57 protein-coding genes and 1 pseudogene (2 of these 58 cut by a window edge) are annotated in these 54,816 nt (G+C 70.7%); 13 read left to right on the top strand and 45 right to left on the bottom strand.

The window, feature by feature from the left end; all coding sequences use genetic code 11:
• The 3 genes in view from ispG to dxr are tightly spaced (at most 9 nt apart) and all read right to left on the bottom strand, a layout consistent with a single transcriptional unit that may run on beyond the window.
• Positions 1-5, bottom strand: the start of a protein-coding gene (gene ispG / locus L2Z93_RS05890; protein WP_090585326.1) for a flavodoxin-dependent (E)-4-hydroxy-3-methylbut-2-enyl-diphosphate synthase. It extends 1,168 nt beyond the left edge of the window; the window shows 5 of its 1,173 coding nt (coding positions 1-5); its start codon is at positions 3-5; its stop codon lies beyond the left edge, outside the window.
• Positions 6-14: 9 nt separating this feature from the next.
• A complete protein-coding gene (locus L2Z93_RS05885) occupies positions 15-1,244 on the bottom strand; it encodes a M50 family metallopeptidase (RefSeq protein ID WP_090585328.1) in 1,230 nt (409 codons plus the stop codon).
• A complete protein-coding gene (dxr, locus tag L2Z93_RS05880; RefSeq protein WP_090585330.1) occupies positions 1,241-2,464 on the bottom strand; it encodes a 1-deoxy-D-xylulose-5-phosphate reductoisomerase in 1,224 nt (407 codons plus the stop codon). Before dxr ends, L2Z93_RS05885 begins: the two co-directional genes overlap by 4 nt.
• A gap of 110 nt (positions 2,465-2,574) precedes the next feature.
• Between dxr and L2Z93_RS05875 the strand changes: the two genes are divergently transcribed.
• Complete coding sequence (locus L2Z93_RS05875) at positions 2,575-2,829, top strand: DUF2631 domain-containing protein (protein ID WP_090585332.1); 255 nt, start codon at positions 2,575-2,577, stop codon at positions 2,827-2,829.
• A gap of 225 nt (positions 2,830-3,054) precedes the next feature.
• On the opposite strand, the gene rlmN is transcribed toward L2Z93_RS05875, so the two are convergent.
• The 8 genes from rlmN to rpsB all read right to left on the bottom strand — a co-directional run bounded on the left by rlmN (position 3,055) and on the right by rpsB (position 10,753).
• Positions 3,055-4,107: a dual-specificity RNA methyltransferase RlmN gene (gene rlmN / locus L2Z93_RS05870; protein WP_370745817.1), complete on the bottom strand. Its 1,053-nt coding sequence runs from the start codon at positions 4,105-4,107 to the stop codon at positions 3,055-3,057.
• Positions 4,108-4,189: 82 nt separating this feature from the next.
• Positions 4,190-5,047: a phosphatidate cytidylyltransferase gene (locus L2Z93_RS05865; protein WP_193438924.1), complete on the bottom strand. Its 858-nt coding sequence runs from the start codon at positions 5,045-5,047 to the stop codon at positions 4,190-4,192.
• A gap of 20 nt (positions 5,048-5,067) precedes the next feature.
• Positions 5,068-5,625 carry a ribosome recycling factor gene (gene frr, locus L2Z93_RS05860; RefSeq protein ID WP_090585339.1) on the bottom strand — a complete coding sequence of 186 codons (558 nt, stop codon included), beginning with the start codon at positions 5,623-5,625 and terminating at the stop codon, positions 5,068-5,070.
• Between the two features lie 14 nt (positions 5,626-5,639).
• Positions 5,640-6,380, bottom strand: a complete 741-nt coding sequence (pyrH, locus tag L2Z93_RS05855) for a UMP kinase (protein WP_090585341.1) — start codon at positions 6,378-6,380, stop codon at positions 5,640-5,642.
• 151 nt (positions 6,381-6,531) lie between these two features.
• Complete coding sequence (locus tag L2Z93_RS05850; RefSeq protein WP_090585343.1) at positions 6,532-7,929, bottom strand: amidase; 1,398 nt, start codon at positions 7,927-7,929, stop codon at positions 6,532-6,534.
• A 10-nt stretch (positions 7,930-7,939) separates the two neighbouring features.
• Positions 7,940-8,899: an SGNH/GDSL hydrolase family protein gene (locus L2Z93_RS05845; protein ID WP_090585345.1), complete on the bottom strand. Its 960-nt coding sequence runs from the start codon at positions 8,897-8,899 to the stop codon at positions 7,940-7,942.
• A gap of 135 nt (positions 8,900-9,034) precedes the next feature.
• Positions 9,035-9,850: a translation elongation factor Ts gene (tsf, locus tag L2Z93_RS05840; RefSeq protein ID WP_090585348.1), complete on the bottom strand. Its 816-nt coding sequence runs from the start codon at positions 9,848-9,850 to the stop codon at positions 9,035-9,037.
• A gap of 78 nt (positions 9,851-9,928) precedes the next feature.
• Complete coding sequence (gene rpsB / locus L2Z93_RS05835) at positions 9,929-10,753, bottom strand: 30S ribosomal protein S2 (protein ID WP_090585614.1); 825 nt, start codon at positions 10,751-10,753, stop codon at positions 9,929-9,931.
• A 277-nt stretch (positions 10,754-11,030) separates the two neighbouring features.
• On the opposite strand from rpsB, the gene L2Z93_RS05830 reads away from it, so the two are divergent.
• The gene (locus L2Z93_RS05830; RefSeq protein WP_090585350.1) at positions 11,031-11,516 is read left to right on the top strand and encodes a M23 family metallopeptidase; all 486 of its coding nucleotides are present in this window, start codon (positions 11,031-11,033) and stop codon (positions 11,514-11,516) included.
• Here L2Z93_RS05830 and L2Z93_RS05825 read toward each other — a convergent pair.
• Genes L2Z93_RS05825 through L2Z93_RS05815 form a run of 3 tightly spaced genes read right to left on the bottom strand, consistent with a single transcriptional unit; the run spans position 11,503 to position 14,174 of the window.
• Entirely contained in the window at positions 11,503-12,381 is an 879-nt protein-coding gene (locus L2Z93_RS05825) for an alpha/beta fold hydrolase (RefSeq protein ID WP_090585352.1), read from the bottom strand. The genes L2Z93_RS05830 and L2Z93_RS05825 overlap by 14 nt on opposite strands.
• A 4-nt stretch (positions 12,382-12,385) precedes the next feature.
• Positions 12,386-13,288: a tyrosine recombinase XerC gene (locus tag L2Z93_RS05820; protein WP_090585616.1), complete on the bottom strand. Its 903-nt coding sequence runs from the start codon at positions 13,286-13,288 to the stop codon at positions 12,386-12,388.
• A gap of 31 nt (positions 13,289-13,319) precedes the next feature.
• Positions 13,320-14,174: a siderophore-interacting protein gene (locus tag L2Z93_RS05815; protein ID WP_090585354.1), complete on the bottom strand. Its 855-nt coding sequence runs from the start codon at positions 14,172-14,174 to the stop codon at positions 13,320-13,322.
• A 92-nt stretch (positions 14,175-14,266) separates the two neighbouring features.
• Between L2Z93_RS05815 and L2Z93_RS05810 the strand changes: the two genes are divergently transcribed.
• The gene (locus tag L2Z93_RS05810; protein ID WP_090585356.1) at positions 14,267-14,950 is read left to right on the top strand and encodes a helix-turn-helix domain-containing protein; all 684 of its coding nucleotides are present in this window, start codon (positions 14,267-14,269) and stop codon (positions 14,948-14,950) included.
• Positions 14,947-15,609, top strand: a complete 663-nt coding sequence (locus tag L2Z93_RS05805) for an enoyl-CoA hydratase-related protein (RefSeq protein ID WP_090585358.1) — start codon at positions 14,947-14,949, stop codon at positions 15,607-15,609. Before L2Z93_RS05810 ends, L2Z93_RS05805 begins: the two co-directional genes overlap by 4 nt.
• On the opposite strand, the gene L2Z93_RS05800 is transcribed toward L2Z93_RS05805, so the two are convergent.
• The 3 genes from L2Z93_RS05800 to L2Z93_RS05790 are packed head-to-tail and all read right to left on the bottom strand — an operon-like array spanning position 15,600 to position 17,934.
• Positions 15,600-16,598, bottom strand: coding sequence for a LacI family DNA-binding transcriptional regulator (locus L2Z93_RS05800; protein ID WP_090585360.1), 999 nt, complete (start codon positions 16,596-16,598; stop codon positions 15,600-15,602). The genes L2Z93_RS05805 and L2Z93_RS05800 overlap by 10 nt on opposite strands.
• Positions 16,595-17,239, bottom strand: a complete 645-nt coding sequence (locus L2Z93_RS05795) for an HAD-IA family hydrolase (protein ID WP_090585362.1) — start codon at positions 17,237-17,239, stop codon at positions 16,595-16,597. The genes L2Z93_RS05800 and L2Z93_RS05795 overlap by 4 nt, the downstream gene beginning before the upstream one ends.
• On the bottom strand, positions 17,236-17,934 hold the full coding sequence (locus tag L2Z93_RS05790; RefSeq protein ID WP_234785980.1) for a nucleoside/nucleotide kinase family protein: 699 nt from the start codon (positions 17,932-17,934) through the stop codon (positions 17,236-17,238). The genes L2Z93_RS05795 and L2Z93_RS05790 overlap by 4 nt, the downstream gene beginning before the upstream one ends.
• A gap of 61 nt (positions 17,935-17,995) precedes the next feature.
• Between L2Z93_RS05790 and L2Z93_RS05785 the strand changes: the two genes are divergently transcribed.
• On the top strand, positions 17,996-18,775 hold the full coding sequence (locus tag L2Z93_RS05785) for an SDR family oxidoreductase (RefSeq protein ID WP_202971903.1): 780 nt from the start codon (positions 17,996-17,998) through the stop codon (positions 18,773-18,775).
• Between the two features lie 58 nt (positions 18,776-18,833).
• Entirely contained in the window at positions 18,834-19,445 is a 612-nt protein-coding gene (locus L2Z93_RS05780) for a hypothetical protein (RefSeq protein ID WP_090585364.1), read from the top strand.
• Here the strand turns inward: L2Z93_RS05780 and dprA are convergent.
• The 3 genes from dprA to L2Z93_RS05765 are packed head-to-tail and all read right to left on the bottom strand — an operon-like array spanning position 19,351 to position 22,435.
• A complete protein-coding gene (dprA, locus tag L2Z93_RS05775; RefSeq protein WP_090585366.1) occupies positions 19,351-20,538 on the bottom strand; it encodes a DNA-processing protein DprA in 1,188 nt (395 codons plus the stop codon). The genes L2Z93_RS05780 and dprA overlap by 95 nt on opposite strands.
• The gene (locus L2Z93_RS05770) at positions 20,535-22,049 is read right to left on the bottom strand and encodes a YifB family Mg chelatase-like AAA ATPase (protein WP_090585367.1); all 1,515 of its coding nucleotides are present in this window, start codon (positions 22,047-22,049) and stop codon (positions 20,535-20,537) included. Before L2Z93_RS05770 ends, dprA begins: the two co-directional genes overlap by 4 nt.
• Entirely contained in the window at positions 22,049-22,435 is a 387-nt protein-coding gene (locus L2Z93_RS05765) for a YraN family protein (protein ID WP_090585369.1), read from the bottom strand. Before L2Z93_RS05765 ends, L2Z93_RS05770 begins: the two co-directional genes overlap by 1 nt.
• 200 nt (positions 22,436-22,635) lie before the next feature.
• Between L2Z93_RS05765 and L2Z93_RS05760 the strand changes: the two genes are divergently transcribed.
• Positions 22,636-22,908 carry a hypothetical protein gene (locus L2Z93_RS05760; protein ID WP_234785981.1) on the top strand — a complete coding sequence of 91 codons (273 nt, stop codon included), beginning with the start codon at positions 22,636-22,638 and terminating at the stop codon, positions 22,906-22,908.
• A 6-nt stretch (positions 22,909-22,914) separates the two neighbouring features.
• Here the strand turns inward: L2Z93_RS05760 and L2Z93_RS05755 are convergent, their stop codons facing one another.
• The 4 genes from L2Z93_RS05755 to rplS form a co-directional block, all read right to left on the bottom strand.
• Entirely contained in the window at positions 22,915-23,220 is a 306-nt protein-coding gene (locus L2Z93_RS05755; RefSeq protein ID WP_003893809.1) for a DUF2469 domain-containing protein, read from the bottom strand.
• Between the two features lie 73 nt (positions 23,221-23,293).
• Complete coding sequence (locus L2Z93_RS05750; RefSeq protein WP_099541363.1) at positions 23,294-24,007, bottom strand: ribonuclease HII; 714 nt, start codon at positions 24,005-24,007, stop codon at positions 23,294-23,296.
• The gene (gene lepB / locus L2Z93_RS05745) at positions 24,008-24,817 is read right to left on the bottom strand and encodes a signal peptidase I (RefSeq protein WP_090585371.1); all 810 of its coding nucleotides are present in this window, start codon (positions 24,815-24,817) and stop codon (positions 24,008-24,010) included.
• A gap of 45 nt (positions 24,818-24,862) precedes the next feature.
• On the bottom strand, positions 24,863-25,204 hold the full coding sequence (gene rplS, locus L2Z93_RS05740) for a 50S ribosomal protein L19 (protein ID WP_090585373.1): 342 nt from the start codon (positions 25,202-25,204) through the stop codon (positions 24,863-24,865).
• A gap of 337 nt (positions 25,205-25,541) precedes the next feature.
• Here rplS and L2Z93_RS05735 point away from each other — a divergent pair, with 337 nt between their 5' ends.
• On the top strand, positions 25,542-26,453 hold the full coding sequence (locus tag L2Z93_RS05735; RefSeq protein WP_090585376.1) for a hypothetical protein: 912 nt from the start codon (positions 25,542-25,544) through the stop codon (positions 26,451-26,453).
• Here the strand turns inward: L2Z93_RS05735 and trmD are convergent.
• The 4 genes from trmD to rpsP are packed head-to-tail and all read right to left on the bottom strand — an operon-like array spanning position 26,450 to position 28,429.
• Positions 26,450-27,136 carry a tRNA (guanosine(37)-N1)-methyltransferase TrmD gene (gene trmD / locus L2Z93_RS05730; RefSeq protein WP_090585378.1) on the bottom strand — a complete coding sequence of 229 codons (687 nt, stop codon included), beginning with the start codon at positions 27,134-27,136 and terminating at the stop codon, positions 26,450-26,452. The genes L2Z93_RS05735 and trmD overlap by 4 nt on opposite strands.
• Before the next feature lie 8 nt (positions 27,137-27,144).
• Positions 27,145-27,675, bottom strand: a complete 531-nt coding sequence (gene rimM, locus L2Z93_RS05725; protein WP_090585380.1) for a ribosome maturation factor RimM — start codon at positions 27,673-27,675, stop codon at positions 27,145-27,147.
• Positions 27,676-27,678: 3 nt separating this feature from the next.
• Positions 27,679-27,921: an RNA-binding protein gene (locus L2Z93_RS05720; RefSeq protein ID WP_029114920.1), complete on the bottom strand. Its 243-nt coding sequence runs from the start codon at positions 27,919-27,921 to the stop codon at positions 27,679-27,681.
• A 55-nt stretch (positions 27,922-27,976) separates the two neighbouring features.
• Complete coding sequence (gene rpsP / locus L2Z93_RS05715) at positions 27,977-28,429, bottom strand: 30S ribosomal protein S16 (protein WP_090585381.1); 453 nt, start codon at positions 28,427-28,429, stop codon at positions 27,977-27,979.
• Positions 28,430-28,687: 258 nt separating this feature from the next.
• Here rpsP and L2Z93_RS05710 point away from each other — a divergent pair, with 258 nt between their 5' ends.
• From L2Z93_RS05710 to L2Z93_RS05700, 3 genes are all read left to right on the top strand, one after another.
• Complete coding sequence (locus L2Z93_RS05710; protein WP_090585383.1) at positions 28,688-30,301, top strand: diflavin oxidoreductase; 1,614 nt, start codon at positions 28,688-28,690, stop codon at positions 30,299-30,301.
• Positions 30,302-30,339: 38 nt separating this feature from the next.
• Complete coding sequence (locus L2Z93_RS05705; protein ID WP_090585385.1) at positions 30,340-31,227, top strand: D-alanyl-D-alanine carboxypeptidase family protein; 888 nt, start codon at positions 30,340-30,342, stop codon at positions 31,225-31,227.
• Positions 31,228-31,314: 87 nt separating this feature from the next.
• On the top strand, positions 31,315-32,142 hold the full coding sequence (locus L2Z93_RS05700; RefSeq protein ID WP_090585387.1) for a D-alanyl-D-alanine carboxypeptidase family protein: 828 nt from the start codon (positions 31,315-31,317) through the stop codon (positions 32,140-32,142).
• Between the two features lie 606 nt (positions 32,143-32,748).
• Here the strand turns inward: L2Z93_RS05700 and L2Z93_RS05695 are convergent.
• From L2Z93_RS05695 to L2Z93_RS05675, 5 genes are all read right to left on the bottom strand, one after another.
• The gene (locus L2Z93_RS05695) at positions 32,749-33,819 is read right to left on the bottom strand and encodes an amidohydrolase family protein (RefSeq protein WP_090585388.1); all 1,071 of its coding nucleotides are present in this window, start codon (positions 33,817-33,819) and stop codon (positions 32,749-32,751) included.
• Between the two features lie 7 nt (positions 33,820-33,826).
• On the bottom strand, positions 33,827-35,422 hold the full coding sequence (gene ffh, locus L2Z93_RS05690) for a signal recognition particle protein (RefSeq protein WP_090585390.1): 1,596 nt from the start codon (positions 35,420-35,422) through the stop codon (positions 33,827-33,829).
• 38 nt (positions 35,423-35,460) lie between these two features.
• Entirely contained in the window at positions 35,461-37,899 is a 2,439-nt protein-coding gene (locus L2Z93_RS05685; protein ID WP_090585392.1) for a [protein-PII] uridylyltransferase, read from the bottom strand.
• Positions 37,900-37,977: 78 nt separating this feature from the next.
• Positions 37,978-38,316 carry a P-II family nitrogen regulator gene (locus L2Z93_RS05680; protein ID WP_090585394.1) on the bottom strand — a complete coding sequence of 113 codons (339 nt, stop codon included), beginning with the start codon at positions 38,314-38,316 and terminating at the stop codon, positions 37,978-37,980.
• A 34-nt stretch (positions 38,317-38,350) separates the two neighbouring features.
• Positions 38,351-39,697, bottom strand: a complete 1,347-nt coding sequence (locus L2Z93_RS05675; RefSeq protein WP_260575507.1) for an ammonium transporter — start codon at positions 39,695-39,697, stop codon at positions 38,351-38,353.
• 194 nt (positions 39,698-39,891) lie between these two features.
• On the opposite strand from L2Z93_RS05675, the gene fdhD reads away from it, so the two are divergent.
• Both fdhD and L2Z93_RS05665 read left to right on the top strand, forming a co-directional pair.
• Positions 39,892-40,767 carry a formate dehydrogenase accessory sulfurtransferase FdhD gene (gene fdhD, locus L2Z93_RS05670; RefSeq protein WP_090585397.1) on the top strand — a complete coding sequence of 292 codons (876 nt, stop codon included), beginning with the start codon at positions 39,892-39,894 and terminating at the stop codon, positions 40,765-40,767.
• Positions 40,768-40,841: 74 nt separating this feature from the next.
• Positions 40,842-43,169: an FdhF/YdeP family oxidoreductase gene (locus L2Z93_RS05665; RefSeq protein ID WP_090585624.1), complete on the top strand. Its 2,328-nt coding sequence runs from the start codon at positions 40,842-40,844 to the stop codon at positions 43,167-43,169.
• Positions 43,170-43,570: 401 nt separating this feature from the next.
• Here the strand turns inward: L2Z93_RS05665 and ftsY are convergent, their stop codons facing one another.
• The 12 genes and pseudogenes from ftsY to rsmD form a co-directional block, all read right to left on the bottom strand.
• Complete coding sequence (ftsY, locus tag L2Z93_RS05660; RefSeq protein ID WP_193438925.1) at positions 43,571-44,974, bottom strand: signal recognition particle-docking protein FtsY; 1,404 nt, start codon at positions 44,972-44,974, stop codon at positions 43,571-43,573.
• A gap of 80 nt (positions 44,975-45,054) precedes the next feature.
• Positions 45,055-48,660 carry a chromosome segregation protein SMC gene (gene smc, locus L2Z93_RS05655; protein ID WP_090585401.1) on the bottom strand — a complete coding sequence of 1,202 codons (3,606 nt, stop codon included), beginning with the start codon at positions 48,658-48,660 and terminating at the stop codon, positions 45,055-45,057.
• An 11-nt stretch (positions 48,661-48,671) separates the two neighbouring features.
• Positions 48,672-49,766 carry a CocE/NonD family hydrolase C-terminal non-catalytic domain-containing protein gene (locus tag L2Z93_RS05650; RefSeq protein WP_234785982.1) on the bottom strand — a complete coding sequence of 365 codons (1,095 nt, stop codon included), beginning with the start codon at positions 49,764-49,766 and terminating at the stop codon, positions 48,672-48,674.
• Positions 49,767-49,812: 46 nt separating this feature from the next.
• Positions 49,813-50,292, bottom strand: a pseudogene (locus L2Z93_RS19420) (CocE/NonD family hydrolase); the annotation flags it as partial.
• A gap of 6 nt (positions 50,293-50,298) precedes the next feature.
• Positions 50,299-50,583, bottom strand: coding sequence for an acylphosphatase (locus L2Z93_RS05645; RefSeq protein ID WP_090585404.1), 285 nt, complete (start codon positions 50,581-50,583; stop codon positions 50,299-50,301).
• Positions 50,580-51,002 carry an OsmC family protein gene (locus L2Z93_RS05640; protein WP_090585406.1) on the bottom strand — a complete coding sequence of 141 codons (423 nt, stop codon included), beginning with the start codon at positions 51,000-51,002 and terminating at the stop codon, positions 50,580-50,582. The genes L2Z93_RS05645 and L2Z93_RS05640 overlap by 4 nt, the downstream gene beginning before the upstream one ends.
• Before the next feature lie 86 nt (positions 51,003-51,088).
• Complete coding sequence (mutM, locus tag L2Z93_RS05635; protein ID WP_090585408.1) at positions 51,089-51,937, bottom strand: bifunctional DNA-formamidopyrimidine glycosylase/DNA-(apurinic or apyrimidinic site) lyase; 849 nt, start codon at positions 51,935-51,937, stop codon at positions 51,089-51,091.
• A 13-nt stretch (positions 51,938-51,950) separates the two neighbouring features.
• Positions 51,951-52,655, bottom strand: coding sequence for a ribonuclease III (rnc, locus tag L2Z93_RS05630; RefSeq protein ID WP_090585410.1), 705 nt, complete (start codon positions 52,653-52,655; stop codon positions 51,951-51,953).
• Positions 52,648-53,181: a YceD family protein gene (locus L2Z93_RS05625; RefSeq protein ID WP_193438926.1), complete on the bottom strand. Its 534-nt coding sequence runs from the start codon at positions 53,179-53,181 to the stop codon at positions 52,648-52,650. Before L2Z93_RS05625 ends, rnc begins: the two co-directional genes overlap by 8 nt.
• Before the next feature lie 80 nt (positions 53,182-53,261).
• On the bottom strand, positions 53,262-53,999 hold the full coding sequence (gene sepIVA / locus L2Z93_RS05620; RefSeq protein ID WP_090585412.1) for a cell division protein SepIVA: 738 nt from the start codon (positions 53,997-53,999) through the stop codon (positions 53,262-53,264).
• 110 nt (positions 54,000-54,109) lie between these two features.
• Positions 54,110-54,598 (bottom strand): pantetheine-phosphate adenylyltransferase, encoded by a 489-nt coding sequence (gene coaD, locus L2Z93_RS05615; protein WP_090585415.1) that lies wholly within the window; start codon positions 54,596-54,598, stop codon positions 54,110-54,112.
• Between the two features lie 80 nt (positions 54,599-54,678).
• Positions 54,679-54,816, bottom strand: the final stretch of a protein-coding gene (gene rsmD, locus L2Z93_RS05610) for a 16S rRNA (guanine(966)-N(2))-methyltransferase RsmD (RefSeq protein ID WP_090585417.1). It continues 420 nt past the right edge of the window; only the last 138 of its 558 coding nucleotides appear in the window; the start codon falls outside the window, past its right edge; its stop codon occupies positions 54,679-54,681.

Below are 54,816 nucleotides of genomic sequence, written 5' to 3'. Positions count from 1 at the left end.
TTCATCGCCTGCCCCTACTGGAAGAGCCTGATCGGGTTGACCAGGTCCGCGGTCACGGTCAACAGCATGTATCCGACCACCAATGCCAGCACCACATACGTCGCGGGCATCAGTTTCATGTAGTCCACCGGGCCGCCGGGCAGCAACCCCCGGGCCTTGCGGACCATATTGCGCAGCTTCTCGTAGGTGGCCACCGCGATATGCCCGCCGTCGAACGGCAGCAGCGGCACCAGGTTGATCGCGCCGAGCACGAAGTTCAGCTGCGCCAGGAACATCCAGAACAGCACCCACAGGCCCTGGTCGACGGTGTCCCCACCGATGATGGTGGCGCCGACCACGCTGATCGGGGTCTCTGGGTCGCGTTCCCCGCCGCCGATGGAGCGCGCCAGCGCGCCGACCTTGGTGGGGATCTTGGCCATCGCCTTGCCCAGTTCGACGGTCATGTCCTTGGTGAACACCAGGGTCCCCGGGACCGCGGTGAGCACGTTGTACTGCGTCGGCTCGACGCGCGCCGGGCCGACGCCGATGGCGCCGACGGTGGTCTGGGCAGGCTCGGCGTCGCCGGTCTTGGTCCAGCGTTTGGCCTCGGTGACATTCACGACGGTGGTGTACTCGCCGCCGCCGTCGGGACGCTGCACGACGAACTCGGTGGGGCCGTGAGCGCCGCGGACCGCCTCGACCAGCTCGTCGAAGTCGCCGACGGGGGTGTCGCCGACCTTGACGATGGTGTCGCCCTCGGCGATCCCGGCGGCCGCGGCGGGCCCGGTCCCGTCGCATTCGGCCAGTTCGCCGCGGGTCACCTCGTCGGAGACGCAGGTGGTGCTCCCGACGATCGCCGCCTTCGGCGGGTTGAGGTTCGGCAGGCCCCAGGTCAGCGCGATGCCGTAGATGAGCACCAATCCGATGATGAAGTTCATCGCCGGCCCGGCGAACAGCACCGCGACGCGCTTCCACACCTTCTGCCGGTACATGGCGTACGGCTTGTCCTCGGGCGCGATCTCGTCGACCGCGGTCATGCCGGCGATGTCGCAGAATCCGCCGAGCGGGATGGCCTTGACGCCGTACTCGGTCTCGCCGAGGGAGTTGGGCCGCTTGGTCGACCACAGCGTGGGCCCGAAACCGACGAAATAGCGGCGCACTTTCATACCGGTGGCGCGGGCGACCCACATGTGGCCGCATTCGTGCAGCGCCACCGAGACCAGGATGGCCAGGGCGAACAGCACGATGCCCAGAACGAACATCATCGGGTGGTCAGAACCTCCTGCGCCGAGGCGCTCTGTGGGTGCGCCGCGGGCTGCGCGACGCCAGGTTGCGGCGCCGGCAGCGTCGCGAGCAACTTCTGTGCGGTCCCTCGCGCCCAATCCTGGGCGTCGAGCACATCCTCCACGGTAGCCGGTGCGGCCGACCAGGCGTCGGCGGCCGCCAGCACGTCGGCGACGGTTTCCACGATCGCCGGGAAGCTGATCCGCCCCGCCAGGAACGCTTCGGCGGCCTCCTCGTTGGCGGCGTTGTACACCGCGGTCAGGCAGCCGCCGGCGCGCCCGGCGGCCCGGGCCAGGTCCACCGCCGGGAAGACCGTGTTGTCCAGCGGCTCGAATTCCCAGCTGGCGGCGGTGCTGAAGTCGCACGCCGCGGTGGCGCCGGGCACCCGGTCCGGCCAGCCCAGCGCCAACGCGATGGGCAGTTTCATATCCGGCGGGCTGGCCTGGGCCAGCGTCGACCCGTCGGTGAAGGTGACCATCGAGTGCACGATGGACTGCGGGTGCACCACCACGTCGATGCGGTCGTAGTCGACGCCGAACAGCAGGTGGGTCTCGATGAGCTCGAGGCCCTTGTTGACCAGCGACGCGGAGTTCAGCGTGTTCATCGGGCCCATCGACCAGGTCGGGTGCGCGCCGGCCTGTTCGGGGGTGACGGTCTGCAGGTCGGCGGCCGCCCAGCCGCGGAACGGGCCGCCGGAGGCGGTCAGCACCAGCTTGGCGACCTCGTCGGCGCGGCCGCCGCGTAGGCACTGGGCCAGCGCGGAGTGCTCGGAGTCCACCGGGACGATCTGCCCGGGCGCCGCCGCGGCGGTCACCAGCGGACCGCCGGCGACCAGGGATTCCTTGTTGGCCAGCGCCAGCCGCGCGCCGCTGCGCAGCGCGGCCAGCGTCGGCGCTAGTCCGAGCGCGCCGACCAAGGCGTTGAGCACCACGTCGGCCTCGGTCTCCTGCACCAGTCGGGTGGCGGCCTCAGGCCCGGCGAACGACACGTCGCCGATCCGCGCCGCGGCGTCCGGGTCGGCCAGCGCGACGTTGCCGACGCCGGTCCGGGCGCGCTGGGCGGCCAGCAGGTCGGCGTTGCCGCCCCCGGCGGCCAGGCCCACCAACTCGAACCGGTCCGGGTTGGCCGCGATCACCTCTAGGGCCTGGGTGCCGATCGACCCGGTGCTGCCCAGCACCAGCACCCGTTTGCGCGAAGTCACCGTTCTATTGTGCCGTCTCGCGGCCGCCCGTCATACCGCGGCGTGAGTGTGCGACGGGTGTGTCAGAATGATGTGCCCGCAAGGATCAGCCCTGATTGTGAGGAGACGCCGTGGTCAGCACCGAGGTGCAGCGTTTGGACGAGGTCGACACCGCCGACGTCCCCTCCGCGAAGTGGGGCTGGAGCAAGATCAATTACCGCAGCTGGCACCTGGCCGGGCTGTGCGCGATCATCCTGCTGGTGGCCTTCACCCACGGCAACCACCACGGTCACGTGGAAGACATCTGGGTCATCGCCTTCGCGATCCTGGCCTCGGTCGTCCTGATCCGCGACTGGGTGGGCCGCAGCCGCGGCTGGATCCGCTAGCCGCTGGGTCGCAAGCGAAACCGGAGCCTGCGGAGGTTTTGCGCAGCGGGCCCAGCGCATCAGACGCCGCTGGGTCGCAAGCGAAACCGGAGCCTGCGGAGGTTTTGCGCAGCGGGCTCGTTGACGGCTCCGCGTCCGCGTCAAAGTGTGCGCGAAATCGGGGGTGCCGAGGGCGCATTGCCGTTTGGCCGTGCGTTTTCGTGCACACTTTGACGAATCGTCCGGCTAGTCCGTTTCGGCCGCGAGTTGCCCGCAGGCGGCGGCGATCTCCTGCCCGCGGGTGTCGCGGACCGTGCAGGTCACGCCCTGTTCCCGGATCCGGCGGACGAACTCCCGCTCGGCCGGTTTGGGACTGGCGTCCCACTTGCTGCCGGGGGTGGGATTGAGCGGGATCAGGTTCACGTGCACCAGCGGCCCGAGCGCCGCGCGCAGCTTCTTGCCCAACAGGTCCGCCCGCCACGGCTGGTCGTTGACGTCGCGGATCAACGCGTACTCCACCGACACCCGCCGCCCGGTCTGATCGGCGTAGTAGCGGGCCGCGTCCAGCGCCTCGGACACCTTCCACCGGTTGTTGACCGGCACCAGGGTGTCGCGCAATTCGTCGTCGGGGGCGTGCAGCGACAGCGCCAGGGTCACCCCGAGTTTCTCGTCGGCCAACCGGCGGATCGCCGGGGCAAGGCCCACCGTCGACACCGTCACCGACCGCGCCGAGATGCCGAATCCGTTCGGGGCCGGCGCGATGATCCGGCGCACCACCGAGAGCACCCGGTTGTAGTTGGCCAGCGGCTCCCCCATCCCCATGAAGACGATGTTGGACAGCCGGTCGTCGTGGTCGCGGGACGTGGCGGCGGCGTCGCGGACCTGCTCCAGGATCTCCGCGGCCGACAGGTTGCGGGTCAGGCCGCCCTGGCCCGTCGCGCAGAACGGGCAGGCCATTCCGCAGCCGGCCTGTGACGAGATGCACACCGTGGTGCGGTCCGGGTAGCGCATCAGCACCGACTCGAAGGTGGTGCCGTCCCCGGCCCGCCACAGCGTCTTGCGGGTTTCCCCGGAGTCGCATTCGATCTGGCGCAGCGGCGTGAGCAGCGTCGGGAACAGCGCCTCGCCGACCTGGCCGCGGACCGCGGCGGGCAGGTCGGTCATCAGCTCCGGATCGGCGGTCAGCCGGCCGTAGTACTGGTTGGCCAGCTGCTTGGCCCGGAACGCGGGCAGCCCGAGCGCGGTGACGGCCTCGATCCGGCCGGCTTCGTCGAGGTCGGCGAAATGCCGCGGGGGCATGGCCCGCCGCGGCGCGTCGAATACCAGGGGAAGTTTCACGGTCAAGCCGCCAGTATCCCGCCTCAGGGGCCGATCGGCGAAATCAGGTGAGCACGGTGAGCACCAGCCAGCCGGCGGCCATGGACAGCAGGATCGAGTCGATCCGGTCCATCAGGCCACCGTGGCCGGGCAGCAGGGTGCTCATGTCCTTGATGCCGAGATCCCGTTTGAACTGGGATTCGACCAGGTCACCGAGGGTTCCGGTGATGACGAGGAAGATGCCCAGCGGGATGCCGATCCACCACTGCTGGTCCATCAGGAACACCACCGAGAACACCGCCATACCGGTTCCGGCGATCAGCGAGCCGGTGAAACCCTCCCAGGATTTCTTCGGGCTGATGGCCGGGACCATCGGGTGTTTGCCGAACAGCACGCCGGCGGTGTAGCCGCCGATGTCGGAGAACACCACCGCGAGCATGATGGTGAACAGCGCCGCGCGGCCGTTGTCCGGGTAGATCAGCAGCGCCGCGAACGCGCCGCACAGCGGGATCCAGGCGGCCAGCAGCATGGTGACCGCGACGTCACGCAGATAGTTCTGCGGGGCGGCGTTGGGGCCCTGGGCCAGCAACCGCCAGATCAGACAGACCAGCATCGTCGCGGCGAAGCCGCCGAGTGCGCCGGTGGGGCCGAACCACCAGGTCAGCCAGATCATCGCCTGGCCGCCGACCAGCAGCGGGATCAGCGGGATGGAGTAGCCGGCTTCACCCAGCCGGCTGCACACCTCGTGGGTGGCGACGGCGATCGCGACCCCCACGATCGCCACCCAGACCCAGATCGGCAGCACGGCGAGGGTGACGATGACCAGGCCGCCGAGCAGCACGCCGACGGTGATGGCCGCGGGCAGGTTGCGGCCGGCGCGCGACTGCTTCGGCGCGGGCGGGGTGGTTTCAGTTGATGACACGAGATGCACTGCCGCAGGCGCTAGACCTCCAGCAACTCCGCTTCCTTATGTTTGACCAGTTCGTCGATCTGCGCAGTGTAGGTGTGCGTGGATTTCTCCAGGTCCTTTTCGGCGCGGTTGACCTCGTCCTCGCCGGCTTCGCCGTCCTTCTTGATCCGGGACAGCTCTTCCATCGCCTTGCGCCGGACCCCGCGGATGGACACCTTGGCGTCCTCGCCCTTGGCCTTGGCCTGCTTGACCAAGTCCCGGCGGCGCTCCTCGGTCAGTTGCGGGATGGACACCCGGATGATCGAGCCGTCGTTGGTGGGGTTGACCCCCAGATCGGAGTGGCGGATTGCGTCCTCGATATTGCGGAGCTGACCGGCCTCGTAAGGCTTGATCACCACCATCCGCGCCTCGGGCACATTGATGCTGGCCAGCTGGGTGATCGGGGTGATCGCCCCGTAGTAGTCGATGTTGACGCGGGAGAACATGCCCGGGTTGGCCCGGCCGGTGCGAATGGAGGCCAGGTCGTCGCGGGCCACCGCCACGGCCTTTTCCATCTTCTCCTCGGCGTCGAAGAGCGCCTCGTCGATCACAGCTGTCCTACTTTCTATCGCTGGGCGCCGGAGGTGGTGACCAGTGTGCCGATCTTCTCACCCGCCACCGCGCGGGCGATATTGCCCGGCGTGAGCAGGTTGAAAACCAGGATCGGCACGCCATTGTCCATGCACAGGCTGAACGCGGTCGCGTCGGCGACCTTCAGTCCGCGGTCGATGACCTCGCGGTGGGTGATCTCAGGCAGCATCTGCGCGTCGGGGTTGGTTCGCGGGTCGTCGGTGAAGACGCCGTCGACGGCCTTGGCCATCAGCACCACCTCGGCGCCGATCTCCAGGGCCCGCTGGGCGGCGGTGGTGTCGGTGGAGAAGTACGGCAGCCCCATGCCTGCGCCGAAGATGACCACGCGGCCCTTCTCCAGGTGCCGGGCGGCGCGCAGCGGCAGGTACGGCTCGGCGACCTGGCCCATGGTGATGGCGGTCTGCACCCGGGTGTCGATGCCTTCCTTCTGCAGGAAGTCTTGCAGGGCCAGGCTGTTCATCACGGTGCCGAGCATGCCCATGTAGTCGCTTCGGGTGCGTTCCATGCCGCGCTGCTGCAGTTGGGCGCCGCGGAAGAAGTTGCCGCCACCGATGACGACGGCCACCTGCACGCCGCTGTTGACCACATCGGCGATCTCCCGGGCGACCTGGGCGACCACGTCGGGATCAAGTCCGACCGCGCCGCCGCCGAACATCTCGCCACCGAGCTTGAGCAGCACCCGCGAGTACTTCGGACGGATCTCGCTGGCCCCCATCGGACTCCTCGCTCTCGGCTGACGGACGCTTCTTATCCTGCCTCATCGGCAATCGGCGCGACGCGGCTGGGTCGAGTTCCTCGGCGGCTCGACTCAGTCCTCGCTCAAAGGCCTGAGCTCGTCGCCGGGTCGAGTTCCTCGGCGGCTCGACTCAGTCCTGGATACGGGCGAACGGCCGGGCGTCCTCCAGCTCGTAGGCCAGTTCCAGCAGCGTGGCGTCGGAGCCGAGCGGCGCGGCGAACATCATCCCGATCGGCAGCCCGGACTCGGAACGGGCCAGCGGCAGCGAGATCGCCGGGTCCCCCGTCACATTGTGCAACGGGGTGAACGCCACCCAGTCGACCAGCTTGTCGACGATGTTCGGGTAGTCGTCCATCGGGTCGATGGCGCCCACCGGCAGCGGCTCGTCGGCGACGGTCGGAGTGAGCAGCACGTCGAAGCGCCCGGTGAACTTCGCCATCCGGCGCCGGGTGGCGGCCAGCCGGGCGATGGCGGCGGGCAACCGGTGCAGGTTGCGGACCGCGTGCCGGTCCAGGCCCATGGTCAGGTTGTCCAGTTTGGACTTGTCGAACGACGGCCCGAACAGCCGTTTGCCGCTGCGCACCGTCGCCATCGAGCAGAACGCCCAGTACAGCAGGAAATCGTCGGGGAAGGATTCCGGGGCGGGCGGCCGGTTGACCCATTCCACCCGGTGGCCGAGCTCCTCCAGCAGCGCGGCGGTCTCTTCGGTGGCGGCCCGCACGCCGGACGCGCTGTCGCGTCTGAGGGATTCGGTGGTGACGCCGATGGTCAGCCGACGCTTCCCCGGCCCGGTGATGTCGCCGATCGGCGGCAGTTTCGGGTGCCGCCACACCCGCTCGGCCTCCCGGTAGAAGGCGGCGGTGTCGCGGACGCTGCGGGTCACCACGCCGTCGGCGACGATGTTGATCGGCAGCTGGCGGTATTCGCTCTCCGCCGGCAGCCGACCGCGGGTGGGTTTGAGGCCGACCAGCCCGTTGCAGGACGCCGGGATGCGGATCGAGCCGCCGCCGTCGTTGGCGTGCGCGATGGGGGTGACTCCGGCGGCGACGAACGCGCCGGCGCCCGACGATGACGCGCCCGCGGTGCGGTCGGTGTCCCACGGGTTGCGGACCGGCCCGAGCCGGGGGTGTTCGCAGGTGCAGCTGAACCCGAATTCCGAGAGCCGGGTCTTGCCGAGCAGGGTGAAGCCAAGGGTGCCGAAGACGGCGGTGAACTTGCCGTCCTGGGCGATCGGCGTCGGGGTCCAGGCGTCGGTGCCCTTCATGGTCGGCATGCCCGCGACGTCGGTGGTGTCCTTGATGAACGACGGCAGGCCGGCAAAGTAACCGTGGCCCGCTTCGGTGGCTCGGGCCCGGTCGTAGGCCTGATACGCCAGCCCGTTCAGCGCCGGGTTGACGGCCTCGGTGCGGGCGATCGCGGCTTCGGCGAGTTCGGCGGCCGACACCTGTTTGGCCTGCAGCGCCCGCACCAGCCCGACGGCGTCGAGGTCTGCGAGGGCGTCGTCGGTGAAACTGTGAACCCGTGGCATGCCAGGGATACTAGCGCGCGCCGATCTGCGCGGGGGCGGCCGGATTGCGCAGCGCGCGGATCCGGTCGGCGACCAGCCGGCCGAGTTCGCGCTGGCCTTCGACGGTGGGGTGCAGGCCGTAGGCGTCGATGCCGTTGGCCGGGTCGTTGGCCTGTTCGCCCGCGACGTAGGGGTCCGGGGCGCACAGCGGGTGATCGCCCGGGGCCTCCACGTAGATCGCTCCGGTGTCCGAGGCGACGTCGCTGACCAGCTGGTTCAGCGTGCGGTGGTAGATCCGCCAGGCGGCGATGTTCTCGATGGAGTCGCCGGTGGCGGCCAGGCAGCTGCTGTCGATCGGGCCGGATTCGGCGTGCAGCGGCAGATACCCGACCAGCACCACGTCGGCGTCGGCGGCGGCGCGGCCGGCCACGAGTTCGACGGCCTCGCGGTAGCGGGCGCGGATCGCCTCGTAGCTGTCGCTGCCGGGCAGGTTGACGGTGGAGACGAACTGGCACAGCCCGGTGTTCGGCTTGATGAAGCAGTTCACGATCAGCGGGCCGAACTCCATGCTGTTGGCGCCTAGCGACATGGTGACGAGCCGGGTCGACGGGCCGACGGCGTCGATCTGCGGGCTCACCTCCGGCCGCTCGGGGTCCACCTGGCTGATCGAGGCGATCGCGGCGCCGGCGCAGGACCGGTCGGTGAAACTGGCTGGCTGTAGAAGTTCGGCCACCACGTAGCCGAGGTCGTCGGGGTTGCGGGCGCAGCCGTCGAAGGGCAGCCGCCGGGATTTGGAGCCCGAGGAGGCGTACGAGTCGCCGAGCGCCACGTACTCCGCGCCGTCGGGCACGTCCAGGGTGTAGCTGACGCCGTTGGTCCGGTAGTGGATATTGCTGACCGAGCGCGGCGACGCGACCGCCAGCAGGCCCAGGACCAGCAGCATCACCGACAGCAGCGGGACCGCTTTGACGCGGTCGGCGGCGGCGGGCATGGCGCAGATCCTATCGGTGCGGGCACAGCGGGGCGGCGATGGCGGCGCTGATATGACAAGGCCCCGCGCCACCGGGATCGCCGGTGTTGGCGCGGGGCCTTGGTGTTGAGCGGTTTGGTGCGCCGCTCAAGTTTCTTATTGCTGGCCGACCTCGAAGCGGACGAAGCGGGTGACGGTCACCCCGGCGTCGTCGAGCAGGTTCTTGACGGTCTTCTTGTTGTCGGACACCGACGGCTGATCCAGCAGCACGACGTCCTTGAAGAAGCCGTTGACCCGGCCCTCGGTGATCTTGGGCAGCGCGGCTTCGGGCTTGCCCTCGGCCTTGGCGGTCTCCTCGGCGATGCGGCGCTCGTTGGCCACCACGTCCTCCGGGACGTCGTCGCGGGTGAGGTAGCGGGCCTTGAGCGCGGCGATCTGCAGCGCGGCGGCGTGCGCGGCATCGCTGTCGTCACCGGTGTACTCGACCAGCACGCCGACGGCCGGCGGCAGGTCCGCGGCACGCTTGTGCAGGTAGGGCTCGACGGTTCCGCCGAAGTAGGCGGCCCGGCGCAGCACCAGCTTCTCGCCGATCTTGGCGGACAGCGCGCCGATGGCCTCCTCGACCGTCTGGTCGCCGATCTTGGCGGCCAGCAGGGTGTCGACGTCGTTGGCCTCCGACGCCACGGCGGCGTCGACGATCGCGTCGGCCAGCGCCTGGAACTCGGCGTTCTTGGCGACGAAGTCGGTCTCGGAGTTGAGCTCGATCAGCGCGCCGTCCTTGGCGGCGACCAGGCCCTCGGCGGTGGCGCGCTCGGCGCGCTTGCCGACGTCCTTGGCGCCCTTGATGCGCAGCACCTCGACGGCCTTGTCGAAGTCGCCGTCGGACTCGGCCAGGGCGTTCTTGCAGTCCATCATCCCGGAGCCGGTCAGCTCGCGGAGCTTCTTGACGTCGGCGGCGGTGTAGTTAGCCATAACTTCTTCCTCGAAAGATTGGGGTGGGCCCAGCGCAGGTCCCCGGGGGTCGACACGACCACCCGGGGACCGGTGCGACTAGGACGCGTCGGCGGGCGGTTCGGTGGCAGCGGCGGCGTCGCCACCGGCGGCGGCGGTGGCGCCGGCCAGCAGTTCCTGCTCCCACTCGGCCAACGGCTCCTGGGCTTCGGGCTTGCCGTCGCCGGCGGCCTGGCCGGCCCGGGCCTGCAGGCCCTCGGCGACCGCAGAGGCGATCACCTTGGTCAGCAGCGCGGCCGAGCGGATGGCGTCGTCGTTCGCCGGGATCGGGTAGTCGACCTGATCCGGGTCGCAGTTGGTGTCCAGGATCGCGATGACCGGGATGCCCAGCTTGATCGCCTCGTTGACGGCCAGGTGCTCCTTGTTGGTGTCGACGACCCAGATCGCCGAGGGCACCTTGGCCATATCGCGGATACCGCCGAGGCTGCGCTCCAGCTTGTTCTTCTCGCGGGTCAGCATCAAGATTTCCTTCTTGGTGCGTCCCTCGAAGCCGCCGGTCTGCTCCATGGCCTCCAGCTCCTTCATCCGCTGAAGGCGCTTGTGCACGGTGGAGAAGTTGGTGAGCATGCCGCCGAGCCAGCGCTGGTTGACGTACGGCATGCCAACGCGGGTGGCCTCTTCGGCGATCGACTCCTGGGCCTGCTTCTTGGTGCCGACAAAGAGCACGGTGCCGCCGTGGGCGACGGTCTCCTTGACGAACTCGTAGGCCTTGTCGATGTAGGTCAGCGTCTGCTGCAGATCGATGATGTAGATGCCGTTGCGGTCGGTGAAGATGAACCGCTTCATCTTGGGGTTCCAGCGCCGGGTCTGGTGCCCGAAGTGGGCGCCGCTGTCCAGCAGCTGCTTCATGGTGACGACAGCCATGTCAGCCATATCCTTTTTTCGTCGGTTGTCATCCGTGCCTCGGGTGAGACCGGACCCTGGCGCCTGCGGCGTGCCGGACCCGGGCTGGATTTCTCCGGTTCGGGACCAACCGACACTGACCTGTGGTGCAGGCGCGCGAAGTCAACCCGCGCAAGCGAGTCGCACACAGGAGTTTACACCGTGGCGACGGGTGCTTTGACCACGCCGGATCGCCGGTTGTGCACAGCCTCCCCGGGACTGACTGGCGTGGCGGTGTCGCGGGCGTTGAACTCAGAGGATGCGGGGCGCCGTCGGGATATCTCTGATTGTGGCGATGGCGCTGTGCTGCGGCCCGGCCGGCGCCGACGGGCCGCGGCTGTCCTGGCCGTTGCGGCCGCAGCCGGCGGTGCAGCGGGTGTTCGACGCGCCCCGGCCGGACTGGCGGCGCGGGCATCGCGGGGTGGATCTGGCCGCCCGGGTCGGTCAGCCGGTGCTGGCCGCGGGCGCCGGCACGGTGGTCTTCGCCGGCACGCTGGCCGGGCGGCCGCTGGTGTCGGTCGAACACCCCGGCGGGTTGCGCACCAGCTATGAGCCGGTTCGCCCGGCGGTCCGCGCCGGGCAGCGCGTCGCGGCCGGGCAGCCGCTGGGCGCGCTGATCGCCGGGCATCCGGGCTGCGGGGTCTGTCTGCATTGGGGCGCGATGTGGGGTCCGTCGGCGCGTGCGGACTACGTCGACCCGATCGGCCTGTTGGCCGACGCCGAGATCCGGCTCAAGCCGGGTTGAGGAACTCCGTCATCGCGGCGAGCACCTCGGCGGGGCGGTCCCGCTGCACCCAGTGCCCGGCCCCGGGCAGGATCAGCGCCGTCGCGTCGGGGATCAGCTCGGCGGCGGCGACCGCGCGCCGCCACGGCACCCCGGTGTCCTCGGTGCCGTGGATGATCAGCGCGGGCCGCGCGAATCGGGGCAGCTCGGGGGTGTAGTCGCAGGCCTGCCGGTTCCATTTGACCTGGTCACGCTGCCACTGCGCGAACTCGGCCATACCGTGTCCGCTGCGGGTGGCGGCCCGCACCGCCGCCATCAACTCCGGGGTGCGCGCGGCGGGGTCGCGGACGATCTGCGCGATGCTCCAGTCCAGGGTGCGTCCGTCGGCGGCCATCACCCGGGTCACGGTCTCCAGCAGGCCACTGCGCACACTGGCCCAGGTCAGCAGTTGGCGCGGCAGCGACAGCACGCCGTCGGACAGCCGCGGCATCATCCCGTAGGCGCCCAGCAGCACGGCCCGGTCGACCCGCTCCGGCCGGGCCAGCACGTGCCCGATCGTCATGCCGCCGCCCAGGGACAATCCGCCGACGCTGTAGCGCGCCAATGCGAGGGCGTCGACGAACTCGGCGACGTATTCGACCAGCCGGTCTTGGGTCATCAGCCACCGCGGGGCGGGGCTGTGGCCGAACCCCGGATGGTCGGGGGCGATCACCCGGTGGCCGGCGGCGGCCAGCCCGGGCGCGAGCGCGCCCCAGGACAGTTCGGCGCTGTCGACTCCCGCGCCGTGCAGCAGCACGACGACGGGCGCGTCGGGGTCCGGAGCGTCCCACTCCAGGTAGCTGACCTCGCCCCAGGGCAGGGCCACGGTGTTCCTGGTCGTGCTCATGCGCTCATGCTCGCGGGTGCGCCTGGTCGTGCACGGCGCGCAACCGCGCGACGGTGACGTGGGTGTAGAGCTGGGTGGTGGCCAGCGTGGAGTGCCCGAGCAGTTCCTGCACCATCCGCAGGTCCGCGCCGCCTTCGAGCAGGTGGGTGGCCGCGCTGTGCCGCAGCCCGTGCGGCCCGATGTCCGGCGCCCCGGGGACCGCCGAGACACTCTGGTGCACCACGGTCCGTGCCTGGCGGGGGTCGAGGCGCCCGCCACGCGCGCCGAGCAGCAGCGCGGCCCCGGAGTTCGGCGCGGCCAGCGCCGCGCGGCCGTGGTCGAGCCAGGCCCGCAGCGCGTCCTCGGCGGGTTCGCCGAACGGCACCGTGCGCTGTTTGCCGCCCTTGCCCAGCACCCGCAGCACCCGCGAGCCGACGTCGATGTCATCGACGTCGAGGCCGCACAGCTCACTGACCCGGATGCCGGTGGCGTACAGCAGTTCCACAATGAGGCGATCGCGCAGCGCCAGCGGATCGCCCTGCTCGGCGCCGGTCTTGGCCGCGGCCATCGCCTCCAGCGCCTGGTCGGCGCGCAGCACCGCGGGCAGGGTCCGGTGCGCTTTGGGCAGCGCCAGCCGGACCGCCGGGTCCACCGGCAGCAGACCCCGGCGCAGCGCCCAGGCGGTGAAGGTCTTGACCGCCGAGGTGCGCCGGGCCAGCGTGGTGCGGGCGGCGCCGGCGGCGGCCTGTTCGGCCAGCCAGGCGCGCAGCACCGGCAGTGACAGCGCGCCCAGATCGGCGCCGGGGGTCCGTCGTTCCAGAAAGTCCAGCAGCGACTGAAGGTCGCCCAGGTAAGCCCGACGGGTGTGCGCCGAGCGGCCGCGCTCGAGGTCGAGGTATTCGGCGAAGTCCTCCAGGACGCCGGTCAGCGACGGGTGCACACCTCCACCGTGCCAGAGGTCAGGACGGATCGCCGCTCTCGGCCGCGGCGAGTTCGCGTTTCCACTGCCGGAACGTCTCCTCGGTGCGGCCGCGACGCCAGTAACCGGAGATCGACGACGCCCACTTCGCCGGGACGCCGCGCTCTTTGCGGACGTAGCGCCGCAGGTGCATCATCACCGCCTGCGCTTCGCCGTGGATGAACACCTGGACCTGGCCGGGCAGCCAGTCCGCGGACCGCACCGCCTCGATCAGCGGGGCGTTGTCGCCGGCGCGGTCATCGCCGACCAGGTCGGCACGGCCACCGCGGAACACCCACCGCACCTCGACGCCGTCGGGCGCGGTCAGTTCGAGCACGTCGTCTTCGCCGGCGACCTCGATGAACACTTTCCCCACCGCGTCGGCCGGCAACGCTTCCACTGCGGCGCTGATCGCCGGCAGCGCCGCTTCGTCGCCGGCGATCAGGTGCCAGTCGGCGTCGGGATCGGGGGCGTAGGCGCCGGACGGGCCCATCACGAAGATCCGGTCGCCGGGGGTGGCGGTCGCCGCCCAGGCCCCGGCCACGCCGACGTCGCCGTGGGTGACGAAGTCGATGGTCAGCTCGCGGGCGGCCGGGTCGGCGCGGCGGACGGTGTAGGTGCGCACCGGGGGCTGCTGTTCGGCGGGCAGGCCGGTGAGGCTGTCGTTGGTCAGCGGCTGCGGCAGCGCGTCGACGTCGACGTCGTCGCCGACGAACACCAGCTTCACGTAGGCGTCGGTGTAGGCGTTGGGCGTGAAGGTGTCGAATCCGGCGCCCCCGAGCACGACGCGCACCATGTGCTGTGCGAGGCGCTCGGTGCGGACCACGGTGAAGCTGTGCAGGGGGCGAGGGGCCATTGCACCGACTATACGAGCGGGGGCGCCCGGATTGGCGCGTCCGAGGCGGCACGCCGCGAGTTACGGAGCGTTCGCTCTGTTACGATTCGGGGGTGGCGCGGCCCCGGGTGCATGACCCCGACGACATCCTCGACGCGGTGGAGGCGCTGGTCTGCGCCCGCGGCGCGGCCGGGGTGTCGATCCGCGCGGTCAGCGCCGCCACCGGAGTGTCCAACGGCGCGCTGTACCACGAGTTCGGCTCCCGGGCAGCGCTGTTGGCCCGCACCTGGCTGCGGGCCGGGCGGCGGTTCCTGGCCTGCCAGTCCGCGCTCGTCGACGCCGCCCTGTCCCGCGGCGCGGGCGCCGAGGCGCTGTCCCGCGGCGCGGGCGCCGACGCCGTCGCGGCGGCGGCCGACGCGCCGGTGGCTTTCGCCGACGCGCATCCCGCCGCTGCGGCCCTGCTGCTGACGGTCCGCCGCGAGGAAGTGCTCGCCGCCGACGTGCCCGACGACATCGCCGCGCAGCTGCGCGATCTCAACGGCGAGCTGACCGGACTGCTGATCCGGCTGGCGACGGCGATGTGGGATCGCCGCGACGCGGCGGCGGTGGCGGTGATCACCAGTTGCGTGGTCGATCTGCCCACCGCGCTGGTGCTGCGCCGCAACCGGCTGGCCGACCCCACCGCGCGGCTGGCGCTGCGCGCGGCGGTCACCGCGGTGCTCGATGTCGGGCCGCCGCCGCGCCGACGAAAACCTCCGTCCGACACCACAACCCGCCAATCAGAGGAGAGCTCATGACCGTACATCTCGAAATCGCAGACCAGATCGCGGTGTTGAACCTGGGCGCCGACGAGAACCGTTTCTCGCCAACATTTTTGGACGACGCCAACGCCGCGTTGGACCGGGTGCTCGACGGCGACGCGCAGGCCCTGGTCACCACAGCCGACGGAAAGTTCTACTCCAACGGGCTGGATCTGGAGTGGCTGATGGCCCACGGGGACCAGACCGCGAGTTACGTCGACCGCGTGCACGCGCTGTTCGCCCGGGTGCTGACCTTCCCGATGCCGACCGCCGCCGCCGTCGTCGGGCACGCCTTCGGCGCCGGGGCCATGCTGGCCATGGCGCACGATTTCCGGGTGATGCGCGCCGACCGCGGGTTCTTCTGCCTGCCGGAGGCCGACATCCGCATCCCGTTCACCCCCGGCATGGCCGCGCTGCTGCAGGCCAAGTTCACCCCGCAGACCGCGGTCGCCGCGATGACGACCGGGCGGCGCTTCGCCGGGCCGGACGCGGTGGCCTTCGGGATCGTCGACGCCACCGCCGCCGAGAACGAGATCACCTCGGCGGCAATCGAATTGCTGACCGTGCTGCGGGGCAAGGATCGCGGCACGCTCGGGGCGATCAAGAACACCATGTTCACACCGGCGGTGCGGGCGCTGACCGAACCTCAGTCCTGACCCACCCGCCGGCAGGAGGCGCGCTCGATCAACCGCACCGGTTCGACATTGCCGCGGCGGAAACGACGGCCCGGGTGATCGATCCGGTCCAGCACCCGAGCGATCGCGAGTCCGCCGAGCTTCGCGGGGTTCTGGTCGATCACCGTCAACGCCGGGTCCAGCGCGTCGGCCATCGGGAAATCACCGAACCCAATCAGCGACAGCCCCGCGACACCCAGGTCGCGTAGCGCCGGCACGCAGGCGATCGAGGCCCGAGCGTTCGCCAGGAACAGCGCGGTCGGCGGTTCGGGCAACGCCATCAGCTCACGCAACGCCGACCGGGCCCCCGGCCGGTCGTCGACGCCCATCACCACCAGGGTCTCGTCGTCGCCAATCCCTTTTTCCGCCAGCGCTTTTCGGTATCCCTCCAACCGGTTGGCGATGGTCGGCAGCAGCTCGGAGTCACCGATGAACGCGATGCGCCGGTGACCCAGGTCCAGCAGATGCTCGGTGGCCGCAGCGGCGCCGCCGCGGTCGTCGTCGAGGAAGTGGTCGGCGGCCAGCCGCCGGGGCGCCCGGTCGACGAAGACCACCGGAACCCGCTGCGCCCAGGGCTCGAGGTAGCGGTGGTCGTCGGCGGTCGGCGCGAGGATCAGCCCGGACAGTTGGCGGCGCAGCAGCGCTTCCACCCGGCGCCGCTCGTCGGCGGGGTCCAACCCGGTGCTGGTCATCACCACGGCCATGCCGCGCCGGTTCGCCTCGGCCTCCACCGCGTGGGCGATGGCGGCGAAGAACGGGTCGGAGATGTCGGGCACCGCCAGGCCGACGGCCGCCGGCTCACCGGTGCGGAATGTCCGGGCCAGGGTGTTCGGCACGTAGCCGAGTTCGTCGATGGCGGCGCGCACCCGCTCCCGCGTGCCGGGGTCGACGTGCGGGTCGTCGTTGTACACCCGCGACACCGTCTTGGCGCTCACCCCGGCCAACCGCGCCACATCCGCCATGGTGGTCATCGGCGGTCCGGCAGCCTCAGTTCGGCGCCGTCGAATCCGACGCCGCGCAGGTCGGCGATGACCGCGTCGGCTTCTCCCCCGGACGTCGCGCCGACGCCGACCACGGCGCGGACGCCGGCGCGGCGGGCGGCCGTGACGCCGGCCGGGGCGTCCTCGAAGACAGCGCAGCGCTGAGCGGGGATGCCGAGGCGCCGCGCGGCGGTGAGGTACGGGTCCGGCTCGGGTTTGCCCTTCGAGACATCCTCAGCTGCGACCAGCACCTCGGGCATCGGCAGGCCGGCCGAGGTCAGCCGGGCGGTGGCGATTTCCCTGGTGCCCGAGGTGGCGACCGCCCACGAACCGGGCGGCAGACCGGCCAGCAGTTCCCGGGCGCCGGGGATCGGCCGCACCTCGGCGGCGTGCCGGCGCTCAAGTTCCTCGAGTTCGGCGATGGCCTGTTCGGCGTGCTCGGGGCCGATGAGTTCGACGACGTAGTCGTCGAGCCGGCGGCCGTGCTCGACATCGCGGTGGAACTCGAAGTCGGGTTTCCAGGTAGCGGCCCACTCGTTCCAGGCGTGGCCGGCGGCGGTGAGCGAGTCGACCAACACGCCGTCGCAGTCGAACAGCAGTCCCGACACGGCGAAGGCGCGGGCTGTCGTCATTGGGGCTCCTTGGGGTGGCCGGCCACCGCGGCCGGGTCGTCGGGGACGGTCACGATCAGGTCGGCGCGCTCGCGGTGGGCGGCGACCAGACCGGCATTGCGCACATCGACCTGCTCGGTCACCGCGCGGGCCTGCGCCGGCGGGGTTCCGAAGCTCTGCCGCCGCGCGACCACCCGCTGCCGGGTGAGTTGTTCGGACACCTCGAGGCACCAGACCTCATCGAGGGCCGGCCGCACGTCCTGCCAGCCGCCGTCGGGCATCAGCAGGTAGTTGCACTCGGTGATCACCAGCGAAACCTGCGGCTCGATCGCCACCGCGGCGCAGATCGACTCCTCGATCCCCCGGTCGAACCGCGGCGCATAGACGGTGCGGTCGGCTTCGGCGCGCGCCCGCCGCAGCAGGGCCACGTAGCCGTCCACGTCGAAGGTGTCCGGAGCGCCCTTGCGGTCGCGGCGCCCGAGCCTGATCAGCTGCTCGTTGGACAGATGGAAGGCGTCCATGCCGATCAGCGCGGCGCGTTCGCCCAACGCTTCGATCATGGCGGCGCAGACGGTGGATTTGCCCGCCCCCGGCGGCCCGGTGATCCCCAGCAGGCGGCGGCTGCCGGAGGCGGCCAGCGCGGCGGCGCGTTCGGTCAGCGCCGCGATCGTTTCGGCAAAGCAGGTCGGCGCTCCCGGGCGGTCCGCGTTCGGCACCGCCAAATCATGTCACCGATGTCATGAAAAGTTCAACCAGGTTTTTTCAACCATGTCATCGATGACATACGGTGCCTGGACACCCATTTTCTTCAACCCGAACGAGAGGTACGACATGGCGCGTTTCGACGGCCGCACGGTGCTGGTGACCGGCGCGACGGGAGGCATCGGCGCGGCCACCGTGCGACGGCTCATCGCCGAGGGGGCGGAGGTGATCGCCACCGGGCGATCCGCCGACGGCCTGGCCGCGCTCGCCGAGGAGACCGGCGCGCAGACCCTGGCCTTCGACCTGGGCAGCGAAGACGAGATCCGCGACGCGGTCGGTGGTCTGTCACTGTGGGGCGTGGTGAACTGCGCGGGGTTCGGCGGCGAGATCGCCACTCCGCAGGACACCGACATCGACGTGTTCGACAAGGTGATCAACGTCAACGCCCGCGGCAGCCTGCTGGTCATCAAGCACGTCGCGCCCGCCATGATCACCGCCGGCGGCGGGTCGATCGTCAACGTGTCCAGCCAGGCCAGCCTGGTGGCGCTGCCCGGGCACATCTCCTACGGATCCTCAAAGGCCGCGCTGGACAACATCACCCGGGTCTCCGCCCTCGAGCTGGGGCCGCACAACATCCGCGTGAACAGCGTCAACCCGACGGTGGTGATGACCGAGATGTCGGCGTTCTACTGGGGCCGGCCCGAGATCGCCGAGCCGTTCCTGTCCCAGATGCCGCTGCGCCGCTGGGCGACCGAGGACGAGATCGCCGCGCCCATCGTCTTCCTGCTCAGCGACGACGCCGCGATGATCACCGGGGTGTCGCTGCCCATCGACGGCGGCTACTGCTGCCGCTGAACCCGGCCACGTGCCACCCTGGTTGACAGCCGTTTCGACGTCAACCAAGAGAGGCCCCATGGCCACACCGCAGTCGGAGCCCGGGCGCGGCTGGGCCACCCGGGTGTCCACCGTCCTGATGCCGCCCGAGGCGTCGCGGGGCGAACGCGCCGTGGGCTGGGCGGCCGCGCTCATCGGCGCCGCCCTGGGCGCCGGCGTCGCGGCCACCCACGGCGGGTCGGCGCTGCTCATTGTGGCGCTGACGGTGATCGGGTTCGACCTGTTCGGCGGGGTGGTCGTCAATGTGCTGCCGTCGGCGTCGACGCGGTTTCACGCCGGCGGTCCGCGCGGCCGGCTGCTGTTCGTGGCCGGGCACGCGCATCTGCCGGTGCTGGCGCTGATCACACCCGAGCTGAGCTGGCCGGCGGCCGGCGCGCTGTACGCGATCCAGCTGGGCTCCGCGGTCCTGATCGAGGCCGTCCCGGCGAAGCTGCGCCGGCCGGTGGCGTTCGCCTGCGCCGCCACCGTCATCACCGTCGCGGTGTCGGTCGTCCCCGTCCCGGCGGCGCTCGCGTGGGTGGCGCCGGTGCTGAGCGTCAAGTTGCTGATCGGCCATCTCCTCCGCCACGATCGAGTCCGCGCTCACGCCGGATGCGCCAGCGGCCGTCCCGGCTTTCGGCGAGGCCACTGAGTTCCAGCAGGGCCAGCGGACCCAGCACCTGCTCCGGCGGCAGCGCCGCCCCCAGCGCGATCTGCTCGACGGTGGCCGCGCCGCGGCCGGGCAGCGCCTCGTACACCCGCTGCTGGAGCGGAGTCAGGTGGTCCAGCACGGTCGCCGGATGCTCAGGCTCCTCCGCCAATTCCCCGCACCGCCCGGCCAGTTCGATGACGTGCTCGGCGCGGGTGACCAGTTCGGCCTCACCGTTGCGCAGCATCTCGTGGCAGCCGGCCGAGGCGGCCGAAGTGACCGGGCCCGGGACCGCGCAGACCCCGCGGCCCAGCATCCTGGCCCACGCCGCGGTGTTGGCCGCGCCGCTGCGCAGTCCCGCCTCGACCACCACCGTGGTCCGGCTCAACGCCGCGGCCAGCCGGTTGCGGGTCAGGAACCGGTACCGCGCGGGCCGCACACCGGGTGGGTACTCCGTCACCAGCAGCCCGCGTTGCGAAATCCGGTGCAGCAGCGCCGAATGCCCGGCCGGGTACGGCACGTCGATGCCGCAGGCCAGCACCGCCGCGGTGACGCCGTCGACGGCGAGCGCCGCCCGGTGCGCCGCCGCGTCGATCCCGTACGCGCCGCCGGACACCACCGCGAAGTCACGGTCGACCACCCCGACGGTGAGGTCCCCGGCGACCTGCTCGCCGTAGCAGGTGGCCGCCCGGGTGCCGACCATGGTCACCGCGCGCTCGGCCACCTGGTCCAGCCGCGCGGGGCCCAGCAGCCACAGCGCCAGCGGCGCGTTCGCCTCACGCTTGGCGTTCGCGGCGCCAGCGCGAAACGACGCGAGCGCCACCGCGGGCCACTCGTCGTCGTCGAAGGTCAGCAGGCGGCCACCCCGGTTGGCCAGCAGGTCCAGATCCGCTCCCGAGCAATCGGTTTCGCGGCGCGCGGCCACCAGCGCGGTCAGCGACTCGGGTTCGGCGCCGGTCCAGATGGCGTGCGCGGCGTCCTGCGGACCCACCCGACGGACGAACGCGATCAGTTCCGGGCACGGCGGCTCGGCGACCCGTGCCAGATAGGCCCAGGCCCGCAGCGTGGCGTCCGGCCCGCCGGCAGGCCCGGTCATCGCAGCGCCCCCGGGGCGCGGAAGCCGAGCGCTATCGCGACGTCGTCGACGCCCGGTGAGTTCTTGCCGGCCAGATCCGCGATCGACCACGCCACCCGCAGGCAGCGGTCGACGCCGCGGATGCTGAGCTGCCCGCGGTCCAGCGCGGAGTTCAACGGCCACATCGCGTCCCGGGTGAGCCGGAACTTGCGCCGCAACACCGGACCGGGCACCTCGGCGTTGGTGCGCACCCCGAGCACCCGCCAGCGATCCACCGCCGCGTCGCGGGCCCGGCAGACCCGTTCCCGCACCGCGGCGGTGCTCTCCCCCGATTCGCTGCTGATGGCGGGCGCGGCCACGGGATGCAATTGCACCTGCAGGTCCACCCGGTCCATCAGCGGGCCGGACAGCTTGCCGAGGTAGCGGCGTTTGACCGCGCCGGAGCACTCGCACAACTGCGGGTCGGGCGCCGCGCAGGGACACGGGTTAGCCGCCAGGATCAGCTGGAACCGGGCCGGGTAGCGGGCCACGCCGTCGACCCGGGCCAGCCGAACCTCACCGTCCTCCAAGGGGGTTCGCAGCGCGTCGAGCACGGCCGGCGCGACCTCGGCGCACTCATCGAGGAACAGCACCCCGCGGTGCGCCCGGCTGACCGCCCCGGGTCGGGCGACGCCGCCGCCACCGCCGACCAACGCGGCCACCGTCACGGTGTGGTGCGGCGCGACGAACTGCGGCCGGGTGATCAGCGGGGTGTCGTCGGCCAGCAGGCCGACGATCGAGTAGATGGCGGTGACCTCCAGCGCCTCGCTGTCCGACAATGGCGGCAACAGCCCCGGAAGTCGCTGCGCCAGCATGGTTTTCCCGACGCCGGGCGGGCCGGTGAACATCAGGTGATGCGCCCCGGCGGCGGCCACCTCGGTGGCGAACCGGGCCTGGGTCTGTCCGACGACCTCAGCCAGATCGGGTGTGGCGTCGGTGACCACCGGGGCGGCAGACACACGCCGCGGCAGCAGTTCGGCGGTCCCGTCCAGCCACCGCAGCAGATCGGTCAGCGTCCGTGCGCCCAACACCTCGATGCCGTCGACCAGGCTGGCCTCGGCGAGATTGCCGGCGCCGACCACCGCGGTCTGCCAGCCTTCCCGGGCGGCGGCCAGCACCGCCGGCAGCACCCCGCGCACCGGCCGGATCCGGCCGTCGAGCGCGAGTTCGCCGAGCAGCACGGTCTTCTCCAACCGCGGCCAGCGGAGTTTCCGGGCGGCGTACAGCGCCGAAATCGCCAGCGCCACATCGTAGGAGCTGCCGGCTTTGCGGAGCGTGGCCGGCGACAGCGCCCAGGTCAGCCGGCTGTCCGGCCAGCGCTGCCCGCAGTTGGTGACCGCGGCGCGGACCCGGTCCCGGGATTCCTGCACCGCGGCGTCCGGCAGGCCCACCAGGGTGACCCCGGGCAGTCCGCGGGACAGGTCGGCTTCGATCTCGACGATTTCGCCCTGCAGTCCGCGCACCGCGACCGAGTGCGCCCGCCCCAGCGTCATCACCGGACTCCCTTGAGGTGGGTCAGTTCGGGCGCCCGCCTACTGCGCAGCCGCACCCCGACGACGTCGATGCGGATCCGCGGCCAACTGCCCGGCTGGTCGGCCAGCCAGAGCCCGGCCAGCCGGCGCAGCCGCTGGAGTTTCGCGCGGGTCACCGCGTAGGGGATGCCGCCGTAGCCGTCGCCGGTGCGGGTCTTCACCTCGACGAAAACCAGCGTGCGCGAACCGGAGTCGCGAGGTTCCTCGGCGATCACATCGAGTTCGCCGTAGCGGCAACGCCAATTACGCTCGATGATGGCCATGCCGAGGGATTGCAGGTGCGCGACGGCGAGTTCCTCACCGAGCGCGCCGATTTCGGTGCGGGTGCCGGGCAGCGGAGATGTCATGACCTCACGGTGCGCGCCGGGGGCGACAGAGATGGTTCACCCGCAGGAGGTTTGAGCCTCCGACGGGCTGGTTATCCACATCTTCGAGTTCGTCCACAGGCCGACGGAGGGGTCTGCGGAGAAACTAGCGCGCAAAGTTCATCGCAACGCTCCGGGGCGCCTCCCCGATTTCTCTCAACCTCAGCTTTACCCTGAGCCGCGTGACGATCGCGACGGCCGACCTGGAAATCTCGCTGGCAGCCCTGGAGTTCGAACCTGAGATCCTGTGCAGTTGCAAGGGTCTGTGCTCACACGAAGATCACGCCGCACACTGGTGGATCACCCTGTCCTGCGGATGCCACTACCCGTTCTGCCAGCGCGCGCTGAGCCTGGCCAACCTGCGCCTGCGGTTGCGCACCCTGGACTGCCGACTGTGCGGCGCGGAACGTATCTCGGTGCGCCGAGTCACCAGGATCCGGCCCGAACAGCCCTGATCGCCGCTACTCGGGCAGCCGCAACTCGGGCTTCTCGACCTCTTCGATATTGACGTCTTTGAAGGTGATCACCCGCACCTGCTTGACGAAACGGGCGGGCCGGTACATGTCCCACACCCAGGCGTCGGCCAACCGCAGTTCGAAGTACACCTCGCCGTCGGCGTTGCGCGGGATCAACTCGACGCTGTTGGCCAGGTAGAACCGGCGCTCGGTCTCCACGACGTAGCTGAACTGGCCGACGATGTCCTTGTACTCGCGGTACAGCGAGAGCTCCATCTCGGTTTCGTACTTTTCGAGATCCTCAGCGCTCATGCGCTCGCTCCTCCGCAGGGCTCGTTCCTCGCCCCGCATCGTCGACTCGCGGTGCTCATGCGTCCATTGTCCCTTACCCGTTGCCCAGACGCCGTCGGGGGCGCGCCGCGTCCTCGACGGCGAGGCGCCCGTTGAATTCCGCGGCCGCGCGCCGCACGTTGACGTAGGAATACCGGTGCTCGTCGCACGGGCCGAGTTCGGACAGCGCCGCGGTGTGCGCGGCCGTGCAGTAGCCCTTGTGCTCGGCGAACCCGTACCCGGGCCGGCGGCGGTCCAGCTCGCACATCAGTCGGTCCCGGCTCACCTTGGCCAGCACGCTGGCCGCGGCGATGCAGGCCGCCACCCCGTCGCCGCCGATCACCGGAAGCGACGGCGCCGCCAACCCGGGCACCCGGAAACCGTCGGACAGCACGTAACCGGGCCGCACCGTCAGGCCGGCCACCGCGCGGCGCATGCCCTCGATATTGGCGACGTGCACGCCGAGCCGGTCCACTTCGACCGAGTCGATGTACACCACGTGATAGGCCAGCGCGTGCCGCTGGATCAGCGGGAACAGCCGCTCCCGCTCGGCCGCGCCGAGCTTCTTGGAGTCGTCGAGGGCGGCCAGCGATTCGCGGCGGCCTGGCCCCAGCACGCAGGCGGCGACGACCAGCGGTCCCGCGCAGGCGCCCCGCCCGACCTCGTCGACGCCGGCCACCGGACCCAATCCGCTGCGGTAGAGCGCCGACTCCAGCGTCCGCAGGCCGCCGGATCGGCGGATCACCGTGCGTGGCGGCCAGCTGGGCAACTAGTCCCCCTGCTGCGGGTTGACCGTGATGACACCACCCCAGCGGCCCGGCGGCCAGGCGATGAACCGCGCCTTGCCGATCACATTGGCCACCGGAACGGTGCCGTACTCCGGGTCGCCGGTGCAGTACACACCGGTCTGGTTCACGTCCGTCCCGTTCTCGCAGTGCCCGCGGGAGTCCCAGGAGTGCGTGCGGTTGTCGCCCATCACCCACAGCTTGCCGTCGGGCACCGTCACCGGCCCGAACTCGTTGCCCAGGCAGGGCCGTGCGGCCGGATCCACACCCATCGTCTGGACGTCCAGGTAGGGCTCGTGCAGCGGTTTGCCGTCGACGGTCAGCCCGGTGTCGGCGCGACAGGCGACCGTCTGCCCTCCGACCGCGATCACCCGCTTGACCAGGTCGTTCTCATCGGGCGGGACGAATTTGAAGACCGACAGCGCATTCTGCACGGCGCGCAGCACCGGATTCTCCGAGCGGATCGACTTGTAGCCGACGTTCCAGTTCGGGGGGCCGAGGAAAACGACCACGTCGCCGGGCTCCGGATCGGAGAACCGGTAGGTCATCTTGTCGACCATGATGCGGTCGCCGGTGCAGCCGGGGCAGCCGTGCAGCGTCGGCTGCATGGACTCCGACGGGATCAGGTACGGCTGCGCGACGAACGTCAGGGTGACCCAGTAGATCGCGATGGCGATGGCCGCCAGCGTGGCGATCTCACGCGTCGCGGACGGCTTCTTCTTCGGCGCGGGATTCTCGCCGGAGCGTTCGTCTTCCGCCGAGGCGGGGTCTACCGGTTCCGAAGCGTCGGTCACGGAATCAGAATGCGATCAGGGCAACTCGGCGCGGGCCGAGCGCTTTCAGCGCTTTTCCTTGATCTTGGCCTTCTTGCCACGCAGTTCGCGCAGGTAGTAGAGCTTCGCGCGACGGACGTCGCCGCGGGTGAGCACCTCGATGTGGTCGATGTTCGGCGAGTGCACCGGGAAGGTCCGCTCGACGCCGACGCCGTAGCTCTCCTTGCGGACGGTGAACGTCTCGCGGATGCCACCGCCCTGGCGGCGGATGACGGCGCCCTTGAACACCTGGATGCGCTCCTTGGCGCCCTCGATGACCTTGACGTGCACGTTCACGGTGTCGCCGGGGCCGAAGGCCGGGATGTCGTCGCGCAGCGACGCCTGGTCGACGAAGTCCAGCGTGTTCATCGGTGACTCTTCCTTGCGTTCGCGGTTCGTGCGCAGCGGTGTTCGCCGGTGATCAGGCGAATCGGCGCCGAGCCGATGGGCATTCGGGGGTCTGCCGCCGCGAGCGGCGCGAACCGGCCGGCGGAGACAACTGCTCAATTGTGCCAGATGCCGCGCCGCCAGTGAAATCGCGCCGCGGCGCCGGCCCGGGCCGGGACGCCGGCGTGAGCGGCGGCACAGCCGCTGCCAGCGCATCGGCTTCGCCAGAGGCCGCCGGACACATTAATCTGAGCGGGACGAGGGCCGATGTCGAGCCCCCGGGCCGCGGCCCGGAATCCACTCGCGGTGAAGGAGAGCGATGCTTCGGCGCACGGCGACCGCGCGGCGGATGACGTCGGTGACCTCGGCCCTGCTGGTCGCGATTCTGACCGCGGGCTCCACCAGCGCCTGCGAGGCCCGGGTCTACGCCGAGCCGGCGTCGGCGGGCCAGGACCTGGCCGCCCCGCAGGCCCCGCTACCCAATCTGTCGCTGCTTCCGCCGACCGCCGCGCTCGAGGGACTGCCGAGCCGCGCCCAGGACGCCGTCGCGCAGGCCGCCGATCAGGGCGCGCAGGTCACGGTGCTGGTGTTGGACCGCACCACCGGCCAGCAGGTCGCGGCGGGCTCACCCCGCGCGCTGGCCACCGCGTCGGTGGCCAAACTGTTCATCGCCGACGACCTGCTGCAGCGCGACCCCGCCCTGGACGGCGACGACCTCGCGAAACTGCGGCAGATGCTGCGCTCCTCCGATGACAACGCCGCCGAGGAGTTCTGGAACCGCAACGGCGGGGACCAGATCATCGGCCGGGTGGCCGCCCGCTACGGACTGGGGTCGACGTTCGGCCCGCCCAATGGCCGGTGGTGGAACACCCTGACCACCGCGGGCGACCTGGTCCGCTACTACGACATGCTGCTCCGCGGCGCCGGCGGGCTGTCCCGCGAGCGGGGCGACATCATCATCGGGGCGCTGGCCCGGTCCACGCCCAACGGGCTGGACGGCTACCCGCAGCGCTTCGGCGTTCCCGACGGGCTCTACGGCGAGCAGGTGGCCGTCAAGCAGGGCTGGATGTGCTGCATCGGGGCGGACTGGATGCACCTGTCCACCGGCGTGGTCGGCGCGGACCGGCGCTACGTCGTGGTGGTGTACTCGCTGCAGGCCGGCGACGACTTCGCCGCCCGCGAGACCGTCACCGACGTGGTGAAGACCATGTTCCCGGGCGGGAAGATTTAATCCAGCAGATCGGGGCGGCGGGCCTGGGTGCGCTCCAGCCGCTGCTCGTGGCGCCAGGCCGCGATCCGGGCGTGGTCCCCGGAGAGCAGCACCGCGGGCACGTCCAGGCCGCGCCAGCTCGGCGGGCGGGTGTAGCTGGGCCCTTCCAGCAGTCCCCCGACATGCGCCGAATGCGAGTCGTCGCGGTGTGATTCGGGGTTTCCGAGCACCTCGGGCAGCAGCCGCACCACGGCTTCGACCATCACCAGGGTGGCCGACTCTCCCCCGGCGAGCACATAATCGCCGATGGAGACCTCCTCGACCCGCATCCGGGTGGCGGCGTCGTCGGCGACCCGCTGGTCGATGCCTTCGTAGCGTCCGCAGGCGAACACCAGGTGCGATTCGGCGCTCCAGCGCGCGGCGGTCTGCTGGTCGAACAACGCGCCGGCCGGCGTCGGGACCACCAAAAGCGTTTCCGGCGTGCAGATTTCGTCGAGCGCGTCGCCCCAGACCGGCGCCTTCATCACCATTCCGGGCCCGCCGCCGTACGGCGAGTCGTCCACCGAGCGGTGCACGTCGTGGGTCCAGTCCCGCAGGTCGTGAACGCCGAGTTCGACGATTCCGGCGTCGATCGCCTTGCCGGGCAACGATTGTCGCAGCGGCGCCAGGTAGTCCGGGAAAATGGTGAGGACGTCGATCCGCATCCGCGGCTCTACCCCAGCGCTTCCAGGTCGAGCAGGCCTTCGGGCGGGTCGATCTCGACCACACCGTCGGCCAGCGACACCGTCGGGACGATGGCGGTGACGAACGGCACCAGAATCTCGCGTCCCGCTTCGGTTTTCACGCTCAGCAGCTCGCCCGCCGCGGTGTGCAACACCTCGGCGACCACACCCACCGGTTCGCCGCCGACGGTGCGCACCGCGAGGCCCTCGAGTTGGTGGTCGTAGTACTCGTCGGACTCGTCGATGGGCGGCAGCTCGGCGGAGTCCACGACGAACAATGTGCCGCGCAGCGCGTCGGCGGAGTCACGATCGCGGACGCCGTCGAGGCGCACCAGCAGTCGGCCGCTGTGCTCGCGGACCGTCTCGATCACGAAGTCGCGATCAGGCGCCCCGCGAAAGCCCTTGGCGTGCAACGTCTCACCTGGTGAGAACCGGAGGTCCGGATCGTCGGTTCGAACCTCGACGACGATCTCGCCGGTGATTCCGTGGGCCTTGGCGACCCGGCCGACGACCAGTTCCATGGACTACTGGTCGGTGTCCACCACGTCGACGCGGATGCCGCGGCCGCCGATGCCGGCGACCAGGGTCCGCAGGGCGGTGGCGGTCCGGCCGCCACGCCCGATGACCTTGCCCAGGTCATCAGGGTGGACGTGGACCTCGACCGTGCGGCCGCGCCGGTTGGTCACCATGTCGACGCGGACATCGTCGGGATTGTCGACGATGCCGCGAACCAGGTGCTCTACCGCGTCAACGACGACGGTGCTCATTTGCTCGCTCCTCCTCGGGGCTCGTTCCTCGCCCCGCATCGTCGACTCGCGACGCTCATTCAGCTGCTGCTTCTTCGGCGGGGGCCTCGGCGGCGTCGGCGGCTGCCTCGTCCTTCTTCGGCGCCTTCTTCTTCTTGAGCGTGACGGCGTCGCCGGTCGAACCGCCGTCGGCCTGGGCCAGGGCGGCCTGGAACAGCTCCAGCCTGCTGGGCTTGGGCTCCTTGACCTTCAGGGTGCCCTCGGCGCCGGGCAGGCCCTTGAACTTCTGCCAGTCACCGGTGATCTTCAGCAGCGCGAGCACGGGCTCGGTCGGCTGCGCGCCGACACCCAGCCAGTACTGGGCGCGCTCGGAATCGATCTCGATGAGGCTCGGCTCGTCCTTCGGCTGGTACCGGCCGATGACCTCGATCGCCCGGCCGTCGCGGCGGGTCCGCGCGTCGGCCACGATGACGCGGTACTGCGGGTTGCGGATCTTGCCGAGCCGGGTCAGCTTGATTTTGACAGCCATGTGTCCAATATCTCCTCGGGTTGCCACGCTGCAATTCGGCGATCACGGGCGGATGTGCCCGGATCCGGTTTTGCCTCACGTGTGTGACCGCTGCGCAGCCGTGGTCGCGCCGCAGACGGCTGCTCATTCTGCCAGAGTGAACGGCCGGGAAAGAAATCCAGCCGTCGCGGCCCGGAGCGGCGAGGTGCATCGCGGCTCCGGTTCACGTAAGGTAACCCTAATTAAGACATCCCTAAGAGAGTACGGGAGGATGGTCAGGTGTCTGACACCGACTTCGCGCTGACCATCGGCTACGCCAGCGACATGGGCAACGCCGAATCCATCGCCGTCCACCTGGCCGAGGCGTGCCGCCAGGCCGGCCTGGACACCGAGGCGGTCGAGCTCAACACCATCGAGCCGACCGCCCTGTCCGACGTGTCGCACCTGGTCGTGGTCACCTCGACCTGGGGCGACGGCGAACTGCCGGACAACGGATCTCTCTTCTGGGAGGCGCTGTCCGCCGACGACGCGCCCGCCCTGGCGGACCTGAGCTTCACCGTGTGCGGGCTCGGAGAGAGCACCTACCCGCTGTTCAACAACGCCTCCAAAGTCATCGACGCCCGCCTCGACGAACTGGGCGCCACCCGGATCGCCGACCGGCAGATCTACGACGAGTACATCGACGGCGACGCCGCGGACTGGGTCGCCGACACCGTCAAGCTGCTTGAAGCCGCCCGCACCGCCACCGTCGGCGCCGACGAGACCCCGGCCGTCACCGAGCATGACCCGTCGGTCCTGCAGTGGGAGCGCAAGCATCCGTTCCGCACCCAGATCCTGGTCAACCGGCTGCTGACCAAGCCCGGCTCCACCAAGGAGGTCCGGCACTACGAGCTCAGCCTGGACGGCTCCGACATCACCTACGCCGCAGGCGATTCGGTGGCGGTGCGCCCGGTCAACGACCCCGCGCTGGTCGACGCGATGCTCGATCACCTCGGCGTCTCCGGCGACATGGTGCCCGACGGCTTCACCAAGCCGCTGCACGAGCTGCTGTCGCACCGCGAGATCCGCGCGCCGCACCGCGAGCTGCGCGCCCTGGTCGGCGCGCGCACCACGCACGCCGAGACCAAGGACGTGCTGCTCGGGCTCGACCCGGAGCGACTGACCGAGTGGCTCTACGGCCGCGACCTGCTGGACCTGCTGGAGCACGCCGAGGTCACCGTCGACGAGTTGCTGGAGCACCTGCGCCCGCTGGCCGCGCGCGACTACTCCATCGCCTCCAGCCCGTTGGCCCATCCGGAGCGGCTGCACCTGACCGTGGCCACCGTCCGCTACCAGATGGGCGGGCGGGAGCGCGGGGGCGTCGCCTCGAACTACCTCAACCGCGCGGGCGGCCAGGAGGTCGAGATCCACCTGCGCCCCAACCACACTTTCCGGCTGCCGGCCCCCGACGTGCCGATCATCATGATCGGCCCCGGCACCGGCGTCGCGCCGTTCCGGGCGTTCCTGGAGGAACGACGGGTCACCGGCGCGACCGGGCGCAACTGGTTGTTCTTCGGCGACCGCAACCGGGCCACCGATTTCCTGTACCAGGAGGACCTCGAGGGGTTCGTCGCCGACGGCACCCTGAACCGGCTGGACCTCGCGTTCTCCCGGGACGCGGGCGAGAAGGAGTACGTGCAGCACAAGATGGCGGACAACGCAGCCGAGCTGTACGCCTGGTTGCAGGACGGCGCGCGCGTGTACGTCTGCGGCGACGCCACCGCGATGGCGCCCGACGTCGACCGGGCGCTGCGCGCGGTGGTCGCCGACGGCGGCGGGCTCGACGCCGACGCCGCGCACGCCTACGTCAACGACCTGATCCGCGATCACCGCTACCTGCGCGACGTCTACTGATTTCCGGACACCCGCACGGACGCTTAGGCTGGCTGCCCATGCGCCATTTTCTCGCCGCGCTGTGCGCTGCCCTGTGCGTGTTCGCCCTGGGTCAGCCCGCCAGCCTGCCCGTCGCCCACGCCGACCCGGTCGACCTGCAGCCCCTGGGGTCCGCGCCGATCCCTGACGGCCCGGCGCCCAACTGGATCGTCGCCGACGTGGACACCGGCGAGGTGCTCGCCGCCCGCAATGAGCACGCCCGCACCGCGCCCGCCAGCACCATCAAGACGCTGCTGGCCCAGGTGATCATCGACGAGGTGGGGCTGGACACCACGATCGTCGGCGACGCCGCCGACACCCAGGTCGAGTGCAACTGCGCCGGGGTGGCGCCCGGCCAGACCTACACCGCCCGCCAGTTGCTGGAGGGCCTGCTGCTGGCGTCCGGCAACGACGCCGCCAACACCCTGGCCCGGATGGTCGGCGGCGAGGCCGCCGCGGTGGACAAGATGAACGCCAAGGCCGCCGCCATCGGCGCGGTCGACACCCACGCCGGCAGCCCGTCGGGCATCGACGCCCCGGGCATGGCCATGTGGTCCACCCCGCGCGATCTGGCGGTCATCTTCCGCAACGCGATGACCTACCCGGACATCGCCGCGATCCTGGCCATGCCCGCCGCGACGTTCCCGGCCAAAAGCGGCCCGCGGACCCTGGCCAACCAGAACGAGATGCTGTTCCGCTACCCCGGATTCCTGGGCGGCAAGACCGGCTTCACCGACATCGCCCGCAAGACCTACGTCGGCGCCGCCGCGCGCGACGGCCGGCGCCTGGTCATCGCGATGACCTACGGGCTGATCCGCGAGGGCGGCCCGACCTACTGGGATCAGGCCACCACACTGCTGGATTGGGGCTTCGCCCAGGGCCGCGGGGCTAGCGTCGGGGTGCTGTAGCGACCATTCGGCGTGCGGTCTGGCCGACACCCATTCGAGACCGCGCCGGGGCCGGGGGTTGACTCCGGATCCATAGGCTCGGAGGTCGTGCCGCATCTCTTCCGCATCCGCTCGGCGGCCGCTGCGCTGTTGGCGGGTGCGTTGCTGGTCGGCGCCGCCCCGACCGCGGTGGCGGTCCCGACGGCGGTGCCGCCGGACGGGCCGGCCCAGGCCTGGCTGATCGCCGACATCGCCAGCGGAAACCTGTTGGCGTCCAAGAACCCCACCGGCCAGTACGCCCCGGCGAGCACCATCAAGACGCTGCTGGCCATGACCGTGCTCGACGTGCTGTCGCCGCAGGCCGCGGTGCGCGCCACCGAGGCGCACACCAAGGTCGAATGCTCCTGTGTCGGGCTGGTTCCGGGCCAGGTGTACACCGTCCGGCAGCTGCTCGACGGGTTGCTGATGGTGTCCGGAAACGATGCGGCGAACCTGCTCGGCGACATGCTCGGCGGCCAGCGCCCGGCGGTGACGCGGATGAACGCGAAGGCCGCCAGCCTGGGCGCCACCAGCACCCGGGCGAACTCGCCATCCGGGCTGGACGGGCCGGGCTGGGAATCGACCACCACCCCGCGCGACCTCGCCATCATCTACCGCGCGGCGCTGAAGTACCCGGTGATCAACCAGATCTTCCAGCAGCGTGAGGCGTCCTTCCCCAGCCGCACCGGCGCCAAGACAATCAAGGCGCAAAACGAGCTGCTGGAGCGCTACCCCGGCAATGTCAGCGGCAAGACCGGGTTCACCAATCTGGCCGGCAAGACCTACGCCGCGGTGTCCCAGCGCGGCGGCAAGGCGCTGGTGGTGGTGCTGATGAAGGGCTCCGGCGACCTGTACGGCCAGGCCATCCGGCTGTTCGACTGGGGTTTCGCCCAGTAGGCCAGGCCACCGCTCGCTGCGGCGGGCATCGACTGAGAAATCTGGGACACCAGTGAGAAGCGTTGGCGGACAACACCATCGACTGAGAACTGACGCACGTCCGTGAGACATGCTGGCGGAAGCGGTCATCGACTGAGAACTGACGCATGTCAGTGAGACATGCTGGCGGAAGCGTTCATCGACTGAGAAGTGAGGTACCTCAGTGAGACATGACGTAGCCAAGTGAGACGTGATGGCGGCCTTATTCATCGGTTGAGAACTGACGTACACGTTGTTCGAGAAGGGGCATGCGTGAGTTCTCAATCGATGAAAAACACATCCATGAGGCCTCACTGACGTACCTCACTTCTCAATCGATAGACCTGTGCGCCAACATTTCTCACAAACCGCCACCAGTTCTCAGTCGATACGCGCGCGCCAGCAGGTAGGTTCTCACCCGACGAGCGGCGCGCCAGCAGGTAGGTTCTCACCCGACGCGCGACGCGCTTGGATTCGCGGGCGCCGAGCACCCGAGAAGCACCGATCCGCCCGGACCGACGGCACTCCAGACACGGCACTCCAGCCACGACGCACCAGACACCGCCTTCCCGACACGGCGCCGAACGCTCAGAACACCCGCCCACGCACGATCACCAGATCCGGGTGCTCCAGCACCCCCGGCAGCCGCGGATCCTCGGCGAAGCACAGCAGATCCGCGGGTGAACCGTGCTCGATCCGGCTGCGCCCCAACCACGTCCGAGCATCCCAGCAGGCCGCCCCCAACGCGTCGTGCGCGCTCATCCCGACCCGCGTCAACGCGGCGATCTCGTCGGCGATCCGGCCGTGGGCGACCATCCCGCCGGCGTCGGTGCCGGCGAAGATCGGCACCCCGGCGTCGTGCGCGGCCGCCACGCGCTCCGGGCAGGACGCGTACAGCGCCCGCATGTGCGCGGCGTAGGTCGGATACCGGGCCGCGGAGTCGGCGATCCCCGGGAAGTTGTCGATATTGATCAGCGTGGGCACCAGCGCGGTGCCGTGCTCCAGCATCATCGCGATCACGTCGTCGGTGATCCCGGTGCCGTGCTCGACGCAGTCGATGCCGGCGTTGATCAGGCCCGGCAGCGCGTCCTCGCCGAACACGTGCGCGGTCACCCGGGCGCCGTGGGCGTGGGCGGCGTCGATCGCGGCGACCAGCACCTCGTCGGACCACAGTGGGGCCAGATCCCCCACCCCGCGGTCGATCCAGTCCCCCACCAGCTTGACCCAGCCGTCGGAGCGCCGAGCCTGCTCGGCGACGTACTCCGGCAATTGCGACTCGTCTTCGATGTCGATCGGCAGGCCGGGGATGTAGCGCTTGGGCCGGGCCAGATGCCGGCCCGCGCGAATGATCTTCGGCAGGTCCTCGCGGTCGTCGAGGCTGCGGGTGTCCACCGGGGATCCGGCGTCGCGCAGCAGCAGCACCCCGGCGTCGCGTTCCACCTCGGCCTGGGAGATCGCCTCGTCGAGGTCGACGCCGCCGTGCGGGCCGAGCCCGACGTGGCAGTGCGCGTCGACCAGGCCGGGAATGATCCAGCCGCCGTCGAACACCGTCTCGGCGCCGGCCACCGGCTCGGCGCAGAGCACACCGTCGTAGACCCACCAGTCCGCCGCCTCGCCGTCGGGCAGGATCACACCGCGCAGGTGCAGGGACCGGCTCATCTCCGCGCTATTTCTGCGGCGGGAACTTCAGCTTCGACAGGTCGATGCCGTCCAGGCCCGGCGGCAGTTCGTTGAGCCCCTTGGGCATCTGCGAGATGTCCGGGAACCCGGCCGGCATCCCAGGCATCCCAGGCGCCCCGGGCATTCCGGGCATCCCGCCGAACGGGCTGCGGGTCCGCGGCGGGGTCGGCCCGCGGCCCTTGCCTTTGCCCTTGCGTCCCTTGGCCTGCTTGCGGTTCTTCGAGGACCGCCGGCTCATCCCCGGGATCCCCATGCCGCCGACCATCTGCGACATCATCTTGCGGGCCTCGAAGAACCGGTCCACCAGCTGGTTGACGTCGGTGACGGTCACCCCGGAGCCGTTGGCGATGCGCAGCCGCCGGGAGGCGTTGATGATCTTCGGGTCGTCCCGCTCGGCGGGGGTCATGCCGCGGATGATGGCCTGGATCTTGTCGAGCTGGCTGTCGTCGACGGCGGCCAGCGCGTCCTTCATCTGACCCGCGCCGGGCAGCATGCCCAGCAGGTTGCCGATCGGGCCCATCTTGCGAATGGCCAGCATCTGGTCGAGGAAGTCCTCCAGGGTCAGCTCGCCGGTGCCGATCTTCGCGGCTGCGGCCTCGGCCTGCTGGGCGTCGAAGACCTGCTCGGCCTGCTCGATCAGGGTGAGCACGTCGCCCATGCCGAGGATGCGCGACGCCATCCGGTCCGGGTGGAAGACGTCGAAGTCCTCGAGCTTCTCGCCGGTGGACGCGAACAGGATCGGCACGCCGGTGACTTCGCGCACCGACAGCGCGGCGCCGCCGCGGGCGTCACCGTCGAGCTTGGTGAGCACTACACCGGTGAAGCCGACGCCGGCGCCGAACGCCTCGGCGGTGCTGACCGCGTCCTGGCCGATCATGGCGTCGAGCACGAACAGCGTCTCGTCGGGGTTGACGGCGTCGCGGATCGCGGCGGCCTGGGCCATCAGCACCTCGTCGATGCCGAGCCGGCCGGCGGTGTCGACGATGACGACGTCGTAATGCTTGTCGCGGGCTTCGGCCAGGCCGGCGGCGGCGACGGCGACCGGGTCGCCCGGCCCCGCGCCGGCGATCTCGGTGGCGCCGGGGGCGGTGCCCGGGTGCGGCGCGAACACTGCGACGCCGGCCCGTTCACCGACGATCTGCAACTGGTTCACCGCGCCGGGGCGCTGCAGGTCACAGGCCACCAGCAGCGGCGTGTGCCCCTGGCCCTTGAGCCATTTGGCCAGCTTGCCGGCCAGCGTGGTCTTACCGGCGCCCTGCAGGCCGGCCAGCATGATCACCGTCGGCGGGTTCTTGGCGAAGCTGAGCTGGCGGGTCTCGCCACCGAGGATGCCGACCAGCTCGTCGTTGACGATCTTGACGACCTGTTGGGCCGGGTTCAGCGCGCCGGAGACCTCGGCGCCCTTGGCGCGGGTCTTGACCCGTTCGATGAAGGCCCGCACCACGGGCAGCGACACGTCGGCTTCCAGCAGCGCCAGCCGGATCTCGCGGGCGGTGGCGTCGACGTCGGCGTCGGTGAGCCGACCCTTGCCCTTCAGGCCCGCGAGGGCGCCGGTCAACCGGTCGGAAAGCGATTCAAACACGGGGCCAAGACTACCGGCGCCGGCGGCCGGCGGACGCCTCAGCTGGCTTGTTCCACCGGCTTGGCCGGCGTGGGCGCGGGCAGCACGGCGTACAACTGCGCCTCCAGCCGGGCCCGGGCCGCCTCGCCCTCGTCACCTGCGGGCAGGGCGACGGCGAACACGTCGATCACCGAGGAGCCCAGCGTGGTCACCTTCGCCCAGGCGACGTCCACACCGGCCCGCTCGAACTCCCCGGTCAGCGCGGTGAGCAGGCCGGGCGCGTCGGTGGCCCGCACCTCGACCAGCCGCTGGCCGGGGTCCGCGCCGTCGTGCCAGAGGATCCGCGGCGGCGCGGCGGGCGGGTTGACCGGGACCGCGGCCCGCGGCGCCGCGACGGACCGGCCGATGGCCTCGCGGTCGCGGCGGCGCAGCGCCTCGGCGACGTCGAGTTCACCGCCCAGCGCCAGCGCGAGTTGCTGGCGCAGCAGCTCGGCGGCCGGCGGCGCGCCGAAGTGCGGGGTCACCACGAAGGTGTCCAGGGCGTGGCCGCCCGCGGAGTTCACCGACGCCGAGCACACCCGCAGCGCGTTGAGCGCCAGCACCCCGGCCGATCGGGACAGCGCGCCACGACGGTCCGGGGCCAGCACGGTGACGGTGTAGGCGCCGGTCCGGTCCGGCCCGGTCATCGTCACGTGCACCCGGCCCGGCTCGCCGGCGGCGGCCAGTTCCAGCACCTGTGGGTCGATCGGGTCGGCCTGCGGCAGCGGTTCCCCGGCCATCACCAGCCGGCAGCGACGCACCAGATCGCCGATCAGCGCGGCCTTCCAATCCCCCCACACCCCCGGGCCGGTGGCCAGCGAATCGGCCTCGGCCAGCGCGTGCAGCAGTTCCAGCAGCCCGGAGTCGCCCTCGATCGCCTCGACCACCGCGGTGATGACGGCCGGATCCTGCAGGTCCTTGCGCGTCGCGGTGCTGACCAAGAGCAGATGGTGACGCACCGCGGCGGTCAGCACCTTGATGTCGCTGGGCCACAACCCCAGTCGGGTGCCCACCTGGGCGGCCAGTTCCGCGCCGACCACGGAGTGGTCGCCGCCGCGACCCTTGCCGATGTCGTGCAGCAGCGCGGCCAGCACCAGCAGGTCCGGGCGCGCCACCCGGGTGGTGAAAGCCCCTGCGCGAGAGACGGTTTCGGCCAGGTGTCGGTCGACGGTCCACATGTGGATGACGTCGCGGGGCGGCAGGTCGCGCACCGCGCCCCACTCCGGGAACAACCGTCCCCACAATCCGGTGCGGTCCAGCGCCTCGATGGTGTTCACCGCGGCCGGACCTGTGCTCAGCAGCACCAGCAGATCCTTGAGCGCGGCCTGCGGCCAGGGCGCGCGAAGCTCCGGCGCCGAGTCGACCAACCGGGTCAGCGTCGCGGTGGCCATCGGCAGTCCGGTCAGCGCCGAAGCGGCCGCCACCCGCAGGATCAGGCCGGGGTCGCGTTCGGGCCGGGCGTCGCGGGCCAGCATCACCTCGCCGTTGTACTCCACCACGCCTTCGTCCAGCGGGCGGCGCACCGGGCGGCGCAGCGCGGCGAATCCCCTCTTGGGCAACGCATTTCCGGCGGTGCGGACCCCGGAGTCGACGTAGTAGCTGACGGTCCGCGCGGAATCCGACAGCAATCGGGCCAGGTCGAACCGGTCCCCGATGCGCAGCGCGGCGCCGATCTCGTCGGCGTGCTGGGCCAGCAGGATGTCGCGGCCCCGACCGGAGATCCGGTGCAGTTCGGTGCGCACATTGAGCAGCGCCTGATGCGCGTCGTGCAGCGTTCCGGTGGGCGAGGCCGACGACGACGTGGGGTACACGTCGGCCAGCTGGGTCAGCGCCAGCGCGCTGAGCAGTTGGGTGTCGCGCAGGCCGCCGCGGCCGTTCTTCAGATCCGGTTCGGCGCGGTGCGCGATCTCCCCGCAGCGGCTCCACCGGCCCTGGGTCGTCTCGACCAATTCGGCGAAGCGGCCGGTGATGCCGGAGCGCCATTGCCGCCGGGCGCCGCCGATCAGCAGCTGCGACAGCTCGGCGTCGCCGGCGATGTGCCGGGCCTCCAGCAGACCCAGCGCGGCGGTCAGGTCGGTGCTGGCCACCCGCAGCGCCTCGGGAACCGTGCGGACGCTGTGGTCGAGTCGAATGTTGGCGTCCCACAACGGATACCACAGCGATTCGGCGATCCCGCTGACCACCTCTTGGTCGGACTCCTCGTACAGCAGCATCAGGTCGAGGTCCGAATACGGCAGCATCTCCCCGCGCCCGAGACTGCCGGTCGCCACGATGGCGAACCCGCTGGTTTCGGTGATCCCGAGTTCGGCGGCCTTGGTGGTCAGCCAGAACTCGTGCAGGTCGGCCAACGCGGTGCGCAGCGCGGGGGCGTCCAACGCGTGACTGCCACCGCCCAGCAGTGCTCGAACAGCCGCGACCAGGTCGGTGGCCGGTTTCGAGGCGCCGGGGGTGGCAGTCATCGTTTCTCCTCGCTACATTCTCGCAGCCTCCGCAAGGCTCATTGCTGTTCGACGTGCCGGTGACTGCGGGACGCAGGTCTACAGAGCGTCGCCTCCGCGTTCACCGGTGCGCACCCGCACCACGGTGTCCACCGGCGAGACCCAGACCTTGCCGTCGCCGATCTTCCCGGTCCGCGCGGCGTGGACGATGATCTCGACCACCTTGTCCGCGGCGGTGTCCTCGACGACGACCTCGACGCGGACCTTCGGCACGAAGTCCACCGAGTACTCGGCGCCCCGGTAGACCTCGGTGTGCCCCTTCTGCCGTCCGTAACCCTGCACTTCGCTGACCGTCATGCCGAGGATGCCGGCCTCCTCCAGCCCGGTCTTGACATCCTCAAGGGTGAACGGCTTGACGATCGCGGTGATCAGTTTCATCTGGTCGATCCTTCCAAAGTCGGTTTCGTGCGGTTCAGACGGTTTCGTAGGCGGTCTCGGCGTGGACCGTCTCATCGATGCCGGTGTGCTCGTCCTCCGCGCTGATCCGCCAACCCAGCGGCTTAACGATAAACAAGACGACCACGGTCATGATCGCGGTGAAGATCAGCGCAACCAATGCAATCACGATCTGGATGACCAGCTGAGAGAACCCGCCGCCGTAGAACAGGCCGGTGTCCAGCGCCAGGAAGCCGATGCCGACGGTGCCCCACAGGCCGGCCACCAGGTGGACGCCGACGACGTCGAGCGAATCGTCGTAGCCCCACTTGTACTTCAGGCCGATGGCCAGCGCGGACAGGATGCCGGCGACCGCGCCGAGCGCCAGCGAGCCGATGGCCGACAGCGACCCGCAGGCCGGGGTGATCGCGACCAGGCCGGCGACGATGCCCGAGGCGGCGCCGACGCTGGTGGCGTGGCCATCGCGGATGCGCTCCACCAGCAACCAGCCCATCATGGCGGCCGCGGTGGCGGCGGTGGTGTTGATCCAGACCGCGCCGGCGATCATGTCCGCCGCGCCCTCGGAGCCCACGTTGAAGCCGAACCAGCCGAACCACAGCAGCGCCGCGCCCAGCATGACGAACGGAATGTTGTGCGGCCGGTAGGCCATCTTGCCGAAGCCGGCGCGCTTGCCCAGCAGGACCGCCAGCACCAGCGCGGCCATACCGGCGTTGATGTGCACCACGGTGCCGCCGGCGAAGTCGATCGGCGCGACGTTGGCCGCTTCCGCCTCGGCGTCATAGCCGAAGATCCAGGACGCGATGCTGTGCTCGCTGCCGGACAGCAGGCCGCCGCCCCACACCATGTGCGCCAGCGGGAAGTACACCAGGGTGGCCCAGATGCCGGCGAACGCCAGCCAGGTGCCGAAGCGCATCCGTTCGGCGACCGCGCCGCTGATCAGCGCGACGGTGATGACGGCGAAGGTCAGCTGGAAGGCCACCCACACCATGGCAGGCACGGTGCCGAAGCCGCCGGAGACGAACTGCTCGACGCCGTCGATCTCGCGGACCTCGGTCAGCTGGCTGAGGCCGAACAGCGAGAACGGGTTGTCGAACACGCCCCAGAAGTCCGAACCCCCGGTGTGCGCGGAGGCGAACGACATCGAGTAGCCCCAGAGCACGTAGATGATGCCCACCACCCCGATGGAGGAGAACGACATCATCATCATGTTCAACACGGACTTCTGCCGGGACAACCCGCCGTAGAAGAACGCCAACGCCGGGGTCATCAGCAGCACCAACGCCGCCGAGGTGAGCACCCACGCGGTGTCGCCGGCGCTCAATCCGTCGGGCCCGAAGGGCGCGAACGCAGTATCAGGTAGCACTTGGCAAAACCTCCTTGGAGACATACGCCGACTTTGATCGGCCTCCCGGACAGAGTCATCGGCCGGGGTTTCCCGGGTGGTTCTTGGGTGTTTCGTCGTTGTGAACGGATGCCGGGGGCGCGTTTCGACGTTGTTACGCGCTGCGGGTTCGCCGTCCGGACACGGCGGCCGACGATGGGCGGTAACCTCGGAAAATGGGGCGCATCACGGCACGACGCCCGGTCACCAGAATCGTCGTCGGCGGCGGTGTGAGAAGCCGCCCGGACCTGTTGGCCGTCGAGGAACCGCTGGAAATACGCGTCGGCGGCGCGCAGTTGGCGCTAACCATGCGCACCCCCGGCAACGATGTCGAACTCGCGGCCGGCTTCCTGGTCTCCGAGGGCGTGATCAGCCGCGGCGAGCAGTTCCGCCAGGCGATGCACTGCGGCGGCCCGGGCGCCGGCGGCGAGGCCAACACCTACAACATCCTCGACGTCACACTGGCGCCCGGCGTCGCCGCGCCCGCCCCCGAACTAACCCGGCGGTTCCCGACCACCAGTTCCTGCGGCCTGTGCGGCAAGGCCGGCGTCGACGCGATCCAGATGTCGTCGCCCCACCGGCTGGCCGACGACCACAGCGCCGTCGACGCCGAGTTGCTGACCTCCTTCCCCGACCGATTGCGCGCCCGGCAGGCCGTGTTCGAGAAGACCGGCGGTCTGCACGCCGCGGCGCTGTTCGACGCCGGCACCGGGGAACTGCTGGTGCTGCGCGAGGACGTCGGCCGACACAATGCGGTCGACAAGGTGATCGGGTGGGCGGTGCTCGCCGACCGGCTGCCGCTGCGCGCCACCGTCCTGCAGGTTTCCGGGCGGGCCAGTTTCGAGTTGGCGCAGAAGGCGGTGATGGCCGGGATCCCGGTGCTGGCCGCGGTGTCGGCGCCGTCGTCGCTGGCCGCCGAGCTGGCCGACACCGCGGGTCTGACCCTGGTCGGTTTCCTGCGCGGCGACTCGATGAACGTCTACACCCACCCGCATCGGATCCGGACCGCAGCCCCGGCCGGGTCCCGACGAGCCGAAGGAGCGTTGCGATGACCGACCTGCAGCACAGCCCGCACGACCACGACGTCGCGGCGCCCGAGGACGACGTCGCGCCCGCCACCGGGCTGATGTCGCGGCGCCCCCGGCAGGGCGGGTACGGCCCGAACACCGACCGCGAGTGGTCCCAAAAGACCTACCACCACCCGGCCGCGGCGTGGGGCGCGGCGCTGTCGGTGGGCAAGGTCATCCTGACGCAACGGGAGCCGATCGCCGGCCCGCTGTCCACGCTGCAGATGAACCACCCGATCACCGGGTATGACTGCCCGGGCTGCGCGTGGCCCGACGATCAGCACGGGCTGCGGCTGGACATCTGCGAGAACGGCGTCAAGCACGTCACCTGGGAGATGACCCGCAAACGCGTCGGACCGTGGTTCTTCGCCGCGCACACCGTCAGCGAGCTGGCCGAGTGGACCGACTTCGAGCTGGAGAACGCCGGCCGGCTGACCGACCCGATGGTCTACGACGCGGACCTGGACCGCTACGTGCCGATCTCCTGGGACGCGGCGTTCGCCATGATCGGCGAGGAGTTGCGCGCCCTGCCGACCCCGGACGCGGCGACGTTCTACACCTCCGGGCGACTGAGCAACGAGTCGTCGTACATCTATCAGCTGTTCATGCGTGAGTTCGGCACCAACAACATGCCGGACTGCTCGAACATGTGCCACGAGGCGTCCGGGCGGGCGCTGGGCGCCTCGATCGGCACCGGCAAGGGCACCACCTCGATGCAAGACTGGGCCGAGGCCGACCTGCTGTTCCTGCTCGGGGTGAACGCGGCGTCCAACGCGCCGCGGATGCTGACCGCGCTGGCCAAGATGGTCCGCTCCGGCGCGCAGGTGGTGCACGTCAATCCGCTGGTGGAGATCGCCTCGACGAAGACGATCGTGCCGCACGACATCGTCGACATGGCGCTGTTCAAATCGCATCGCACCGGCTCCTGGGATCTGCAGGTCGCCCCCGGCGGGGACATGGCGCTGATGCGCGCGATCGCGAAGGTGGTGTTCGAGGCCGCCGCGACCGACCCGGCGGCCCTGGACCGCGACTTCCTGGCCGAGCACACCGTCGGGTTCGACGAGTACCGGGCGCTGGTGGAGGCCACCGAATGGGACGAACTGGTCACCGCTTCCGGACTGAGCGAGGCGCAGCTGCGTCGCGCCGGGCAGCTGTACCTGGCCGCGGACAAGACGATCATCAGCTGGTGTCTGGGCGTCGCGCAGCACGAGCACGCCGTCGACATGATCCGCGAGTTCATGAACGTGCTACTGCTGCGCGGCAATATCGGCCGGCCCGGCGCCGGCCCGGCCCCGGTGCGCGGGCACAGCAATGTGCAGGGCAACCGGACCTGCGGCATCAACCACCATTCCCCGGCGGCGCTGCTCGACGCGCTGGACGCGCACCACGGCATCACCTCGCCGCGCACTCCCGGCCTGGACACCGTGAACAGCATCGAGGCGATGCACCGCGGCGACGTCCGGGTGTTCATCGCGCTGGGCGGCAACTTCGTGCTGGCCGCCCCGGACACCGATTACACCGCGGCGGCGCTGTCCCGCTGTTCGCTGACCGTGCAGGTCAGCACCAAGCTGAACCGCAGCCACCTGGTGCACGGCCGCAAGGCGCTGATCCTGCCGTGCCTCGGCCGCACCGAGGTCGACATCCAGCGCGACGGGCCGCAGGGCCAGACCGTCGAGGACGCGATGAGCATGGTGCACGTGTCCTACGGCAAGAAGCAGCCGGCGTCCGAGGCGCTGCGCTCCGAGCCGGAGATCATCGCCCGGATGGCGCGGGCCACCCTGCCGCAGTCGAAGATTCCGTGGGAGTCCTACATCGACAACTACGACCGGATCCGCGACGATATGGCCGTCGTGCTGCCCGGGTTCGCCGGGTTCAACGAGCTGATCAAGAACCCGACGGGTTTCCGGATCCCGCAGCCGGCCCGCGAGCGGGTGTTCACGACGGCGTCGGGCAAGGCGCAATTCAGCCACGCCCCGCTGGCGACGGCGGCGCACGCGCCGGAGCCGGACATGCTGGTGCTGCAGACCATGCGCTCCCACGATCAGTGGAACACGACCATCTACGCGAACAACGACCGCTACCGCGGCGTGAAGAACATCCGCGAGCTGATCTTCATGAACGCCGCCGATATGGCCGAGCGGGGCATCGCCGACGGGTCCCTGGTCGACATCGTCTCGACGTCCAAGGACGGCAGCCAGCGCGAACTGCGGAGCTACCGCGCCATCGCCTACAACACCCCGAAGGGCAGCGCGGCCGGCTACATGCCGGAGATGAACGTGCTGATCGGGCACGCCGACTACAGCGCGCAGAGCGACCAGCCGCTGGCCAAGAGCATCCACGTCCGGGTCACCCCGGCGCGTGCCTCCAACGGTGGGCGGTTGAAGTAGGCGATCTCGGGGGCCTGCGCGGTTCCCGCAGCCGTGGGGCCGCCGTTTTCGCTGTTACCGCGGGCGTTCGCCCTGCTACTGCAGGGCGTTCGTCCTGCTACCGCAAGCCGGACCGTCGTCGGGCCCATCGACTGAGAAGCCACGGCGGTTGGTGAGAAATGCTGGCGAAACCCCTCGCCGACTGAGAACCCATGGCGGCTAGTGAGGCCTCACGGCGGCTGGTGAGAAACCCTGGCGGCGATTCCTCATCGGGTGGAACACCAGGGCGGCGTATGAGTCTCTGGGCCGCCCCCACGTTCCATTCGACGGAGCACGGCCGCCAACAGTTCTCACCAACCTCCACCAGTTCTCAAACTGACGACGGTCCGGTGAGACGCCAGCGTCATGCGCCCTTCGCAAGCTCAGCCCAACAGGGCGTCCACGAACGCCCCCGGCTCGAACGGCGCGAGATCGTCGGGGCCCTCGCCGAGGCCGACGAGTTTCACCGGCACACCGAGGTCCTCCTGGACCCGGAACACGATGCCGCCCTTGGCGGTGCCGTCCAGCTTGGTGAGCACCACGCCGGTGATGTCGACGACGTCGGCGAACACCTTGGCCTGGGCCAGGCCGTTCTGCCCGATGGTGGCGTCGAGCACCAGCAGCACCTCGTCGACCTTCGCCCGCTTCTCCACCACCCGCTTGACCTTGCCGAGCTCGTCCATCAATCCGGTCTTGGTGTGCAGCCGGCCGGCGGTGTCCACCAGCACCACGTCGGCGCCGTTCTCGATGCCCTTGCTGACGGCGTCGAACGCGACCGACGCCGGGTCGGCGCCCTCATCGCTGCGGACCACCTCCGCGCCGACCCGGGAACCCCAGGACTGCAGCTGGTCGGCGGCGGCGGCGCGGAAGGTGTCGGCGGCGCCGAGCACCACCCGCCGGCCGTCGGCGACCAGCACCCGGGCCAGTTTCCCGACGGTGGTGGTCTTGCCGGTGCCGTTGACCCCGACCACCAGCAGCACCGACGGCGCGTTGGCGTGCGGCAGCGCCTTGATGGACCGGTCGAACTCGGGGTGCAACTGCCCGATCAGGGCGGCGCGCAGCACCTTGCGGGCCTCCTCACCGGTGCGGGCTCCGCTGGCGGCGAACTTGGCGCGCAGTTCGTCCATCACTCGCTCGGTGACGGTCGGGCCGAGGTCGGCGATCAGCAGGGTGTCCTCGATGTCCTGCCAGGAATCCTCGTCCAGGTCGCCCGCGCCGAGCAGGCCCAGCACGCTCTTGCCGAGGGCGTTCTGCGATTTGGCGAGCCGACCGCGCAGCCGGTCCAGCCGGCCCTCGGTGGGGGCGATGTCGTCCAGTTCCGGCGCCGTGACGGGAACGACGTCCTCGACGGGTTCGGGTTCGACGACCTCGATGGTCTCCACCACGCCCGGCGAGGTTTCGACGATCGCGGTCTCCACCACGTCGACCTCGTCGACGGTGACCTCGACCTCGGGTTCGGCCGCCGGAGCCTCCGGCTCGGGCTCGAGCTCGAGCTCCGGCTCGGGCAGGGTGACCTCGGAGATGGCGCGCTTGGGGGCGTCCCGCGGGATGGCGGCGTCGTCGCCGACGCCGGGCAGCCCGGCCGGGTCGACGGTGGCGGTGCCGCCCTCACTGAAGCTGATGCCCGATCGCGCGGTGTAGCCGCCGGAGCGGTCGATCGGCTTGTCCGGCTCGTCGGGGGCGGTCAGGCTGATGGTGCGGCTGCGGTAGCGAACCAGCCCGACGACCAGCACCGTGATGAGCAGGACCGCGACGACGGCGATGGCAATCCAGGCTTGAGTCGACATGGCCGCCATTGTTCCAGCCGCGGGCGCGCCGCCGCCCGGCGGCCACTCGGGGCTACTCGGCGGCCAGGGTCACCCGGCCGCTACTCGGCGGCCGGGGCCGAACCGGCGCCGACGAGTTCCTGGCCGCGCAGCCGCTGGGAGATCACCTGGGTGATGCCGTCGCCCTGCATGGTGACGCCGTACAGCGCGTCGGCGATCTCCATCGTCGGCTTCTGGTGGGTGATCACGATCAGCTGCGATTTCTCCCGCAGCTGTTCGAACAGCCCGATCAGCCGGCGCAGGTTGACGTCATCGAGGGCCGCCTCCACCTCGTCCATCACATAGAACGGGGACGGCCGGGCCCGGAAGATGGCGACCAGCATCGCCACCGCGGTCAGGGATTTCTCGCCGCCGGACAGCAGCGAGAGTCGCTTGATCTTCTTGCCCGGCGGGCGGGCTTCGACCTCGACGCCGGTGGTGAGCATGTCCGACGGGTCGGTGAGCACCAGCCGGCCCTCGCCGCCGGGGAACAGCGCGGAGAACACCTGGGTGAACTCGCGCTCCACGTCGGCGTAGGCCTCGGTGAACACCTGCAGGATCCGCGCGTCGACCTCCTCGACCACATCCATCAGGTCCTTGCGGGCGGCCTTGACGTCTTCGAGCTGGGTGGACAGGAAGTTGTAGCGCTCCTCCAGCGCGGCGAACTCCTCCAACGCCAGCGGGTTGACCCGGCCCAGCTCGCGCAGTTCCCGGTCGGCGCGTTTGGCCCGCCGCTCCTGGGTGGCGCGGTCGAACGGCATCGGGGCGGGCGCGGTGACCTGCTCCCCGCGCTCCTTGGCCTGCTCGTACTCGGCGAGTTCCAGTTCGCTCGGCGGCAGCGGCGCCTCGGGCCCGTACTCGGCGACCAGGTCGGCCGGCGCCATGCCGAACTGCTCCAGCACCAGCGCCTCGAGCTGTTCGACGCGCAGCGCGGCCTGGGCCTTGGCGACCTCGTCGCGGTGCAGCGAATCGGTCAGCGCGGCGATCCGGGCGTTGAGGGCGTCGACCTCGGCGCGGGCGGCGCGCAGCCCGGCGGCGCGCTGGTGCCGCCCGGCGGTCATCTCGTCGCGGCGGGCGGCGGCCGCGGCGACGACCTTCGCCAGCCGGCCGGCGACCCCGCGCCCGGATTCGGCGACGGCGGCGGCCACCGCGGCGGCGTGCTGGCGGGCCACCCGCGCGCGCTGGGCGCGCACCCGGGCTTCCCGCTCGGCGGCGGCGGCGCGGCGCAGCGAGTCGGCGCGGCCGCGCAGCGCGTTGGCCCGCTCCTCGGCGGTGCGCACCGACAGCCGGGCTTCCACCTCGCCGGCCCGGGCGGCCTCGGCGACCGCGACGAGCTCTTGCCTGCGGATCGGCTCCTCGGGCAGCTCGGCGGGGGTGTCCTGGGCGTTGCGCAGCCGGTTTTCCAGCTCGGTCAGCTCGGCGACGGTCTGCTCGCGGCCGGACTCCAGCTCGTCGCGGCGCCGGATCTGGCCCTGCCAGTCGTCGTCTGCGGTGCGGGCCGCTTCGCCGAGCCGGCCGAGCTGCTCATAGATCTGGGTGATGGCGGTGTCGGACTCGTTGAGCGCGGCCAGCGCGTGCTCGGCGGCCTCGCGGCGGTCGAGCTGTTCGGCCAGCGCGCCGGACAGCGCGGCGGTGAGCTCCTCGACCTGGGTTTCGGCGCCCTCCAGTTCGGCGCGGGCCCGCTCGATCTCGGAGGTGATCTCCAGCATCGAGGGTTTGCGGTCCGAGCCGCCGGTCACCCAGCCCGGCCCGACCAGGTCCCCGTCGCGGGTGACGGCGCGCAGCCGCGGGTGGGCGGCGACGAAGGTCAGCGCCGCGGCCAGGTCCTCGACGACGGCGACGTCGGCGAGCATCGCGGTGACCGCGCCGCGCAGTTTCGCCGGCGCGTCGACCAGGTCCAGCGCCCAGCGCCCGCCGGCCGGCAGGGTGGGCAGCTCGGTCGGCGCGGCGGCCGGCCAATCCCCCAGCACGATGGCCGCCCGGCCCCCGTCGGCGGCCTTGAGCGCGGCGACCGCGGTGCGGGCGGTGTCGGTGCCGTCGGCGGCCAGCGCGTCGGCGGCCGCGCCGAGCACCGCGGCCAGCGCCGTCTCGTAACCGGCGTGCACCCGGACCAGGGTGGCCAGCGTGCCGAGCAGGCCGTCGTCGTTCAGGTTCTGGGTGAGCCAGGCGGCGCCGTCCTTGCGGTCCAGACCGACCGACAGCGCCTCGATGCGGGCCCGCAGGGTGACCACCTGGCGTTCGGCGGCGCGCTCGGCGGCCTGCAGTTCGGTCACCCGCTCATCGGCTCGGCGCAGCGCCGCGACGGTGCGTTCGTGCTGCTCGTCCAGGCCGGCTTCGCCCTCGTCGAGTTCCCCGACGCGGCTCTGCACGATCTCGAACTCGGCCTGGGCGCTCTGGGCGCGGGCCGCGGCGGACTCGATGCCTTCGGTCAGCCGCGCGACCCGCTCGTCGATGGATTCGACGCGGGCGCGCATGGTTTCGACCTGTCCGGTCAGGCGGGCCAGTCCCTCGCGGCGGTCGGCTTCGGCGCGGACCGCGGCCAGATGCGCGCGTTCGGCTTCGGCGGCCGCGGATTCGGCCTGGGCCAATTCCTCGCGGGCGAACTCGGCCCGCTCGCGGGCCTCGGCCAGCTCGTCGAGCAGCTGTTTCTCGCGGGCGGCGGCCTCCTCGGCGCGGGTTTCCAGCTCGTCGGGGTCGGGTCCGGTGTGCGCGACGGGCTCGGTTTCCAGCAGCTGGGCGCGCTCGGCGGCGATGCGGACCGTGGCGCCGACCCGCTCGGCCAGCGCGGAGAGCCGGAACCAGGTCTGCTGGGCCGCTTCGGCGCGCTGGGTCAGCTCGGCGACCGCGGTCTCGTGGGCGGCCAGTTCGGCGGCGGCGACGGCGAGCCGCTCGGCGGCGTCCTCGTGCTCGCGGCGCAGCACCGCCTCGGTGTCGCCGACGCCGGCGAACTCGGTCTGCCGGGCGACCAGGTCGTCGGCGGCCAGCCGCAGCCGGGCATCGCGCAGGTCGGCCTGGATGGTCGCCGCGCGCCGGGCCACCTCGGCCTGGCGGCCCAGTGGTTTGAGCTGGCGGCGCAGCTCGGTGGTCAGGTCGGTCAGCCGGGCCAGGTTGGCTGCCATCGCGTCGAGCTTGCGGACCGCCTTCTCTTTGCGTTTGCGGTGCTTGAGCACGCCGGCGGCCTCTTCGATGAAGGCGCGGCGGTCCTCCGGGCGGGACTCCAGGATCTGGGACAGCCGCCCCTGGCCGACGATGACGTGCATCTCGCGGCCGATGCCGGAGTCGCTGAGCAGTTCTTGGACGTCCATCAGCCGGCAGGACGAGCCGTTGATCTCGTATTCGCCGGCCCCGTCGCGGAACATCCGCCGGGTGACCGACACCTCGGAGTACTCGATGGGCAGCGCGCCGTCGGAGTTGTCGATGGTGAGGGTGACCTCGGCACGGCCCAGCGGGGCCCGGTTGGAGGTGCCGGCGAAGATGACGTCTTCCATCTTCCCGCCGCGCAGCGCCTTGGCGCCCTGCTCCCCCATCACCCAGGTCAGCGCGTCGACGACGTTGGATTTCCCGGATCCGTTGGGTCCCACCACGCAGGTGATGCCCGGTTCGAAGCGCAGAGTCGTCGGCGAGGCGAAGGACTTGAAGCCCTTCAGCGTCAGACTCTTGAGGTGCATAACGGGCCAGATTACCGGTGCGTAATCGGCAGTTGCAGATAGGAGAGCCGCGCGCCGCCGGTGTGGAACACATGCTGCCCGCGGTTGGCCGGCGCGTACTCCCGCAGTCCGGGCATCCAGCCGCCGAAGAGATTGCGCCCGCTGATCACCAGTCGCAGACGCTCGCCGGGGCGGAGCACCAGTCCGACGGGCATCAGTTCGATCTTTTCCTCGACGACTTCGCCGGGGCTCAGTTTGGCCACTCGGTCGAAGCGGTGCGCGGGGATCTCGTCGGTCGAGTGCGCCGGGTCGAGTTCCCGCAGGGAGACGCGCAGCCGGCCCTCGGATCCCTTGTACCGCAGGATCGTCGCCCCGTGTTCGGTGACGTCGTGGATCCGCGCGCTCTGGTTGGGGACGGTGAACTCCTGCAGCGGTGTGCCCTGGGCGTCGAGCTTCTGCAGGAACACGAACAGGTCCATATCGTCGGCGTCGCGCGCCTCCACCCACAGCCGCGCCTTCGGGTACCCGACCACGATGGTTTCCTCATCGAATCCGAGCAGGAAGGAGACCAGGTTCGCCGCGCCCTGGGTGTCGTAGGCCGCTGTGTCGGCGGCGGCAGGCGGCGCGGTTCGCAGCGTGCGGGATGCCCCGTCCAGGTAGTACTTCGTCTGCGCGACGTCACCCGGCGGGAACTGGTCGGCGGGCAGCTGGGTCTGGTCGCCGCCGCACAGGTCGAGCAGCGCATAGCGCACCCGCGGGGTGTGCTCCCAGCCGTTGTCGGCGCCAATGAGGTAGTGGTCGAAGAAGCGGCGCAGGTCCTCCCGGTTCGCCTCGTCGTAGTAGTCGGGCCATTCCTGGCTGTTGTGGACGCGCAGCCACTTCTGCTCCGACGCCATCCGTCGCCACGCGCGGAAGGCGCCGGGCGTGTGCAGGGTGTTGGAGTAGCTGGCCACCACGTAGGCAGGTGTGGTGATCTGATCGAAGCGCGGGATCTTGTTCTCCCACATCTCGTTGACCAGCGGATAGCGCGCGACCTCGGCGAGCAGGTCCTCTTGCCGCTGCTTCCCGCGGAAGCTGTGGTCCTGTAGTTGCCGGGCGAACCCGGTGTCGGGTATCCCGCCGCGCACCGCCAGGTCGCGGTAGACGTCGCTGACGCCTTCCCACGGGGTTGATCGCCGCCAGGTGCGGCGGCTGCTCGGCGGCGGTGAACCATTGTGCGACGGCGAGGTAGGAGGTTCCGCTCATCCCCACCTTGCCGGTGCACCAGGGCTGTTCGGCCAGCCACTCGATCAGATCGTGGCAGTCCCGGCCTTCCTGGCGGTCCCACAGCACGCTGTCGCCTTCGGAGTCGGTGATGCCGCGCGGGTCGGGGTTGCAGACCGCGTAACCGTGGCCGCACCAGTAGGCGGGGTCGGGCCCCTCGAATTTGTGCAGGCCCGACACGATGGCGTCCTCGAGGCCGACGAGTCCGAACACTCCGCGGGCGGCCGCCGAGCTGCCCTGGGCCTTGCCGTAGGGGCTCCACGCGACGATCACCTGGACCTGCTCGGCGCCCGCCGGTCGGACCACGTCCACGTAGATGGTCACCCCGTCGCGCAGCCGCACCGCGACGTCCTTCTCCAGCACGATGTCCACGGACAGGCGTTCGGGCATGGGCCGCTACCGCTCGGAGAAGCCGCGGATCGGCTCGCCGGCCTCGGACCAGTCGGCGACGACGGTGTCCACGCTGCCCGGCGTGCGGCCGGTTTGGAGCAGGTCCAGCAGTTTTTCGCAGGACGGCCGCGGCCCCTGGGCGACGACGAGCACCCGGCCGTCGGCCTGGTTCTTGGCGTAGCCGGTCAGGCCGAGTTCCAGCGCGCGGGACCGGGTCCACCAGCGGAAACCCACGCCCTGGACATGGCCGTGCACCCAGGCGGTGAGCCGGACCGGGTCGCCGGTGTTCATGCCTCGGGGCCGCGGCCGTCGGCGATTTCGAAGGTGATCTCGGTTCCGGCCTTGAGCGTCCGGCCGACCGTGCACACCGAGTCGATGGCGCGGGCCACCACGGTGTGCACCCGGGCGGCCTCGGCGTCGGTCAGCTGCGACAGGTCGATGCGCAGCGTCTCGGCGAGCGCCGGGTACACCTCGTTGTCCCGGTCGGCGTCCCCGGACACCTCGACGCGGGCGTCGTAGTCGTCGCCGAGTCGGCGGGCCAGCGGCTGGTCGGCGCTCATCCCTGCGCAGGCGGCCAGCGCGATCTTCATCAGCTCGCCGGGGGTGAACACCCCGTCAACGTCCACCGGGCCGACGAGCACCTCCGCGCCGCGGGAGCTGCGGCCGGTGTATCGGCGGGTCCCGGTGCGCTCCACCCACAGTTCGGTCATGCTTATCCTTTACGAGTCGTCGACGACGTTCGGGGCACGTTCCCTGATCCGCCTGCGAATCTACCGGCGCCGCGGCAGGGCCTCCGTCAGCGCCGGGGCCTCGGCTGGCAGCGGGGGCAGTAGAACGACGATCGGTTCATGAACTTCTCCCGGCGGATCGGCGCCCCGCAGCGCCGGCACGCCCGGCCCTCGCGGCCGTAGGCGTCCAGGGAGCGTTCGAAGTAGCCGGACTGGCCGTTGACGTTCACATACAGCGAGTCGAACGAGGTGCCGCCCTGGGCGAGCGCTTCGGCCATCACCTCGGCGGCCGCGTCGAGCACCGCGGCGAGGCGAGGTTTGGTCAGCGCCGACGCCTGCCGGGCGCCGTTGACGCCCGCGCGCCACAGCGCCTCATCGGCGTAGATATTGCCGATTCCGGAGACGACGGTCTGGTCCAGCAGTTGTCGTTTGATCTCGGAGTTCTTGCGCCGCAACACTTTAACCACGGCGTCGCGATCAAACCGCGGGTCCAGCGGGTCGCGGGCCAGATGCGCGACGGGCGTCGGGAGCGCGGACCCGTCCACCTCCACGAACTCGGCGAGCTGCCACCCGCCGAAGGTGCGCTGGTCGACGAAGCTGAGCTCCAGTCCGTCGTCGAGCAGGGTCGAGATCCGGATGTGTTCGACCTTCGGAACTCCGCCGAGCAGCATCTGCCCGCTCATGCCCAGATGCACCACCAAAGCCAGCTCGTCGTCGAGGACCAGCCACATGTACTTCCCGCGCCGGCCGGTGCCGGTGATCGTCGCGCCGAGCAGCCGGGCGGCCAAATCGGTTGCGCCGCCGAGATGTCGGCGCACCGCGCGGGGATGACGCACCTCGATCGCGGTGATCCGGCGGCCGACGATGTGCTGGTGCAAGCCGGCGCGCACCACCTCGACCTCAGGCAGCTCCGGCATCAGGCGTCCGGCATCAGACGGTGGCGGTTTGCGCTTCCAGCGCGGTCCAGGCGGCGGCCGCGGCCTTGAGCTCGGCTTCCTTCTTGGTCCGCCCGTTGCCGTGGCCGTACTCGGTGTCGCCGAGCACCACGGTGGCGCTGAATTGCTTGTCGTGGTCGGGGCCGGTGGAGCTCACCACGTAACGCGGGGCGCCCAGGCCGCGGGCGGCCGTCAGCTCCTGCAGGCTTGATTTCCAGTCCAGTCCGGCGCCCAATGTCGGCGCCGTGTCCAGCAATTCGGCGAACAGCCGCAGAATGACCGAGCGCGCGGTGTCGATCCCGTGCTGCAGGTACACCGCGCCGAGCAGCGACTCCACGCCGTCGGCCAGGATCGAGGACTTGTCGGCGCCGCCGCTGGACTCCTCCCCGCGGCCCAGCAGCAGAAAGCTGCCCAGCCCGGCGTCGGTCAGGCCGCGGCCGACATCGGCCAGCGCGGTGGTGTTCACGATGCTGGCGCGCAGCTTGGCCAGATCGCCCTCGCTGCGGTCGGGATGGCGGTGATAGAGCTCGTCGGTGATGGTCAGCCCCAGCACCGAGTCGCCGAGGAACTCCAGCCGCTCATTGGTGGGCAGTCCGCCGTGTTCGTAGGCGTAGCTGCGGTGGGTCAGCGCCAGGGTCAGCAGCTCGTCGGGCAGGTCGACGCCGAGTGCGGCCAGCAGCGGCGCCCGATCCTCAGTCATCTTTGAACTCGGCGAGTTTGGCCCAGCGCGGGTCGATGATCTCGTGCGAGTGGCCTTCCTCGGCGGTGGCCAGCGCGACGCCGCAGTGCGGGCATAGACCGGGGCAGTCCGGGCTGCACAGCGGCGAGAACGGCAGCGCCAACCCGACCGCGTCGACCACCGTCTGCTCCAGGTCGACGATGTCGTCGACGAGGTGGCCGACCTCGTCTTCTTCGGAGGTGGCCTCGGTGGTGCTGTCCGGGTAGGCGAACAGCTCGGTCAGCTCGATCTCGACGTCGCCGGTGAACGGGGTCAGGCAGCGGGAGCATTCGCCCTCGGTCGGCGCCGCGACGGTGCCGGTGACCAGCACGCCTTCGGAGACCGACTGCAACTGCAGATCCAGCTCGAGCGGGGCGCCGACCGGGATCGCCAGCAGGTCGAGCCCGATGCGCGAGGGACTGGGCGCTGTTTCGGCGCGGGTGATCATCGCCCCGGGACGACGGCCCAGGCGCGCGACGTCGATCCGCAGTGGGTTTGCTGGCGGCATGCCTGAGATTCTACGACGCCGACGCGCGCCCGACCGACGGCATCAGCTCACCGTCGGTCGGGCGCGTCGCGGGTAGCGGATCAGCGCTGGACGTAGTCGTGCGTGCCGGCTGCGGTGCGCAGCTGATGGCGGCCGCGGCCAACCGACCGCAGGGTGCCGTTGAGGTAGTCCTCGAACTCGGCGAGCTTGCTGTCGACGTAGATGTCGCATTCGCCGCGCAGCCGGTCGGCCTCGGCGTGCGCCGAGTCGATGAGCCGGGTGGCTTCGGCGGTCGCGGTGCTGACCACCTCGGTCTGCGACACCAGGCGCTGCTGCTCCTTGATGCCTTCCTGCACGGCCTTCTCGTAGGAGATGTTGCCGCTTTCGACCAGGCGGTCCGCCTCGGCCTTGGCCCGGGAGGTGATGGTCTCCTGGTCGCGCTTGGCGGTGCTGACCAGGCGGTTGGCCTCCTCGTGGGCCTCGCCGACGACGCGGTCGCAGTGCGCGTGCGCCTCGGAGACCATCCGGTCGGCCTGCGCCTTGGCCTCCGACAGCATCCGGTCGGCTTCGGCGCGGGCGTGCGCGAGGGTGGATTCGGCCTCGGCGGTGGCCGAGGACACCATCTGGTCGGCGTGCTCCTTGGCGTCGCGCAGCATGCCGTCGCGCGCGTCGAGCACATCCTGGGCGTCGTCGAGTTCGCCGGGGATGGCGTCCTTGATGTCGTCGAGCAGTTCCAGGACGTCTCCGCGCGGGACGACGCAGCCGGCGGTCATCGGCACGCCGCGAGCCTCTTCGACAATGGCGCCCAACTCGTCGAGCGCTTCAAAAACTCGGTACACGGCGCAGCCTCCACGATCTGTTGATGGTGTTACTAGTGTGCATCGTGTTACTGCTGTGACGGGAGTAGCCACGCCGGTGTGTCGCGGCGGAAATGCGTTCGACGGGCCGTTCAGCCCTGCCGCTTGGCCGCGATCTTCTCCGCCAGCCGGCGGTTGACCACCTCGGGCAGCAGCGCCGACACATCGCCACCCAGGGTGGCGACCTCCTTGGCCAGCGACGACGACACGAACGAAAACGCCGGCTTGGTGGCGACGAAGAAGGTGTCCACCCCCGCGATGTGCCGGTTCATCTGCGCCATCTGCAGCTCGTACTCGAAGTCGGTCCCGGTGCGCAGCCCCTTGACGATCGCGGTGAACCCGCGCTCCTTGACGAAGTCGACGACCAGCCCCGATCCCGACTCCACCCGCACGTTCGGCAGGTGCGCGGTGCACTCGGCGATCAGCTCCATCCGCTCCTCGGCGCTGAACATGCCCTGCTTGTTGGGGTTGACCAGCACCGCGATGATCAGCTCGTCGAACTGGGCGGCCGCCCGCTCGAAGACGTCGACGTGACCAAGGGTGACGGGGTCGAAGGACCCCGGGCATACCGCTCCGCTCATACGCTCGCTCCTCCACAGGGCTCGTTCCTCGCCCCGCGTCGTCGACTCGCGGTGCTCATACGCCAGGACGCTACCCGGCTTCAGCCGGCGTACTCGGCGATCTCCAGCCGGGTGTCGCCGTAGCGGCGCTCCTTCCACAGCTCCCACCCCGCCGGCCAGCGCAGCCGCGGCCCGGAATTGGGGCGCTCCACCACGACGACGGTGCCGCGGCCGGCCCA

The sequence above is a fragment of the Mycolicibacterium brumae genome, from assembly GCF_025215495.1.
In the GTDB taxonomy this organism is placed as follows: domain Bacteria; phylum Actinomycetota; class Actinomycetes; order Mycobacteriales; family Mycobacteriaceae; genus Mycobacterium; species Mycobacterium brumae.
Note: the sequence above shows the minus strand (reverse complement) of the source record. Positions and strands in the feature narration are given on the sequence as shown.

What these genes read in the sequence shown, in the direction of transcription:
- L2Z93_RS05885 (WP_090585328.1), bottom strand. Translation starts at nt 1,244, where the DNA reads ATGATGTTCGTTCTGGGCATCGTGCTGTTCGCCCTGGCCATCCTGGTC.
- rlmN (WP_370745817.1), bottom strand. Translation starts at nt 4,107, where the DNA reads ATGCCCCCGCGGCATTTCGCCGACCTCGACGAAGCCGGCCGGATCGAG.
- pyrH (WP_090585341.1), bottom strand. Translation starts at nt 6,380, where the DNA reads ATGGGGGCCAGCGAGATCCGTCCGAAGTACTCGCGGGTGCTGCTCAAG.
- L2Z93_RS05850 (WP_090585343.1), bottom strand. Translation starts at nt 7,929, where the DNA reads ATGCCACGGGTTCACAGTTTCACCGACGACGCCCTCGCAGACCTCGAC.
- L2Z93_RS05845 (WP_090585345.1), bottom strand. Translation starts at nt 8,899, where the DNA reads ATGCCCGCCGCCGCCGACCGCGTCAAAGCGGTCCCGCTGCTGTCGGTG.
- tsf (WP_090585348.1), bottom strand. Translation starts at nt 9,850, where the DNA reads ATGGCTAACTACACCGCCGCCGACGTCAAGAAGCTCCGCGAGCTGACC.
- rpsB (WP_090585614.1), bottom strand. Translation starts at nt 10,753, where the DNA reads ATGGCTGTCGTCACCATGAAGCAGCTGCTGGACAGCGGCGCCCACTTC.
- L2Z93_RS05830 (WP_090585350.1), top strand. Translation starts at nt 11,031, where the DNA reads ATGCGGGGCGCCGTCGGGATATCTCTGATTGTGGCGATGGCGCTGTGC.
- L2Z93_RS05825 (WP_090585352.1), bottom strand. Translation starts at nt 12,381, where the DNA reads ATGAGCACGACCAGGAACACCGTGGCCCTGCCCTGGGGCGAGGTCAGC.
- L2Z93_RS05815 (WP_090585354.1), bottom strand. Translation starts at nt 14,174, where the DNA reads ATGGCCCCTCGCCCCCTGCACAGCTTCACCGTGGTCCGCACCGAGCGC.
- L2Z93_RS05805 (WP_090585358.1), top strand. Translation starts at nt 14,947, where the DNA reads ATGACCGTACATCTCGAAATCGCAGACCAGATCGCGGTGTTGAACCTG.
- L2Z93_RS05800 (WP_090585360.1), bottom strand. Translation starts at nt 16,598, where the DNA reads ATGACCACCATGGCGGATGTGGCGCGGTTGGCCGGGGTGAGCGCCAAG.
- L2Z93_RS05795 (WP_090585362.1), bottom strand. Translation starts at nt 17,239, where the DNA reads ATGACGACAGCCCGCGCCTTCGCCGTGTCGGGACTGCTGTTCGACTGC.
- L2Z93_RS05785 (WP_202971903.1), top strand. Translation starts at nt 17,996, where the DNA reads ATGACATACGGTGCCTGGACACCCATTTTCTTCAACCCGAACGAGAGG.
- L2Z93_RS05780 (WP_090585364.1), top strand. Translation starts at nt 18,834, where the DNA reads ATGGCCACACCGCAGTCGGAGCCCGGGCGCGGCTGGGCCACCCGGGTG.
- dprA (WP_090585366.1), bottom strand. Translation starts at nt 20,538, where the DNA reads ATGACCGGGCCTGCCGGCGGGCCGGACGCCACGCTGCGGGCCTGGGCC.
- L2Z93_RS05770 (WP_090585367.1), bottom strand. Translation starts at nt 22,049, where the DNA reads ATGACGCTGGGGCGGGCGCACTCGGTCGCGGTGCGCGGACTGCAGGGC.
- L2Z93_RS05765 (WP_090585369.1), bottom strand. Translation starts at nt 22,435, where the DNA reads ATGACATCTCCGCTGCCCGGCACCCGCACCGAAATCGGCGCGCTCGGT.
- L2Z93_RS05755 (WP_003893809.1), bottom strand. Translation starts at nt 23,220, where the DNA reads ATGAGCGCTGAGGATCTCGAAAAGTACGAAACCGAGATGGAGCTCTCG.
- rplS (WP_090585373.1), bottom strand. Translation starts at nt 25,204, where the DNA reads ATGAACACGCTGGACTTCGTCGACCAGGCGTCGCTGCGCGACGACATC.
- L2Z93_RS05735 (WP_090585376.1), top strand. Translation starts at nt 25,542, where the DNA reads ATGCTTCGGCGCACGGCGACCGCGCGGCGGATGACGTCGGTGACCTCG.
- trmD (WP_090585378.1), bottom strand. Translation starts at nt 27,136, where the DNA reads ATGCGGATCGACGTCCTCACCATTTTCCCGGACTACCTGGCGCCGCTG.
- rimM (WP_090585380.1), bottom strand. Translation starts at nt 27,675, where the DNA reads ATGGAACTGGTCGTCGGCCGGGTCGCCAAGGCCCACGGAATCACCGGC.
- L2Z93_RS05720 (WP_029114920.1), bottom strand. Translation starts at nt 27,921, where the DNA reads ATGAGCACCGTCGTCGTTGACGCGGTAGAGCACCTGGTTCGCGGCATC.
- rpsP (WP_090585381.1), bottom strand. Translation starts at nt 28,429, where the DNA reads ATGGCTGTCAAAATCAAGCTGACCCGGCTCGGCAAGATCCGCAACCCG.
- L2Z93_RS05705 (WP_090585385.1), top strand. Translation starts at nt 30,340, where the DNA reads ATGCGCCATTTTCTCGCCGCGCTGTGCGCTGCCCTGTGCGTGTTCGCC.
- L2Z93_RS05695 (WP_090585388.1), bottom strand. Translation starts at nt 33,819, where the DNA reads ATGAGCCGGTCCCTGCACCTGCGCGGTGTGATCCTGCCCGACGGCGAG.
- L2Z93_RS05685 (WP_090585392.1), bottom strand. Translation starts at nt 37,899, where the DNA reads ATGACTGCCACCCCCGGCGCCTCGAAACCGGCCACCGACCTGGTCGCG.
- L2Z93_RS05680 (WP_090585394.1), bottom strand. Translation starts at nt 38,316, where the DNA reads ATGAAACTGATCACCGCGATCGTCAAGCCGTTCACCCTTGAGGATGTC.
- fdhD (WP_090585397.1), top strand. Translation starts at nt 39,892, where the DNA reads ATGGGGCGCATCACGGCACGACGCCCGGTCACCAGAATCGTCGTCGGC.
- L2Z93_RS05665 (WP_090585624.1), top strand. Translation starts at nt 40,842, where the DNA reads ATGTCGCGGCGCCCCCGGCAGGGCGGGTACGGCCCGAACACCGACCGC.
- ftsY (WP_193438925.1), bottom strand. Translation starts at nt 44,974, where the DNA reads ATGTCGACTCAAGCCTGGATTGCCATCGCCGTCGTCGCGGTCCTGCTC.
- smc (WP_090585401.1), bottom strand. Translation starts at nt 48,660, where the DNA reads ATGCACCTCAAGAGTCTGACGCTGAAGGGCTTCAAGTCCTTCGCCTCG.
- L2Z93_RS05645 (WP_090585404.1), bottom strand. Translation starts at nt 50,583, where the DNA reads ATGAACACCGGCGACCCGGTCCGGCTCACCGCCTGGGTGCACGGCCAT.
- L2Z93_RS05640 (WP_090585406.1), bottom strand. Translation starts at nt 51,002, where the DNA reads ATGACCGAACTGTGGGTGGAGCGCACCGGGACCCGCCGATACACCGGC.
- mutM (WP_090585408.1), bottom strand. Translation starts at nt 51,937, where the DNA reads ATGCCGGAGCTGCCTGAGGTCGAGGTGGTGCGCGCCGGCTTGCACCAG.
- rnc (WP_090585410.1), bottom strand. Translation starts at nt 52,655, where the DNA reads ATGACTGAGGATCGGGCGCCGCTGCTGGCCGCACTCGGCGTCGACCTG.
- L2Z93_RS05625 (WP_193438926.1), bottom strand. Translation starts at nt 53,181, where the DNA reads ATGCCGCCAGCAAACCCACTGCGGATCGACGTCGCGCGCCTGGGCCGT.
- coaD (WP_090585415.1), bottom strand. Translation starts at nt 54,598, where the DNA reads ATGAGCGGAGCGGTATGCCCGGGGTCCTTCGACCCCGTCACCCTTGGT.